Genomic DNA, 57,671 nt, shown 5'->3' on the forward strand with positions numbered 1-57,671 from the left:
ACAGCTTCGAGCACCTCACGCCTCCGCGTAAGCTCACGCTCGAGGAGTGCCTCGAGTTCGCTCGCGAGGACGAATGCGTTGAGGTTACCCCGGAGGCCATTCGTATCCGCAAGGTTGTCCTGGACGCCAACGAGCGTGTGAAGGCTGCTCGTCAGCGGGCTCGCGTCTGATTATGAGCATTCCGCAATACCCCACAGCGGGCACGGTCACCGAAGGCGCAGTGGATTCACTGCTGCCGTCAGACCGTGCCCCGGGGGGGGCGCGGATCCTGTGGGTTCATGCCCACCCGGACGACGAGTCCATTGCCACGGGCGGCTCGATCGCCCACTACGCCCGCAACGGTGCCAGCAACGTGCTGCTCACCATGACGCGCGGTGAACGCGGTGAGGTCATCCCCGCACCACTCCGTCACCTGGAAGTCGGCCAGCCCGGCTGCCCCGACACCGACGGCACGGCCCTGGGCCTGTATCGCGTGGGGGAGCTCGACGACGCCGCCGCGGCACTCGGTTTCTCCGATCGATTTTTCGCGGGGGAGACTCCCGCCCTCGATGAGTCCGTAGGATTCGCCAACGGACTGGGCCGTTACCTGGATTCCGGGATGAGCTGGGGCGACGACGGTAGGGCACAGCCCGCCGAGGACGTCTCCCCGGCAGCCCTCACCTCCGCCACCGAGGATGAGGCGGCGTCTCACGTGGCTGCGGCCATCCGTACAGTGCGGCCGCACGTGGTGGTCACCTACTGTGACGACGGCGGGTACGGCCACCCGGACCATGTGCGCACCCATCACGTCACGATGCTCGGCATATCCCAGGCGGCCACTCCCGCCAACGGAGCGGAAGCTTGGGACGTACAGCTCGTGTGGGGAACCGAGGGCGACGTGGATCTCGCAGATCAGCGTCAACAGGCCGTAATTGCCGGCGACCTCGACGCCAAACGAGCGGCCATGACCGCCCACGCCACCCAAATTGTTTTGCCGGAGGACGCACCCGAGACGTTCGAACTGTCCAACGGTGTTCCGCAGGCATTGACAGCTACCGAGCACTACCGCTTGCTCAGCGGTGACTCGTCCAGCGGTGATCACTCGTGAGCAGCACCGAACGAACATCCGTGAACCCGGCCCCGTGGCAGAACTCCGCCGGGAACGGGAACCGCGTGGACCAGGCCGCCACTGGAGACAACTCCGCCGGCCGACTTTCCGCGGATGACACTAAGCCTGCTGTCGCGGATCCCGCCGTTGCGAATTCGGTGGACGAACCCGCCGCGGCGAACGATGCCACCGAGACCGGAGCGGCGTCGGCGCGCCCGACCAGCCTGTCCTCCGTGCTGACCACCGTGATCACCGGCCTGTTGATCGGCTCCGTGGCCACCGTGATGCACGCGAACATCTGGTACGTCAATGAGTCTGTGTGGCTGCCGTGGGGACTGCTGTTCTCCGGCGCGCTCGTGTGGTTCGCAAGTGTGTGGTGCGGCACCGCGACCCGCCGCGTCTGGGGCGCGGCGGTTCCAGGATTGTTGACGTATGTGCTCTCGTGGGCTTACGCCTATCTCAAGAACGGCTCGGCCCTGGTGGTCACCTCGTGGGACGCGCCCATCGGCATGGTCGGCTACGCGTGGTTCGCCGTGATTTTCGTGGCCGTGATGGCCGCCGTGATTATGACGGGCCGCTACATCGTCCGACTCCGTCGGCAAGCACGCCGCTGACCACCCGGTTAGACTGTTGGCTGATCCCCTCGAACCAGGAAAGGTACGTTTACCGTGACATACGTGATCGCTCAGCCTTGTGTGGACGTCAAGGACAAGGCATGCGTCGAAGAATGTCCCGTGGATTGCATCTACGAGGGAGAACGCTCCCTGTACATCCACCCGGACGAGTGCGTGGACTGCGGCGCGTGCGAACCGGTGTGCCCCGTGGAAGCCATTTACTACGAGGACGACACCCCGGAAGAGTGGGCCGAGTACTACAAGGCCAACGTGGAGTTCTTCGATGACCTGGGATCTCCGGGTGGTGCCGCCAAGCTGGGGAACACCCACAAGGACCACCCGATCATCGCCGAGCTGCCCCCGCAGAATCAGGACTGAACGTGACGCAGCCGCGCGCCTTCGGACTGAACCTGCCGGACTACCCGTGGAATTCGCTCGCGCCCTATCGTGAGCGCGCCGCTGAGCATCCGGACGGCACGGTGGACCTATCCATCGGCACGCCCGTTGATCCCACACCGCTCGTGATCCAGGATGCGCTCGCCACCGCTGCGGACGCGCCCGGGTATCCCACCACGCACGGAACCCCCGCGCTGCGCGAGGCGATCGTGGACTGGTACGCCCGACGCCGCGACGTCGCCAACCTGGACCCGGCCGCCGTGATGCCCACCGTGGGTTCCAAGGAACTGGTCGCCTGGCTGCCGCTGCTGCTGGGACTGGGCCCGGGGGACGTCGTGGCGCGTCCGACCGTTGCTTACCCGACCTACGACATCGGGGCGCAACTCGCCGGAGCTGAGGCCGTGGCCGCCGATGATCTGGACGACCTGGACCCCGAGGTGCGTTCACGCGTGCGGATGGTGTGGGTCAACTCACCGGGTAACCCCACCGGAATCGTGCGCGACGCCGAAAGTCTCAAGAAGATCGTGGACCAGGCGCGAGCGCAGGGAGCCGTGGTCGTCTCCGACGAGTGCTACGCGGAACTGGGCTGGGGTGCTTGGGACGTCGCAGAGGGCGGCGAACCCGTGCCGTCGGTGCTGGACGAGCGCGTGACCGGGGGAGACCTTTCCCTCGTGCTGAGCGCGTACTCGTTGTCCAAGCAGTCGAACCTGGCCGGATACCGCGCCGCCTTCCTGGCAGGCGACCCCGCTCTGATGCCGTCGTTGATCAACTCGCGCAAACACGCGGGCATGATCGTGCCCTACCCCGTGCAGGAAGCCATGCGGGTAGCGCTCGCCGATGACGCCCACGTTGCGTCCCAGAAGGCGCTCTACCGCGAACGCCGCGCCAAATTACTCCCCGCCGTGGAAGCCTTCGGTCTACGCATCGACCATTCCGAGGCCGGTCTGTACCTGTGGGGCACCGCGGGGGAGGACACCTGGGAGACCGTTGGCCGCTTTGCCGAGCTGGGTATCGTGGTGGGCCCCGGAACGTTCTACGGAGACGCCGGAAACGGTTACGTACGGCTGTCCATGACCGCCAGTGACGAGCGGATCGACGCAGCTGTAGCACGGTTGCGCGAGGCTGTGTAACCACACTCGACGCGGCTCGAAAGAGTGGAACCTACGCCACACCACGGGGTAGGTTAGATGATGATCAAACTGTGTCCCAGTATGTGCGTGACAGTCATGGCAACGCAGTTGTTGCTGTGAATGGGACCGCGAACCGCTCGCGGGGCACCCCAAGCAAACCGTGGAGGACAACACCATGGCAGAGGCCAAGAAGAACGCCCAGAAGGTTGAACTGAACTACCAGGACGGCAAGGCTTTGGAGCTGCCCGTTCTGGAAGTCACCGAAGGCAACCAGGGCTACGGTCTGGGTTCGTTGCTCAAGGAAACCGGCAACGTGACCTACGATCCCGGCTTCATGAACACGGCCAACACCAGGTCCCAGGTCACCTACATCGACGGTAACAACGGCATTCTCCGTTACCGCGGTTACCCGATCGAGGAATTGGCGGAGCACTCCAACTTTGTGGAGACCGCCTACCTGCTGATCTACGGTGAGCTGCCCACTCGCGAGCAGTACGAAGACTTCGAGCACCGCATCACCACCCACACCATGGTTCACGAAGACATCAAGATGTTCTTCAACGGCTTCCCGCGTTCCGCGCACCCCATGCCCGTGCTGTCTTCGGCCGTTTCCGCGCTCTCCACGTTCTATTCGGACTCCCTGGACCCGTTCGACAAGGAACAGGTGGAGATCTCCACCATCCGCCTGCTCGCCAAGGTTCCCACTCTGGCCGCCTACGCGTTCAAGAAGTCCATGGGTGAGCCGCAGCTCTACCCCCAGAACAAGCTCAACTACGCAGAGAACTTCCTGCGCATGTGCTTCGGCGTGCCCGCCGAGGACTACGAAGTGGATCCGGTGGTCGCCAAGACCCTGGACATCCTGCTCATGCTGCACGCGGACCACGAGCAGAACTGCTCCACCTCCACCGTGCGCCTGGTGGGTTCCTCGCACGCCAACATGTTCGCGTCCGTCTCCGCCGGTATCAACGCTCTCTACGGCCCGCTGCACGGCGGCGCCAACGAGTCCGTGTTGCACATGCTCGACCAGATCCAGAACCGCGGCCTGTCCGCGGACGAGTTCATGGAAAAGGTCAAGAACAAGGAAGACGGCGTCCGCCTCATGGGCTTCGGACACCGCGTGTACAAGAATTACGACCCCCGCGCCAAGATCATCAAGGGCTACGCCCACGATGTTCTGGCCAAGCTGGGTGGCAACAACGAAATGCTCGATCTCGCGATGAGCATGGAAGAGAAGGCGCTCGCAGACGACTACTTCGTGGAGCGCAAGCTCTACCCGAACGTGGACTTCTACACCGGCCTGATCTACAAGGCCATGGGCTTCCCGGAGAAGATGTTCACCGTGCTCTTCGCGATCGGCCGCCTGCCGGGCTGGATCGCCCAGTGGCGCGAAATGATCGAGGATCCAGAGACCAAGATCGGTCGCCCGCGCCAGCTCTACGTGGGTGAGGGCGAGCGTCACTACCCGACCTCCAAGTAAGCTTCACGCTTCAGCGCAACACCCCGTCACCGACTCAGGTCGGTGGCGGGGTGTTCTGCTGTGCGGTGGTGCCTTGCTGTTCAGGGAACTACAGTGACCGGGTACGGTGGCGCTCGTGGGACGACGGCGCCGCGCGTTACCTTGCGTGGCACACCACTCCCGTCCACGTCTGAGGGGGAGTTCGGACCGTGCGCTGCACCTGAGGTGTCGCTGGAACCCTCGGTGGGGTCAAGAAGGGTTCTAACGGCGCATGAGACGTCAGCGAAGGTACTAGCGGCGCATGAGGTGCGCGCGAATGTTCTAACGGGGCACGTAGCGTTGCGCGACCGCGCCGGAGGCGTACTCGACGCAGTCCACCAGCTTCAGGTCCAGGGGCTTGGACAGCCCGGCGAACAACGTGGGGCCGTGGCCGGCCACGCGGGGATGCACCACGAACTCGTATTCGTCGATCAGCCCGAGGTCAGCCAGGGCTAGCGGTAATGTCACGCCACCCACGTACAATCCTTCGCCGGGCTCAGCTTTGAGAGCGCGTACAGAGTCAGCCAGGTCGCCCCGCAAGAACTCTGAGTTCCAATCGAGACTGTCCAGGGTGCTCGAGACCACGTACTTCGTGGCCGAGTCGATCGTCTCGGCGAAAGGCACCATCCACGATTCCATCCAGTCCGGCCACCCACCGGTGGAAGGATCACGGCGCCAGGCCGCCTCCATCATGTGGTAGGTCACCCGTCCGAAGATGAGGGCGTCGGCACGCGCAATGGTTTCAGCTGCGTGCCGATGCAGCTCTTGGTCCGCGATTCCCTCGCGGTGATCGACGCAGCCGTCCAACGTGACGTTGATGGAGTACCTGAGCGGTCTCATGGCCCCAGGCTACGCCCGGGGCGAGCATCCGGGCAGGGTCAGCCGTCGTAGCCGTTGGGGTTGTTCTTCTGCCAGTTCCAGTGATCGCGGCACATGGTGTCCATGTCGCGGTCAGCGGACCAGCCCAGTTCGGCCAGGGCGGAGGAGGGGTCGGCGTAGGACACGGCGGCGTCGCCGGCTCGGCGGGGCGCGATCTCGTAGGCGATGTCGCGACCGGAAGCCTTCTGGAACGCCTCTCGAACCTCGAGAACTGAATAGCCGCGTCCGGTACCCAGGTTCCACACGTGCACGCCGGGGTCTTGGCTGATGCGGTCCAGGGCCTTGAGGTGCCCGTCGGCCAGATCCACCACATGAATGTAATCGCGCACACCGGTGCCGTCCGGAGTGGGGTAGTCGTCGCCGAAGACCATGAGCTTCTCGCGGCGGCCCACGGCAACCTGCGCCACGAACGGCATCAGGTTGTTGGGGATGCCTGAGGGGTCCTCACCGATCCGGCCGGATTCGTGCGCGCCCACAGGGTTGAAGTACCGCAGCAGCGCCACGGCCCAGCGCTCGTCGGAGGCGGCGAGGTCCGCGAGCATGTCCTCGATGTGTTCCTTGGTGCGCCCGTACGGGTTCTGCGCGTCCATGTTCTGCTTCTCGGTGAGCGGCATGGTCTCGGGTGCGCCGTACACGGTGGCCGATGACGAGAAGACGATGGAGCGGCAGTCGTTCTCGTCCATGGCCCACAGCAGGTTCACGGTGCCGGACACGTTGTTCGTGTAGTACCACAGGGGCTTTTCATTGGACTCGCCCACGGCCTTGAGGCCCGCGAAATGAATGACGGCCTCGGGGCGGTGACGTGCGAACACGTCGTCGAGTCCGGCGCGATCCAGCAAATCGACTTTCTCGAACGCGGCAATCTCGCGGCCGGCCAATTCCTGGACCCGTTCCAGAGAGGTCTTTGAGGAGTTGGAGAGATTGTCCAACACCACCACGTCATGGCCTGCTTGGAGCAGAGCCAGAACAGTGTGCGAGCCGATATAGCCGGTTCCACCGGTCACGAGAATCTTCATGGGCACCAGCTTAATCAGTTCAAGCTGGATCCTGGCTTGTTGCAGTACTGATCACCACTTGTGTGGACGATGGCGCCGTTTGACCGTCTTCGGTCAGTTCTTCGGCGGACTCCCATCCGGGCACGGGAGAGAAGCGGGTGGAGGTCTGATGTTCACGGTCCCAGGTCTGCCCGTCGTAGCTCACGCGCGTAATCCCCAGACGTTCTGCGTTCGCCACGGACCAGTGCGCTGCGGCCCAGCCGGCCTCAGAATTCTCGGGATCGACGACGGCGCTCTCACCGTCCGCGCGCACCTCACCCAGCGTGTCGCCGTAGTCCCGCTGGAGTCCGACCGTGGTCCGATCAGCCCGCTGAGCGGGAGTTGCGGCACCGTCAGCGGTGGAGGGGGATTTCGCCACCGGGTCCAAGATGCAGTTGAGCAAGCCCGGCTGTGTGCCGTGGAAGGCATCCGTGAGAGCGGTGGAACTGCCCTCGTGCTTGGCGTAGCCGTCCGGAACACCGGACTGTTGGACGGCCTGGGCTGCCTGTGTCACGGACATCGAGTGGTAGTCCACGTGTTCCAGGTGGTTGTAGAAGGCCACCGTGGCGTAGTGGGGATCCATGATTTCTTCGATGGTGCCCCAACCTTGCGAAGGTCGTTGCTGGAAGAGTCCCACGGAATCCCGATCACCGTAGTCGATGTTGACCAGTTCGGATTCTTGCTGGGCGGTGGCCAGTGCCACCACCGAGGCCCGGTGATCCATGTCCCGTGCCAGTGCCTCCGCGGAGACGATCGAGGCGTTGAGCGTCTGCTCCGGGGTGAATGTGTGTTTGTCACCGGTCGAGGAGACCACGGTGCACCGTGGGTCGCCCACGGCGGGCTTGCCGGCAATCAGGTTGACACCCACGAATAGGGCAGCCGCAATCAACGCGCAGACCAGGACAATGATCAGAATGAGTTTGACGGCGGCATGGCGGCGACGACCGAATGACGTGGAAGGCATGATTCCCCGGAGTGGACGGTTGAAGAGTCGAGTCTAACGCCGAGCCCGCGGCACCTCGGAGCGAGATACCGCGGGCTCACCGGCTTCAGTGGGTGTTCCTAGTTGGCGTGCAGGGCGGGGTTGAGCTCAATGGCCCCACCCTCGCGGGGCAGCGCCTCGACCGCACCATTAGTCGAGTTGCGGCGGAACAGCAGGTTGGAAATGCCGGACAGCTCGGAGGCCTTGACCACGCGGGAATCGGCGCGAGCTTCGAGCAGGGTCACGCGCGTTCCGGCGGTGACATAGAGGCCGGCCTCGACCACGCAGTCATCGCCCAGGGAGATGCCAACACCCGCGTTGGCGCCCAAGAGGCAACGCTGGCCCAGAGTGATGCGCTGCTTGCCGCCGCCGGACAAGGTACCCATGATGGACGCGCCACCGCCGACGTCGGTGTGGTCGTTGACCACGACACCGGCGGAAATACGTCCCTCGACCATGGCGGAGCCCAGGGTACCGGCATTGAAGTTCACGAAGCCCTCGTGCATGACGGTGGTGCCCTCGCCCAGGTAGGCGCCCAAACGCACGCGGTCCGCGTCGCCGATACGCACACCGGTGGGCACCACGTAGTCCACCATGCGGGGGAACTTGTCCACGCCGAACACGGTCACGTGCCCACCCGCGCGCAGCCGCACGAGGGCGGTGGTCAGCTCCTCGGCCAGAACGGGACCGCGGCTGGTCCACGCTACGTTGGCCAACTGGCCGAACACGCCGTCCATGTTGAGGGTGTTGGGCTTGGCCAAGCGGTGGGACAGAAGGTGCAAGCGAAGGTAGGCGTCCGCGGCGTCGGCGGGGGCGGCGTCGAGATCGATCACGGTGGTGACGATTTCGGAACGCACGTTGCGATCGGGATCGGTAGTCGCGGCCACGCGCAGGTCTGCCTCGAATGAGGTGTCGGCATTGGGGCTCAGCGCGGGAGCCGGGTAGAACACGTCCAGGACGGTGCCGGCCTTGGGGCCGGAATCGACCACGGTGGCCAGGCCTACGCCGGAAGCAGTGCGGGAAGTTTCGGTGCTCTCGCTCGTTGAAGTCATGAGCACCATCCTAGGATGTCCGCCACCGTGTGACGCGAAGGTGACTAGGCTGGCCCGCATGGACTCCAGCACCGCACCCGTTGAACTCGATCTGACCCTGGACCCGGCGGACCTTACCGCAGCGCTCGTTGATGTGGAATCGGTCTCCGATCACGAGGGCCCCCTGGCTGACGCCGTGGAAAACGCGCTGCGTCGCCTTCCGCACCTGGACGTGCACCGAGACGGTGACTCCATCGTGGCCCGCACGAACCTCGGGCGTGACGAGCGGGTGGTGCTGGCCGGGCACCTGGACACCGTGCCCCTGCCCACCGTGGAAGGTTCGCTGGGCACGGTCCCGTCTAAGCGACGTCGAGAATCCGGGCGCGCGGTGATCTACGGACGCGGTACCACCGACATGAAGGGCGGCGTGGCGGTGCAGCTTGCGCTGGCCAATGCGCTGACCGAACCCAATCGGGACATCACCTTTGTGTTCTACGACCACGAGGAAGTCGCCAGCGACGCCAGCGGGCTGGGGCGCCTCATGCGCAACAGCCCCGAGCTGCTCGAAGCAGATTTCGCGGTGCTCCTCGAACCGACCAACGGCACGGTGGAGGGCGGTTGCAACGGCACCATGCGTTTCCGCATCACCACGGCGGGCAAGGCCGCGCACTCGGGCCGCGCGTGGATCGGGGACAACGCGATCCACAAGCAGGCGGACGTGCTCGCCCGGCTGGCGGCGTACGAGCCCCGGACCATCACCGTGGAGGGGTTGGACTACCGCGAAGGCCTCAACGCGATCCGGATCGGCGGGGGAGTGGCCGGCAACGTGATTCCGGACAACGCCTGGGTGGACATCAATTACCGCTTCGCCCCGGACAAGACACTGGCGCAAGCGCAGGATTACGTGCGTGAGGTGTTCGAAGGCTACGAACTGGACTTCCAGGACCTCTCACCAGCGGCACGCCCGGGACTGGACCGCCCCGCAGCAGCCCAGTTCGTGGCCGCCGTGGGCCAGGATCCGATGCCCAAGTACGGCTGGACGGATGTCGCTCGGTTCTCGGAAGCCGGCGTGCCCGCCGTGAACTTCGGACCCGGTGACGCACTGCTGGCCCACACGGATGACGAGCACGTCTTCGACGACGCCGTGCGCGAGTGCCACCGGGCGCTCGCGGAATGGCTGTCCTAACTCATCACGGTCTGACACACGAAAGGGTTCCGGAAGCTCCCGGAGCCCTTTCGTCATGCTGTCGTTTGAGGCGACGACGCCGCTTGGCCGGCTCAGCCGGTTTCGTCACCGGCCGCGGCCTCATGCAGGGGCCTGGTTTTGCCGGCGGTGCGGTAGCTGAGTAGGCGCGACAGCCTGCCGGCGACGAACGTGAGCACCGAGTTGATGATCATGAACACCACGGCCGCCAACAGAAGCGTCTGCAGGATATTGCCGTCACCGGAACCCAGACGCCGCGCGGACGCGAGCAGTTCCGGGTAGGTGATGATGTATCCCAGTGCCGTGTCCTTGAGGATCACCACGAACTGGGAGACCAACGAGGGCAACATGGCCGTCAGCGCCTGGGGCAGGAGAATACTGCGCAGCGCCTGGGACGGGGTAAGACCCACGGCCAGACCGGCTTCACGCTGTCCCTTGGGCAACTGGTAGACACCCGAGCGCACGAGCTCCGCGATGACCGAACCGTTGTACAGGATCAACGCGATGACCACGGCCCAGAACGGGGTGTTCGAAGGCTGGATCAGACCGGTGCGTGCCAGGCCCAGGTAGAAGAAGATCATCATGACCAGCACGGGAACCGCGCGGAAGAACTCGACCACCACGGTGGACACGGCCCGCACGATCCACAATCCCGACAACCGGCCCAGGCCGAAAATTAGACCGAAGACCACGGAACCCACCACGGCCAGTGCAGCGGCCTTGAGCGTGCTCACCAATCCGGGGATCAGGAAGTTGCTCCAGGTGCGGTCGGTGAACAAGGCGGACCACTTGGCGGGTTCCAACTGGCCCTGTTCACCCAGCTTTTGAAGGACCAACCACACCAGTACCGCCACGACCAAAACGGCCACGACGTTGAGGATCATGGTGACCCGCTTGGCCCGTGGACCCTGAACGTCAAAAAGTACCGAGGTGCTCATCGCTTCACCGCCAGTTTCTGCGACAGCCACGTGGTCAGCAGACCCACGGGAATCACGATGATCACGAAGCCCAAGGCTACGGTCAGGAACACGGCGATGATCACGTCCGGCCGGAACTCGATCATGGTTTTCATCAGTGCCGAGATCTCCGTGACGGAGGCCGCCGCGGCCACCGTGGTGTTCTTGGTCAGTGCGATCAGGGTGTTACCCAGGGGCGTGATGGCCCCGCGCAGTGCCTGCGGGAAGATGATCAGCCGGGCCGCCGGAAGGAAGCTCAGTCCAATGGCTCGGGCCGCCTCAGCCTGGCCCGCGGGAACGGTGTTCACACCGGACCGGATGGCTTCGCACACGAAGGCTGCGTGATAGATGCTCAGGCCGATCACCGCGTAGATGAAGAAATTGCGGTTGAAGTCGTCACTGAAGCTGATGGTCAACTGCGACCACACGCCCAGCACCAAGAACACCAGGATGATGGTCAGCGGGGTGTTGCGGATCAGGGTCACGTAAGCGGCACCGACGGCTCGCATGGATGCCGCCGGGCTGATGCGCATGAGCGCCAGGACACTACCCAGCACCATGGAACCGATAGCGGCCCAGAAGGTCAGTTGGATGTTGACCCAGAATGCACCCAGCACGTCGTACTGGGATAACAGTGAAGCAAAGTCACTGAGGTAATCGGACACGTTTTCCTCCCGGTGTACCCGGTGGGGATCGTTGAGAACCCCACCGGGTGCGGGTCAGTCAGTCAATCAAGCGCAGGCGTCGGGAGTGGGCGGGTTCAAGTCCTCGTTGTACTCGTAATCAGCGCCCTCGGTGTTCTTGGTGACGGCCTCTTCCCAAGCCCCGTCGTCAATCATCTTGGTGATGGCATCGTTGATGGCCTGGCACTGGTCGGAATCCTTGGGGATGCCCACGCCGTACTTCTCCTCGGTGAAGGGGTTACCCACCACCTTGAAGTTGCCGGAATTCGCGTCCGTGGCGGCCAAGCCGGCCAGAATGATGTCATCCGTCGTGACGGCGTCAACACCGCCGGAGCCCAACATGGTCACGCAGTCCGCGTAGCCGCCCTGTTCCACGAGGTTCACGGTGCCCGCGTACTCGTCCTTGATCTTCTGGGCCGAGGTGGAACCGGTCACGGAACAGAGGTTCTTGCCCTCGAGGTCCTCGGGGCCGTTGATGTCGTTGTTGTCCTGGCCGACCAGCAAGTCCTGGCCTGCCACGAAGTACGGGCCCGCGAAGCCCACCGACTCCTTGCGCTGATCGGTGATGGAGTAGGTCGCGAAGATCATGTCGACCTGGCCGTTGGAGAGCATGTTCTCGCGGTTGGCGGAGGGGGACTCGACCCATTCGATCTGGTCTTCCTCGTAGCCGAGTTCCTTGGCGACGTACTTGGCTACGTCCACGTCGAAACCTGTGTATTCCTCGCCGTCCTTGAAGCCCAGGCCGGGCTGGTCGTACTTGATGCCGATGCGGACGGAATCGCCGCCGCCGGAGGACTCTCCGCCGCCGTCGTCATTGCCACCGCACGCGGTGAGGGTCAGGGCAGTGGTAGCGGCCAGGGCCGCGAGGGTCATGGGTTTTCCGTACGTCACGGGGTGCTCCTTAGTGATGGGTGAAACTGCGCGGTGATGAGCGGTGCTGAGGCATCAGTGACCCAGAACCTTGCCGAGGAAATCCTTGGCACGGTCACTGCGCGGATTGGTGAAAAATTCTTCCGGGGTGTTCTCTTCGACGATGGCGCCGTCCGCCATGAACACCACGCGATCGGCCGCGCGACGGGCGAAGCCCATTTCGTGGGTGACCACGACCATGGTCATCCCCGCCTTGGCCAGGGACACCATGGTGTCCAGGACCTCGTTGATCATTTCCGGATCCAGGGCAGAGGTCGGCTCGTCGAAGAGCATGACCTTGGGGTCCATGGCGAGTGCGCGGGCGATGGCCACGCGCTGTTGCTGGCCGCCGGAGAGCTGGGCGGGCAGCTTATGCGCTTGATTGCCCACGCCCACCTTGTCGAGCAGTTCCATGGCCCGCTCCTCGGCCTGCTTCTTGCTGGCTCCGCGCACGCGCATGGGGCCGAGCGTGACGTTCTGCAGCACGGACTTGTGCGCGAACAGATTGAAGGACTGGAACACCATGCCCACGTCCGCGCGTAGTTTTGCGAGCGCGCGGCCTTCTTTGGGGAGAGCTTTACCGTCCACGGTGATCTCACCGCTGTCAATGGTTTCCAAGCGGTTGATGGCGCGGCACAGCGTGGATTTTCCCGAGCCGGAGGGCCCGATGACAATGACCACCTCGCCCACGGAGACTTCCAGATTGATGTCCTTGAGCACGTGAAGATCGCCGAAGTGCTTATCCACGTGCGACAGCCGGACCAGGGGTTCTCCGGTGCGTGTTTCGGCCCCGGCGCCTGGCGCGGTGTCGGTGGAGGCGGTTGAGTGTGACATGCAAGTAAAAGTAGTGCACGGATTGACCAAATGTGGTCTACAACACAAAGCCGAATGTTAAAGTTCGGTTTCATTTTCGTCACGCGGTGCGCGCAGCTGCGTGTCCCCGGCAGGCCGTAGCCTGGAACCATGACCTCTCCCTCTGATTCCACTCCAGATCAGGTGCCACCCGAGCGGTTCAAGGGCCCGGTGGTGCTGCGCCGTTCGGAAATGGCGCGGCGCACCTCCGACCAGCGGTTCTTGGACCAACACCCGGAAGCTCCCGGGGATTTCACCCGCACGGATCCGTGGCGGGTGCTGCGCATCCAGGCGGAGTTCGTGGAGGGTTTCGACGCTCTGGCAACCTTGGGGCCCGCGATCTCCGTGTTCGGTTCGGCGCGCACGCCGCAGGATCATCCCGAATATCACATGGCTCGGGAGATCGGCAGGGCTCTCGGCCGGGCCGGTTACGCCGTGGTCACCGGGGGTGGTCCCGGTGTCATGGAGGCCGCCAACCGCGGTGCGGTGGATGTGGGTGCGCAGTCGGTGGGGATCGGAATCGAATTGCCCCACGAGCAGCGGCTCAACGATTGGGTGGATCTGGGGATCAACTTCCGGTACTTCTTTGCGCGGAAAACCATGTTCGTGAAGTACACGCAGGGGTTCGTTGCGCTGCCCGGCGGTTTCGGCACGCTGGACGAACTATTCGAGGCGCTCACCCTGGTGCAGACGGGCAAGGTCACCCGTTTCCCCGTGATCCTCCTGGGCACGGCCTTTTGGTCGCCGCTGATTGCCTGGCTTGAGCAAACGGTGGCCTCGGAGCTGAAGATTGCCCCCGATGATCTTGACCTGTTCCACGTTACGGACAGCGTGGAACAGGCGGTGAGCATTCTGGTTGAGGCGCACGCGGCGTCGAACGGTTCCGACGCATGAGCAGTACGTCCGTCTCGGCAACGCGGCGTTCACGAGTAACAAGCCCCCTGCTCGATGCCTGGAACGAGACCCCGTGGTGGCTGGCCGTGGTGGTGGTGTACGGGCTGTCCCGGGTGTGGGGTTGGATCGTCTTCACGGTGGTGGGGCGCCAGCAAGGCCCCGGGCCCTGGGGCGACGGCGCCATGGGGTACCTGCAATTCGTGGATATCTGGGATTCGGATTGGTACAGGCGGATTTTCTCGGAAGGCTACCCGTCACAGATTCCGCGCGACGTGTTCGGCCACGCGGAGCAGAATCAATGGGCCTTCTATCCCGTGCAGCCCCTCCTGGTCCGCGGCATCGATGCCGTCACTGGGAGTGGTTGGGCTCTGACCGCGGCCACGGTGTCATTGCTCGCCGGGTTCGGTGCGGCGCTGGCGCTCTATAGAATTTTCGACGGCGTTCCAGCCCTGCGCGAGCCGCGCTGGGTCAACGGCGTGGGCAAGGCCCCGCTGTGGGCGGTAGGAGTCTTCGCTTTCAACCCGGTGGCACCGGTGCTGCAGACACCGTACTCGGAGGCGCTGCACCTGCTGTTTCTGAGCCTGGCCATCCTGTCGGTACTGCGGTACAAGGCGGTGCCGGCCGTGATCTTCACCGTACTCATGGCCCTCACTCGGCCCACGGGTGTGGCCTTCGCTGCTGCCCTGGGTGTGTGGTGGCTGTGGCGCAGTGTGGTGAGTGTGCGGCGTCGTGAACGGAAGTGGTATCAGTGCGCGGACCGGTGGCTCGTGGTGGCCTTGATCGCGTGCGCTGCAGCCTTGAGCTGGCCCGCGATCGCGTGGGCGGTCACGGGGGAATTCACCGCCTACACCGATACGGAAACGGCTTGGCGCGGAGACAACCGGGTGATCCCCGTCCTGCCGTGGGTGGACCGGGGCGTGCACCTCTTCGGGCCGATCGTGGGCGTTGTGGCGCCTTTCGTGCTGGTGGCCGCGGTGGTCCTGATGCTGCGGTCCCGCGTGGTGAAAGAGGCTCTGCCGTTCTTCGCCCGGGTGTGGATCGCGGCGTACGGGGTGTATCTCCTCTTGGTCCTGCACCCGCAATCCTCCACGTTTCGGCTCCTGCTCCCGTGGGCGCTGCTGGCCGGGCCGCTCGTGCACCTGTCCGGCTCCAAGGCTTATCGAACCCTGCTCATCATCACCGGAGCCATCCTGCAGTTCGTGTGGGTCGGATGGCTGTGGCACTGGAAACAGCTGCCCGGTGGCGGCGATTTCCCGCCGTGACGGCCCTGGTCTGCAGCTCTGAAGGGTGGGGCTGGTCACGGCAGCCGGTCAGTGTTCGATAAGATGGAATCCGTAGGTACACACGAAGAGGAGTTCATACATGGCGGCCATGAAGCCTAGAACCGGTGACGGACCGATGGAAGTCACCAAGGAGGGGCGCAGCCTCATCATGCGGGTCCCCCTGGAAGGTGGCGGACGCCTGGTGGTGGAGCTGAAGGCCAACGAGGCCACGGAGCTTCGCGAGTGCCTCGCCAAGGTGACTGAGTAACGGCCGGTTGACCACCGCTCGACAAACCTCGAGGGTCCACACACATAACGTGTGTGGACCCTCGAGGTTTGTCGTGTCCGGGCAAGACTTTGTCGTACCTTCGCAATTTCAGGTGGGTCGACGGCGGCGCGCATTCAACGGTGGCCCGCTGGAGAAATCAGCTCCCTGATCGACGGTCAGCGGCGCACGGCCAGCAGCACGCCGGTGCCCGTGGGGAGCAAAGTGCTTGCCAGCCGTTCCTCGCCGCGCAGTGTGCGCACCACGTCGCGCATGATGACCGTGTCCTCGTCCCGGTAGGCCGGTTGGGACACACGGTCCTGGTGCAGCGCATCGTTGACGATCAGCATGCCACCCCGGCGCAGCAATCGGGCACCCTCGATGACGTACTCGGCCGTATTGGCGAGGTCCGCGTCCAGGAACACCATGTCGTAGGAGTTCTCGGTCAGACGCGGCAGCACCAGCGAAGCCGCACCGGAAATGGTGCGAGTCCGTTTCGTTTCGAATCCGGCCTCCCGGAAAGTGTCACGGGCAGCACGCAGTGCGCGGATGTCCGTGTCGATCGTGGTCAGTACGGAATGTGAGGGCATGCCCCGCAGCAAGGACAGTCCTGAGACGCCCGCGCCGGTGCCCACTTCCACCACTGTGGCAGGCCGCGCGGAGGATGCCAGCACCGTGAGCAGAGCGGCGGTGGCGGGGGTGACCGGGTCCAGCCGCAGTGCCAGGGATCGCTCGCGGGCACGGTACGCGGTTTCGTCGTCCGTGGCGTAAGCCTCGCAGTAGGCCCAGCTGGTGGTCTTATCCGTACTCATGGACGTTAGTGTGCCCTTCGCTGCTTCCCTGGTGGTCATGGACCGCGGCACGAGTGCCAGTGCGGTAATGATGGTTCAGCTTATCGCGGTCCCCGCCGCCCCCGCGCACCTTGGTAGTGAGGAGGCCGCTGAGCGGATTGCCGTGTGCTGCTGAGGAGAGCCGTGCGGAGGCCGGAGAATTTCCCGTGACCATCCAGATCGCTGTCAGCTTCACCGCACAGAATGACAATGTCTTGTCACCGATCCACCGCCCGACTTCCGAGAGGGGGAGACCACGCTGAGCACCCTGTATCGAAACAGCTCTCGCAGCCACCGGGCCCCGAATCGCCGCACGGTTGTTGTCGCAACCACGGTGGTGCTGTGCGTCACCGCTGCTCTGCTCGTGGGCGTTGGATGGTCGGTGGGTCACAAACTCAACTCTTCCGGTAGCGCGGATGTGCCTCCCGCCGCCGCTGCCTGGAACGGCAGCCACGGCATGATCAAGACCGCCACCGAAACGGATGCGCAGGCGTTGCGCGCGGAAGGCTGGACCCTCCCGTCCCTCGCATCCGAGGGATATCAGGTGGAATCCATGGTCCAGGGAGAAGTCGCCGGGCAACCCATGGTGGCGATCACCTTGGTGAACGACCAGCACAGTGTTCGAGTCATCGAACAACGCGGTCACGTCAACCCGGACAACCCCGTGGACGGTGCCACCGGCCTGCCGGTCAGTGCGGAGGGATTGCATGAATCCGCAGTGGAGGGCACCCAACTGTGGGTTGTCCGATCCGAGCCGCGGCGGGCCGTGATGTCCCGAGACGATGTCGTCTACACGGTCATGACTGATGCTTCCCCCTCCGCCCTGTCGCGTACCCTTACCCTTGTAGCCGCGGAAGAACGAGGTCGCGTCACGCTGCCGGGTTCTGAACCGAATGGCTTCGGATCCACGGTGCTCGATGGGCTGCGGGAAATTATTGGGTAAACGCGGCGTTCACGTTCGCGTCATACGGCGTTGGTAGGTTCGGTAAGTGTTCGGCATTTCTGGCGGAGAAGCCATCCTCATCCTCGTGGTGGCCATGGTGGTCATCGGTCCCGAACGGCTGCCCGAATACGCGGAGAAGCTCAAGGATCTGATCAAATCCTTGAAGCGTTATGCCACCGGGGCCAAGGACGACCTCAAAGAGACGCTCGGCCCCGAATTCTCAGATGTTGATTGGCGCAGACTCGATCCGCGGCAATACGACCCGCGGGTGATTGTGCGAGAGGCCCTCATGGAAGAGGACGAACCCCAGGCCCCCGCGTATCAGGCCGCCTCGGCCGCGGCACCCACGGTCCGCAGACTGGAACCCGGTGAACGAGCGCCCTTCGACACTGAAGCCACGTGAGCCGGCGAGGATTCACCAGCACCATGAAAAGACCCGTTGTCCGGCCCAGGCCGGACAGCGGGTCTTTTCATGGTGCTCGAGCGGTCGGCTCAACGTGTGTTGTTCAGCCCCGCGGTGTGATGCCCAGACTGCGTCCGACCAGGTTGCGACCCTGCTCGTCCAGGGCCTTGGCCACGGCCCACAGGTGCTCCGCCGCCGGGGAATCGGGATGGGCCCACACGGCGGGTTCGCCACGGTCGGCGGCCTCGCGCACGCTCACGTCCAGCGGGATTTCCCCGAGCAGCGGCACGTCATAGCCCAAGCGTTCGGTCAACGACGCCGCGATGTTCGCACCGCCGCCCGATCCGAAGACTTCCATGCGGGTGCCGTCCGGCATGACCATGGCGGACATGTTCTCGACCACGCCCGTGACCTTCTGATCCGTTTGCTGGGCCAATGCACCGGAACGTTCGGCCACGGTCACCGCAGCGTGCTGCGGGGTGGAAACCACCAGCACCTCCGAGTTGGGCAGTAACTGGCCCACCGAGATAGCAATGTCGCCGGTGCCCGGGGGCAGGTCGAGCAATAAATGATCGAGATCGCCAAAGTGGACGTCCGTGAGGAATTGCTCCACGGCACGGTGCAGCATGGGCCCGCGCCAAGCAACGGGCTGTGACGGGTCCACGAACATGCCGATGGAGATCACTTTGATCACGCCCCGGTTGGCTCGGCGCTGGGAGGCGCCCGGAGCGGCGTCGTCGTAGGGAGTCTTGAGGCCGGCGGGAACCTCGACCACCGGCGGAAGAATCATGTCACCCACCCGCGTGGGTGGCTGGGTGATACCCAGCAGCCCCGGAACCGAGAAACCGTGGATGTCCGCATCCACGATGCCCACGGTGCGACCCATGGCCGCCAGCGCCGCGGCGAGGTTCACGGTCACACTGGACTTGCCCACCCCGCCCTTGCCACTGGTCACGGCGTGAACACGCGTGAGGTTGTGGGGGTCGGCGAACGGATTGGACTTGCGGTGCCCAAGCTTTTCCTGGAGTTCCTCGCGCTGGGCCGGGGTCATCACACCCACGTCTACGGACGTATCGGTGACGCCGTCGACGGCGCTCAGGGCCTCGGTCACGTCCGTCTCGATGGTGCCGCGCATGGGGCACCCGGAGACGGTCAACAGAATGGTCACCCGTGCGGTGGTGCCGTCCAACCGGGCGGACTGAACCATGCCCAGTTCGGTGATGGGCCTACGCAACTCCGGGTCGATGACCTTGTCGAGGGCGGGGCGTAGTCGAGGATCGAGTGTTTGTGGGTCGATGGGGGAGTCGGTCATGAATCCTTACCGTCCGCGGCCCTGGGAACCACGGGGATGGCCGTGGTGGCCGACTGGTTCTTTTTCTTCTTCTTGCCCTGACCGGGTTCCTTCTTGGGCGCTGCGTCAGCGTCGACCGGATCGGCCTGCTTGTTGTCCTGAGCTTCCAGAATTTCTTCGAGCAGGGACCGCAGTTCCGAGCGCACGTAGTCCCGGGTGGCCACCTCACGCAGCGCAATGCGCAGCGAGGCGATTTCCCGGGTCAGGTACTCGGTGTCCGCGAGGTTCTGTTGGCCGCGCTTGCGGTCCTCCTCCGCAACAACGCGGTCACGGTCGTCCTGGCGGTTCTGGGCGAGCAACAGCAGCGGCGCAGCATAAGAGGCCTGCAGGGACAGCATCAACGTCAACAGGGTGTAGTTGAGGGCGCGCGGGTCGAACTGCATGCTCTCGGGCGCCAGGGTATTCCAGCCCAGCCACACGAACACGAAGATGGACATCCACAGCAGAAATTGGGGGGTACCCATCCAGCGAGCAAACGTCTCGGTCAGCTGACCGAAAGAATCCGGATTGGGACGGAACCGTTGGAAGAAACTGGGGCGGTGCTCCCGCGGTTGGTCCAGCGGGACCGGGGCGTACTGGGAGGACAAATTGCGCTTGGGTTCACTCATACCGCTTACCCACCTTCCGGATCGGAGTGCCGTCATCGTAGGTGCGCCAGTCATCGGGCAGCAGCGCATCCAGCACGTCATCAATGGTCACAGCGCCCACCAGCCGATCCGCGTCATTGACGATCGGCAGGATGGTGAGGTCGTAGGAGGCCAGTTCCCGCGCCACTTCTTCGAGGGACGCCATGTCCGACACGGGTTCGATCGAACGATCGATCAGGTTGCCGATGGCCTCGGGCGGGGGATAGCGCAAGAGCCGTTGGGTGTGCACGAACCCCAAGTACTTACCCGTGGGGGTTTCCAACGGCGGCCGGCACACCAGCACCGCGGAGGCCGCGGCGGGGATGATCTCTTCCTGGCGGATGTGGGCCAGCGCTTCAGCGACCGTGGCCTCGGGTGGTAGCACGATGGGCACCGGGGTCATGAGCGAACCGGCCGTGCCCTCCTCGTACGTCCGCAGACGCCGCACGTCCTCGGCGTCCTCGGGTTCCATCATGGTGATGAACTTCTCGGCGTCCTCGGGAGGTAGCTCGTTGAGGAGGTCCGCGGCGTCGTCGGGGTCCATTTCCTCGAGCAGTGCGACGGCGCGTTCGTTGCCAAGGTGCGTCAGGATGAAGACCTGGTGTTCCTCGGGAAGCTCCTCGAGCACGTCCGCGAGGCGTTCGTCCTGTAGTTCCGCGGCAATCTCTAGCATGCGCTTTTCAGGCATGCCGCGCAGCTCGTCCGCGATATCCGCGGCCTGGTCCTCTTCGTGTTGGGAAATCCACTGGGTGGCCGGCTGGTGGCCTGCGTTGGACGGATCGTCCGTGTCCTCCCAATCCACGATCATGGTTTCACCGCGGCGTCGGATTAACCCTCCGCTGGAGACCGAACGACGCACGAACAACTGGCTGATCTGCCAGTCACCGCGGTTGCCCACCTGTTGCATGGCCATGTCCTCGATGGTGGCGGCACCGGAACCGTCCAGGAGGGCCACGGTGCGGTCGAAGAGCTCGCCCACGGCCAGCGTCTCCGCACCGCGCTGCTCGAAGCGGCGCAGGTTCACCAGACCGGTGCAGATGATCTGATCCGCGTCGATACTGGTCACTCGCGTCATGGGAACGAAGACCCGTTTCTTGCCGAGCACTTCGACCACCAGGCCCACCACGATGGGTCGGGCCATGGGTTGACCACGGCCCCCGGTGCGCAAAAGCACCACGAGGTCACGCAATCGACCCAGACGGTCACCGAGCGGGTCGAACACGTCCAGGCCGATCAAACGGGCCACGAAAATTTTTGAGAGGTTTGTGCTCACCGTCCCAGCCTAATGAACGGGAACGAATGAGCGGCATTCGTGCCGGTGAGATTCGGCTGACAAGTCCTCGATGTTCACCGGTCGCGATGATTCAGGGGTTTCCCTGCTGCCTACCGAGAAACTACGCGAGAATAAGTCACATGAGTTATTCGTCCAGGGGCCCCATGACACTGTCCACCACCGCCGAGATCCCGCGCGGTGAAGCCATCGGACGTTACACGAGCTACGCGGACGCGCAGAAGGCCGTGGACTACCTGGCCGACCAGCAGTTCGAGGTGGCCAAGATCTCCATCATCGGCAGCGACCTGAAGTCCGTCGAGCAGGTGACCGGTCGCTTGTCCTACCCCAAAGTGGCGCTCCAAGGTGCCCTCAACGGCGTGGTGTTCGGTGCGTTCTTCGGCTTGTTGATGTCACTGTTGGGCGGCATGGACCTGGCACAGGCGCTCTTGCTGCCCATCATCATGGGTGGCGCCTTCTGGATGTTGCTCGCGACCATCACGTACGCGATGCAGCGCGGCAAGCGTGATTTCACCTCGACCAACCGCATTGTGGCGGGCAGCTACGAAGTGATCGCGGCACCCGAAGTTGCGGGTGAAGCCCGGAACGTCCTGGGCGGTCTCAACCTGCGCCAGGCCCCGGGGCCCCGGCCTCAGCAGGGCGGTTGGAATCAGCCCCCGCAGGGCCCCAACGGGCCGCGTGGGCAGTGGGGTCCGCAGCAGGGGCAGTGGGGCCCCCAAGGGCAGAACGGACCGCAGGGTCAGAACTGGTCGCAGGGCCGCCCGGGCGCACCCGGTCCCAACGGTCCCCAGGGATACTCCGGACCGTACGGCGGCCAACCGGGTCCCCACCAGCAGGCGCCTCAGCAGGGTCAGCAAGGGTGGCGCGGTGGACCCGGCCAGCAGAGTGGGGCACCTCAGCAGGGCTATTCGAACGGCCCCGGACAACAAGGTCAACAGGGGCAGCCCGCCTATGGACAGCGCGTGCAGGATCAGCCGCAACAGCAGCCGGATTCCAACCGCTCCGCCAAGTTCCCCGATCTGCCGGACGGCCGCCCGCAGTACGGCATCCGCCTGGAACCGGAAGCACCGGCTCAATCCCCAACGCCAACGCAGCAAAACCCGCAGGGGGCAGGGCCGGCTCAAGGTACCGCGGAAGAACGGAGCCCGCAGCAACAGGGTTCGTCCCCGGCCAACGCGCCGTGGTCCAAGGATCGTTCCGAAAACCAGGATTCCGGTGACTCGGAACGAACATCGGATCAGTAGTTAGACCGTTCAGCACCCGCGGCTGAGCGCAACGCCTCCGGGCATGAAAACGGCGGTGGTCACTCCCAAGGAGTGACCACCGCCGTTTTCGCGTTCCTGACGCGACTTATGCGTTGGCGGAGCGGTTCCAGATCCCCTGGATCCAGGTCTCCACGTCCTCGGGGGAACGCGGAAGGGCCTCGGAGAGGTTCTCGTTGCCGTTTTCGGTGACCAGCACGTCATCCTCGATGCGCACACCCATGCCCCGGTATTCCTCCGGGATGGACAGGTCCTCGGCCTTGAAGTACAGCCCGGGCTCAATGGTGAACACCATGCCCGGTTCGATTACGGCGTCCAGGTACAGCTCGCGCTTGGCCTGGGCGCAGTCGTGCACGTCCAGCCCCAGGTGGTGACTGGTGCCGTGCGGCATCCAGCGGCGGTGGTGCTGGCCGGCCTCGGACAGGGACACGTCCGCCGACACGGGCAGCAGTCCCCATTCTTCAAGTCGCTGAGCCAGAACCTTCATGGCGGCAGCGTGGACGTCGCGGAACTTGTTGCCGGGCACGGCGATCTCGAAGGCGGCGTCGGCGGCGTCGAGAACCGCCTGATAAACCTTGCGCTGGATGTCCGTGTAGCTGCCGTCCACCGGCAGCGTGCGCGTGAGATCCGCGGTGTAGAGCGACTCGGCCTCCACCCCCGCGTCCACCAAGATCATGTCGCCGGGCTTGACGGTGCCGTTGTTGCGGATCCAGTGCAGCACCGTGGCGTTGTTGCCCGACGCCGCAATGGTGTCGTAGCCCAGGTCGTTGCCTTCCAGCCGGGCGCGGGAGAAGAACGCACCTTCGACCACGCGCTCGCCGCGGTCGCCGCCGATCGCACGGGGGAGTACTCCCACGATGTCCTCGAAACCGCGAATCGTGGCGTCCACCGCGTGACGTAGCTGGCCGATCTCGTAATCATCCTTGATGAGGCGCAGTTCGCTCAGCGCCTCGGTGAGCTTGGCGTCCTTGGCATCGGACTGTTCCAGATCCACTCCGGTGTTCAAACGGGAGGTGTCCACCAGGGCGTCCATGTTGAGGTCCACGTCGCGCACCAGCCGAATGGTCATGCCACCCAGGGCGGCGTTTCCGGCGTTGACCGTGACCGCGTCCTCCAAACCGGAGAGGTCCTCGGTGGGCAGGTCGAACTCGTCGGAGAGCTGCTGCAGCGTGGGGCGCGGACCCACCCAGAACTCACCGTTCTTGGCATCCGCGTAGAACTCGTCCGAATCCCGGCCGGCCATCGGGTGGAAGTACAGGGTGGCGGTGTGACCGCTGCCGTTGTCACCCTGGCCGTCCTCGGTGGGCTCCATGACCAGTACGGCCTCGGGCTCGTGGTCCACACCCATGCCGGTCACGTGCGCGAATGCCGAGTGCGGGCGGAACCGGTAGTCGGTGTCGTTGGAACGCACCTTGGGGGCGCCGGCGGGAATCACCAGGCGCTCATCGGGGAACAAGCGCGACAGCTTGGCGCGGCGAGCCGCGGCGTACTCGGCGACCTCGGAACGGGGAGTGTTCGTGGTTTCCGGAGCGGCCCACCCTGAGGCCATGAAATCACGGAAGGCCTCGGTGTTCGGGCGCTGTGAACGGTTGTCCACACGCTGCTCGAGAGGCTGCTCTTCGGTGTCCTGGGAGCCGGTGGACGGGGTGACGTGCTGGGAGCTTGCGCTCATGTACGTATTCATCTCCTTGGTGCGCTGGATCGCTGCAATCGTTGCTTCCATGGTGCCACGCGGGTCAAATGCGGGCCGGCGGGTATCGTTGCCAGTGATGCGCATCGACCTCCACACCCACTCCATTGCCTCGGACGGGACCGAAACCCCCGCCGACGTCGCTCGCTCGGCTCAGGCCGCCGGTCTGGACGTTTTCGCGTTGACCGATCACGACACCACCGCGGGGTGGCAGGAAGCCGGTGACACCGCCGTGGAGTTGGGTATCGCCTTCGTCCCGGGGATGGAGATCACCTGCACAACCTCCAACGGGGTCTCGGTGCACATGCTCAGCTACCTGCATGACCCCACACATCAGCCGTTGCTCACCGCACTGGAGTCGTCCCGCTCCGGCCGGCTCACCCGCGCACGGCGCATGGTGGAGTTGCTGGCCGTCGACTACGACATCACGTGGGAGGACGTCGAGCGTCACATGGGTGAGGACGCCACCGTGGGGCGACCGCACATCGCTGACGCCCTGGTCGAACTGGGAATCATCTCCAACCGTTCAGCCGCCTTCTCCGACATCCTCTCGGGGCGTTCACCGTATTACGTGCGGCACACGACCATTGATCCGGTGGAGGCCATCAATCTCGTGCGAGCCGCCGGTGGGGTTCCCGTGTGCGCGCACCCCATGGCACCCACGCGCGGTCGGATTCCCACGACCGCAGATTTCGACGCAATGATCGACGCCGGTCTGGCCGGCCTTGAGGTGGCCCACCGGGACAACCCGGACGAGACACGAGCCATCCTCATGCAGATGGCGACCGACCACGACCTGATCGTGACCGGCTCCAGCGATTATCACGGCAAGGGCAAACCCAACGTGTTGGGGGAGAACTCAACCTCCGTGCAGTCACTGACCCGCATCAACGAGCAGGCCACCTCCGGCGTGGAGGTTCGGTGGCCGTGAGTCGAGCTCAAGACGGAGCTCGGCCGTGTGAGGTACCGACTCTGGCCTGATCCCGGTGCGTAGCCACGCCAGAGCGGGAGCGGAGAACGGAAGCGCGGAGAGATTCAGCTCCAGGGCTTCTCTGCAAGGCCATGGTGCCCGCCGTAACGCGGGGACTGCGGTTCACTCCAACTGCTGGTCAGTTCCGCATCCAGTGAGTAGACGGTTACGCCCAGGGGATGGCAGTTCTCGACCGGATCTTCGTTGTCCTCCCCGAACATCGGTGCGGACAAGTCGCCGCCCGGGCACGCCGAAAGTGCCACCAGCAGATCCTGCTCGGCAAAAAATTCGAAGTAATCCCCTGGCTGTGCCGGGCAGGTATTCATGAAGTATTCGTCACGGTCATTGAGGCCGGTGCATTGGAAGACGTTGAGTACGTCATGGACATCGAATTCGGTGAGTCCGTAGGGCAGCACGGCGCGGGTCAGATTCGAGTGACAGTGGTAATCGAAATCCACGTCGTTGAGCATGCGTGACACGTAGGGATCGCATCGGGTACCCAGGGTGTCGTGGACGCGCCCACCCTCGCCGTCCACACCGTAATCGGACAGCGTGTCACCCACGATCGTGGCCATGGGCCGTAAGAAGGGCAACGTGGACCACAGCCGGTCGAACGTGCTGACGTGGGCGGCCTGCAGCTGGCGGGTACGGGATGCCCAGAAGCGCTCGCGGGGATCGTGTCGGTTCCATAGGTTGAGGTCTCCCACTTGCGGGCCCTCCACGCTGTAGATCCGGCACACGTGGCCGGCGGGTACTTCCCACGCCCGACCCGAGCGGATTGGGACGGTCAGTTCATCGACCACCGTCCGCCGGTCGGTGTCCTGGCCGATCCGACCGTAGAAGTCCTGATCGACTTGTAGCGCAGGCCCCTGGTAGGCGGCTTCGGTCAGGCGCTGGTCCGGTGTTTCTGGCACGATGGCTGGCTCGCTTCGCTGCGTTGAGGGTGGATCGTATCGGGACGAAACGGTACGTGCGTGACCGTAGCATCAGACCGTGTGCACTGCGGTCCCGGGCAACCGCTCGGACATGATGTCGATGGCCTCCGGGTTCACATCCACGCACACGAATTTCCGGCCGAGCAGCTGGGCTGCCGCACCCGTGGTGCCGGAGCCGGCGAAGAAATCGAGCACCCAGTCACCGGGACGCGATGACGCGGCAACGATGCGGCGCAAGACCCCCACGGGTTTCTGCGTGGGATAGCCGGTCTTCTCCTTGCCGGTGGGGGAGACGATGGTGTGCCACCAGACGTCCGTGGGCAGTTTGCCGCGGGCGGCCTTCTCCGGCCCCACGAGCCCCGGTGCCATGTAGGGCTCCCGGTCCACTTCCGCAGAATCGAAGTGATACTTCTTGGGGTCTTTGACGTACACCAGGATCGTGTCGTGCTTGGACGGCCACTTGCGGGTGGATTTACCACCGAAGTCGTAGGCCCAGATGATCTCGTTGAGAAAACTGTCCCGGCCGAACAACGCGTCCAACATGATCTTGGCGTAGTGGACTTCGCGATAATCCAGGTGCAGGTACAGAGTGCCGTCCTGGGTCAGGAGACGTTTGGCCTCGACCAGCCGCGGTTCCAGGAACGCGAGATAGTCGGCGAAGGAGTCGTCGTAGCGGCGCAACTGCCCCATGACCGTTTCGTAGGAACGACCGGAGAATCCCACGCGGTCGCCCTCACCATCTGCAACCGGGATGGACTTGGTGGTCCGGCGCACCTGGGCCCGGCCCGTGTTGAACGGCGGGTCCAGGTAAATCACGGTGAAGGACTCGTCCGGCAGCGTGCTCAACACCGCCAGGTTGTCGCCCTGGACAATGCAGCTGTCCCCGAGGGGATCGAACCGGAACGAGTCCTTCTCCGTCAATGCGATTTACTCCGAGCCGGGGCCTGCCTGCTGGGTGTCACCCTGCTGGCTGTTGCCATGGTTCTGTCCTTGGTTCTGGCCAGAAGGACGACGGCGACGACGACGCCGCTTGCGGCCACCGTCCGTGGCCTCCACGGTCTTTTCGCGCTCGGCCTTTTCACGATCGGCACGGGGCCGTTCGTTCTCGGACTTGCCGGGCGCCTCGGACGAGTTCTCATTGCGGCCGTGCCCGCGACCGCCGCGGCCCCGGCCACCCTGGCGGGTGCCCGACGAGCGGGAGTCTCCGCTGCGGCGTCGTGAATCCGAACCTTCGCGCGGGGAACGCGACTTCTTGCCCGGCTCACCCAGGTCCTCGAGCGTCTCGGCATCGAGGCCTTCGTGGGTGCGCTGGCCCTTGGGAAGCCGACCCTTGGTGCCCTTGGGGATGTTGAGGTCGGTGTAGAGGTGCTCGGAGGAAGAGTAGGTCTCTACGGGCTCCGGGATACCCAGCTCGAGTGCCTTGTCGATCAGACGCCACCGGGGCACGTCGTCCCAGTCGACGAAGGTGACGGCCGTACCCTTGTTGCCCGCGCGGCCGGTACGGCCGGTGCGGTGCAGGTAGGTTTTCTCATCCTCGGGGCACTGGAAGTTGATCACGTGAGTGACGTCTTCCACGTCGATACCGCGGGCGGCCACGTCAGTGGCGACCAGCACGTCCACCTTGTTGTTACGGAACGCGCGCAGGGCCTGTTCACGAGCGCCCTGACCCAGGTCACCGTGCAACGGGGCCGCGGCGAAACCGCGGTGAATCAGTTCGTCGGCCAGCTTGGCAGCGGCCCGCTTGGTGCGGGTGAAGATGATGGAGCGACCGCGGCCCTCGGCCTGCAGGATGCGCGCAACCACCTCGTCCTTGTCCAGGTGGTGGGCGCGGTAGATGACCTGACGGATGTCCTTCTTGGTGCTGCCCTCGTCCGGTGCCGCAGCACGGATGTGCATGGGGCGGGTCATGTAGCGGCGAGCCATGGCGACCACGGGGCCGGGCATGGTGGCCGAGAAAAGCATGGTCTGGCGAACCTCGGGTACGGCGCTGAGCAGCTTCTCCACATCGGGGAGGAAGCCCAGATCCAGCATCTCGTCCGCTTCGTCCAGCACGACGAGACCCACGTGGCTCAGGTCCAGGTAGCGCTGGCGATTGAGGTCGATCAGACGACCCGGGGTGCCCACGACGACCTCGACACCGCGCTTGAGCTCCTCGATCTGGGACTCGTAGGCGCGGCCGCCGTAAATGGTGGCCACGCGGGCATTGCGGGTCTTTGCGGCTACGGCCAGGTCGTTACCGACCTGGACGGCGAGCTCACGGGTGGGAACCACGATGAACGCCTGAGGGGAACCGGGAGACTTGAGCTTGTCCCACCCGGGATCATCCCGGCCGACCACGCGCTGCAGCGCGGGAATGCCGAAGCCCAGGGTCTTACCGGTACCGGTCTTGGCCTGGCCAATGATGTCCTGACCGGACAGCGCCACGGGCAGGGTCATGGACTGAATGGGGAAGGGGGAGGTGATGCCGTGATTGGCCAGTGCATCCACGATGTCCTGGCGCACTCCGAAGTCCGCGAAGGTCTCCGTTACTTCGGGTTCTGCGGTTTCGATGGCCTGGGTTCCGGCCTCGTCGGTGTCCGGGCCGTTCGGCTCGGTGGTTACGGTAATTTCGGTCACGATGGTCCTTTGATTCGGGTACATCGCGGGGCCCGTCGCCGACACGCTCGTGTCCGCCCCGGTGAGGGGAGGTGGCGAGAACGCCGGGGGCCGCCGCGCGGCGAAGTGGAAGCCGATCGTGAAACAAATGCAGATCCGGGGCACGCGGAGCATTGCGATGGACAACAGCTCCGGGCCAACTCGGACGAGCGAAAAGTGAACGTTACGGTCTCAACCGACGACCGGTCATCCTGTCAACGTTTTCCAGTGTAACTGCCCGGAGCACAAAGCACCGCCTCACGGTGGTGAGGCGGTGCTTTCGTGAGTCCGGTGGCCCGTGATCCGGCGGGCTGGGAATCAGCTCTGCGGCAGCGGGGTGAAACCGACGTGGCGCTTGGTCTCGGTGCCGGTTTCCACGTAGCCGATCTTCTCGGACGGAACGACCGTGGTGGTTCCCTTGGAGTCCTTGAGGACCAGGGGAGAGCCTGAGCTGAGGGCTTCGGTCACTTTGGCCTCGACCTCGTCCGCGGTCAGGTCTGCGTTGACCGACAATTCACGACCCACGTTCTGGATACCGATCTTGATCTCCACGTCGGTTTACCTCCTGGTTGGTTGAGGGGCGCAGCTCGCGGCGCGAGACAGACACCTGTGATTGAGAGCCAGTCTAGGAGCGGCTTACTGCCAATCCTCATCGAGGATGCTGATTCCGCCCCAGGCTAAACGGAACACCTGCTCTTGTGCTTCCTGGCGGGAGCCGCTCTCCGGATGCTGGGCCCAGTACACGGCGGCAGTTTGCACCATCTGCACCAGGCCCCGACCGAGCATCGCGGCTTGGGTGTGAGGAATGCCCACGTTCGGGCCGAGCACGGACGCGATGATGCCGGCCAGACTGTCGTAGAAGTTGTTGAGCCTGTCAGCGACCTCAGGGAAAGCCAACAGGTCCGCACTGAAGACCAACCGGTGGGCCTGCGGCTGATGCTCCACGAACTCGAAATGGGTATCGATCATGGATTCCACGCGGGTCCGGTTGACATCACTGGCGGCCAAGGAATGGTCCAACTTGGCGGACAGATCTACGAGCGTGTATTCCACGAGGGCCAGGTAGAGCTCCCGCTTACCCGGGAAGTGCTGATACAGAACCGGCTTGGAGACCCCCGCTGCGGCAGCAATGTCGTCCATGGACGTGGTGTGGTAACCACCGTCAGCAAAGGCGTTGAGGGCAGTGGCGAGCAGCTGCTCGCGGCGGTCTTCTTTGGCCATCCGCGGCGCGCGAGAGTAGTTGGAGGTTCCGGCCACAGCTTGTTCCGGTTGGCTCTTCGGTTGCAGGTTCATTGTGATCCTCCTCGCGGCGGGAAGCACCCGCCTTCTGGTTAGCCGACCGCGCGATTCCGAGCGGTAGTCGAGGGGGATTGATCCGCGGGGGGATTCTGGTGAGATTCGTGATGGGCGGGGGCGTCCACCTCGATTCCGTACAGCGCTTCCAATCCGGTGATGTATTCATCGGCCCGGCCCTGTGAGGCCAGTTGTTTTGCTCGAACGGTGGGTGTGTGCAGCAACGAGCGGACCATGCGGCGCAATGCCATCTCGATCTGGTCTTCGGCACCCGTGCAGCCGTGATGGGAGCGAACTTTTTCCATTTCCGCGTCCAGGACGGCCATGGTGTGCTTGCGGAGCGCGACGATCGCGTCATCCATGGCACGAGCGTTCTGGGCGGCCTCGAATTTCTGGGCGGCCTGGTTCACGATGTCGCTGGCAGCGGCCACGGATTCTCCGGTTTCATCGGGGGCGGCCACGCGCACGGACTCCAAGGTAATGAGTTCGACCTGGGGCAGATCCGCGATGGCGGGGTCGAAGTCGCGGGTCAGGGCCAGATCCACCACAGTGCGGGGGCCCTCCGGGAACGAGGACGCAGACATGGGGGACGAGCCCCCCGAGCAACCGATGATCACATCGGCCCGGCGCAGGGCCGCGGGCAGATCCGCGTCCGAGACGGGGCTCCCGCCGCGCTGGTCGGTGAACTGTTCGGCGCGCCCCGATCCGGAGTACACCTCGATGTCCGCGCAGCCACGATCACGCAGGGCGGCCATCGTGGCCCCGGCGTACGCACCGGTTCCGAACACGAGGGCGCGGCGGTTGGGCCAGGAGCGGGCGGTGATGTCATTGGCGAGATCCAGGGCCACGGAAACAATGGAGCGGCCGCGCTCACCGAGTTCGGTGCGCGATCCCACTTCTCTGGCGGTGCGGGCGGCCGATTCGAATAATTGGACCAGATGACCGGAGACGGTTCCCGACTGCTGAGCCTGGTTCAGCGCCCGGCGCACCTGACCGGTGATTTCTCGTTCGCCCACTACCGCGGACTCCAGCCCCGAGACCACGGTGAACAAATGCTGGGGGACCTCCACGCCGGTGAAAGCGTCCATCGTCTCCAGGACGAATCGCTCGTCCAACCCGGCGCGCTGGGCAATGCGCTCCACGAGTTCCTGCTGGGCGCGGGCTACCTGCGCGGACGGGTCACCGTGCTGATCGGCCTTGAGCTCGCCGTAGAGCTCCAGTCGGTTGCACGTGGACAAAGTCACGGCGCCGTTCAAAGCGCCTTCGGAGACCGCTTCTTCAGCCACGCCCAGGGCACCGGTACTGAGCCGCGCGACCGTGTTGAGGTCGACGGAGCGATGCGAGGCGACAAGACAGAAAAGGACCACAATCCAGCCATTCTAGACGAATTCTTCTGGTCCCCTCAGCATAACCATGCCTCAGGCTGCTTGCTTGGACGCGGACAGGTCGTCAATAAAACTCCCATCTTTCCTTGGCACAATGGAAGGCACTATGGCTTCCCAAGATTCTCGCGCCGCCGCGCCCAGCGACCCCGCACACCGAACCGACTCCACCGAGCAGCAGTCTTGGGATCAGCGCATCGCCGCTTTGAGCTCGGACCATCCGCTCAAGCGTGACGAGATCGCTAATTCCGCGTTGATCCGCACGCTGCGCGGGCTGGACGCTCCCCACACGCCCGTTTGGTTCATGCGACAGGCGGGGCGCTCGCTACCGGAGTACCGCGAGGCGCGCGTGGGCACCGGCATGCTGGAGGCCTGTCTGACCCCCGAGCTCGCCGCGGAGATCACCGTGCAGCCGGTGCGCCGCCACAAGGTGGACGCGGGCATCTTCTTCTCGGACATCGTGGTCCCCATGAAACTGGCCGGTGTGGGTGTGGACATCGTGGCCGGCCGCGGTCCCGTTCTGGACCAGCCCGTGCGCACCGCGGCGGACGTCGCCGCGTTGCCCGAGCTTCCGGACGCCGCGCTGGACCCCATCCGCGAGGCCGTCTCCCGAACCGTGGAGCTGCTGGGTGACACTCCTCTGATCGGTTTTGCCGGTGCGCCGTTCACGATCGCCGCCTACGCGGTAGAAGGTGGACCGTCACGGGACCATCTGCGTCCGCGCACCATGATGCACGCGGATCCCGAAGCCTGGGACGCTCTGGCCCAGTGGGCGGCCCGAACCTCCGGGGCATTCCTACGGGCACAGGTCGAGGCCGGTGCCTCCGCCGTGCAGCTCTTCGACTCGTGGGCAGGGTCCCTGTCACTGGCCGATTACCTGGACCACGTTCAGCGCCACTCGGCGGATGCTCTGGCAACGGTGGCGGATCTGGGAGTGCCGCGGATCCACTTCGGCACGGGCACGGGCGAGCTGCTGGCGGCCATGCGTGATGCCGGAGCGGACGCCGTGGGAGTCGACTACCGGATCCCTCTGGACACTGCCGTGGAGCGGGTCGGTCAGCGTACGGTGGTACAAGGCAACATCGACCCCGCGTTACTGGCTGCCCCTCGGTCGGTGTTGCACGAACACGCTCGCGACGTTCTGCGCCGCGGTCAGAGCGCGCTCGCACACGTGGTGAACCTGGGTCACGGAGTTCCGCCGGAAACCGACCCCGAGGTACTGACCGACCTGGTGGCCTTCATTCACAAGGAGACGCAGTGACAACTTCGCCAGGTGCAACGTCCGCAGGGACCCCTCGTAAGGCCCGCACGGCCTTGGTCGTGGGCGGCGGTGTTGCTGGTTTGACGGCGGCACGCGATCTCTCCGCGGCCGGATTGCGCGTCACATTGGTCGAGGCCGATGACCACTTCGGCGGAGCAGTAGGAGCTCATGAGGTTGCGGGACTGGTTCTGGATTCCGGTGCCGAGTCCTTTGCCACTCGTTCGAACGCGGTTCCGCAGCTGCTCGAAGATCTGAACCTCAGTGACCGCGTGGTCAGCCCCAACCCGGCCGGGTCGTGGTTGTACCTGCCCGAGGGCGCCATGCCCGCGCCCAATACCGGTGTTCTAGGGATCCCGGCAGACCCCGCCGCGTCGTCACTGCGACCCGCACTGGGATGTTCCGGAATGGCTCGCGCGCGCATGGACCGGGTGCTGCCTGCATCCGTGGGTGCGGGGGAGAAGTCATTGGGTGGCCTGGTGCGCGCTCGGATGGGCACGCGCGTGCTCGATCGCCTGGTGACCCCGTTCGTGTCCGGCGTGTACTCAACCCACCCCGACGAGCTCGACGTCGACGCCGTGGCGCCCGGCCTGCGTGCCGGTCTGCGGGAGCACGGCAGCCTGTGCAGGGCCGCGGGAGCCTTGCGCGCCAAGAGTCCGGCGGGCGCCAACGTGGCCAGCCTGGACGGCGGCATGAACCAGCTCAGCGAACGACTGGTGCGCGACGTGGAGGCCCGCGGGGTCAAGATTGTCACCGATTACGACGTGATCGCCCTGGACCGTGACCCCCGCCGCCCCGGGTGGATGGTCATCCAGAGGCAACCCGCCAACGGTGACAAGACCGCCGTGGCCCGTGGAGAACTGCTGGTCATGGCCGCTGACGGCCCCACCACGGTGCGATTGCTCGGCGGACATCTGCCCGATTCGCAGCGCTATTCTCCCAAGCCAGGACCGCGGGTGGCGTTGGCCACTCTGGTGCTGGACTGCGCAGACCTCAACAATGCACCCCGCGGAACCGGTTTGTTGGTCAGCTCGGACGTCGAAGAAGTACGCGCGAAGGCGTTGACGCACTCGAGCGCAAAGTGGGCGTGGGTCCAACGCGAGGCCGGAAACGACCGCCACGTGCTGCGCCTGTCCTACGGGCGCGCGGACACTGGTAAGGACACGGTTTCGCCGGAGGTCGCGTTGCCGGACGGGCACCTCATCTCACTGGCCATCGGTGATGCCCGGACCCTCATGGGAGTGCACATCGGGCCAGAACAATTGGTCGGTGCGGACGTGGTGCGTTGGCACACCGCGCTTCCCCGCACGGACGTGGGACACAGCAAACGGGTTGAAGAATTCCGCCGGGCCATCAAGGACGTCCCGAACGTGATTGCCGTGGGAGCGTGGCTCTCGGGCACCGGGCTGGCCGCGGTGGTGACCGACACCAGGCAGCAGGTTGCCAAACTGCTGCGCAACCACGGGTACGAAACACCCGCACAGCGTGACTGAGACTTCAGCCATGACACGAGCATCGAAAGGACATACACGATGAGTGAGCACGTACACGCAGCACAGCAATCCGCCGTCGAGGCGGAGGAAAAGACCGAAGAGAAGCTGTACTGGGCTGTTTACACCGTGCTTGAACGCACCGGGGACCGCACCCCGGATGCCGATTCCGAAGCTAACCAGAGCGAATTTGATCGTTTGGTCCAGGAACTGGCCGGTGACAATGTGACCGTGCGTGGTGTCTACGACGTGTCCGGGATGCGTGACAACGCGGACCTCATGGTGTGGTTGACCGGTGATCAGCCCGACGTGCTGCAGGAGGCCGTGCGCAGGATCCGCCGCCAGCCGCTGCTGGGCGGCACTCGTCAGGTGTGGAACGCGATGGGCGTGCACCGTGACGCGGAATTCACGCGCAACCACGCGCCGTCGTACGCGCGAGGTATTGCACCGGAGAAGTGGGTGTGCGTGTACCCGTTCGTGCGTTCCTACGAGTGGTACTACATGAACCCCGAGCGTCGTGCCGAGATGCTCAAGAACCACGGCATGAAGGCCCGCGACTACCCCCAGGTGCTCGCCAATACCATTGCGTGCTTCGGCCTCAACGACTTCGAGTGGTTGCTCGCTCTGGAGGCCCCCGAGCTGGTTGATCTGGTGGATTTGATGCGCGAATTCCGCAACACCGAAGCCCGGTTGCACGTGCGCGAGGAGATCCCGTTCTACACGGGCCGCCGGATCGAAACCGCCGAGATCGCCGAGGTGCTGCGCTAAGCATGGCACCCCTCGAACAACAGGTCACCAACCGACTCAGCGCTGCCCGGGCCGCGGAGCCGCGTCACTTCGATGCCGTGATTCTCTCCTCCTTCGGTGGGCCCGAGGGACAGGAGGATGTCATCCCGTTCCTGCGCAACGTGACCCGTGGCCGCGGTATCCCTGACGAGCGGCTCGAAGAAGTGGCCACCCATTACCGCGCCAACGGCGGGGTGAGCCCCATCAATGCTCAGAACCGAGCGCTACGCGACGCATTGGAAGCGGAATTGCGCCGCCGTGGCGTGGACGTCCCGCTGCTGTGGGCCAACCGCAACTGGGACCCGTACGTGGCTGATGTACTCACCGAGTGCAACGAACGCGGGTACAAGGACCTGTTGGTCTTGGCCACCAGCGCGTTCTCCGGCTACTCCAGCTGCCGTCAGTACCGCGAGGACTACGGAATGGGGCTCGCGGAACTCGGTCTGACCGATGTGATGCACGTAGAGAAGGTGCGTCCGTACTTCGACGAGGTCGGTTTCCTGACGCCCTCCGTGGAAGGCCTGCGGGACGCTCTCGCCACGCTGCGCGAACGTATCGGCGAGGGAAAAATTGAGGTGCTCTTCACCACCCACTCGGTTCCGGACACTGATGCTCACGCCTCCGGGTCCGAACGCATCGAGTTCGAGGAGAACTCCGCGTACGTGGCCCAACACCTGGCGGCCTCACGATGGATCGTGGAACAGCTCGGCGATGCCATGGACAACGTGAACTGGCAACTGGTCTATCAATCCCGTTCCGGCCCGCCCCAGATCCCGTGGCTCGAACCGGATATCTGCGACGTGATCGAAACGTTGCCCGATTCCGGCGTCCAGGGTGTGGCCGTGGTGCCCGTGGGGTTCGTGTCCGATCACATGGAAGTCGTCTGGGACCTCGACACGGAAGCGAAAGACACAGCAGCCGAGGCCGGTATCGCTTTCGAGCGTGTGGCCACCGCCGGAACGCATCCCGCTTTCGTGGGGGCGCTCGCCGATGCCATTGAACAGCGCCTCGGAACTGAGACGGCCCCGCCGCGCGTTTCAGCATGTGGTGAGGGCACCTGGTTCGACAATTGCCCCGCCGATTGCTGCAAGAAGATCCTGCGAGGCCAATCCGAGCCCCGGCCCACTGTGGCCCAGACCCCGCTGGAACAGCCCATTGCCGTGGGCATGGACGAGCAGGGTGAGGTGATCTACCGATGAGTGAAGGAACCTTCAAGGTAGGGACACGTGGCTCCCAGCTGGCCATGACCCAGACCGGTTACGCGGCGGATGCCGTGGGAGCCGCCGCGGGCATGACCCCAGAACTGATCACCGTACGCACCGAGGGCGATGTGCTGACCGGGCCGTTGTCGCAGATGGGCGGCACCGGTGTTTTCGCCACCGCCCTGCGCGCCCGGCTGCTGGATCGCGACGTGGACCTGGCGGTGCACTCCCTCAAGGATCTGCCGACCGCAGCGGTCCCCGGCCTGGTCATTGCGGCTCTCCCCGAGCGGGAGGACCCGCGGGACGCGCTGTGCGCCCGTGATGGTCTGACGCTGGACGAACTACCCCAGGGCGCAGCCGTGGGCACGGGATCACCGCGCCGCGTGGCCCAGTTGCGGGCGCTGCGTCCCGATCTGAAGATCGTGGACATTCGCGGCAACGTGGGCACCCGTCTCAACCGGGTGGCCCCGGGCGACCTGGATGCGGTGGTGTTGGCGGCGTCGGGCCTGAAGCGATTGGGCCTGGAAGGCCGCGTCACCGAGTACATGGACCCGGAGCGGATGCTGCCGGCACCGGGCCAGGGGGCGCTAGCGCTGGAGGTCTCGAGCGAGCTCGCGGAGGATTCTCCGCTGGCCCGTGGCTTGGCCGCCGTCGATGATTTGCCCACCCGATTGGCCGTCTCCGCCGAGCGCGCCGTACTCGCCCGACTCGAGGCCGGTTGCGCGGCGCCGGTGGGAACCTACGGCCGCATGGTGGACGGCGATCTTCACCTGGACGTGGTGGTCGCCAACCCGGACGGCACCGAGGTGATGCGCCGCTCGGAGGCCACCGATGAGCTGTCGGTGGAGGCAGCAAAGGCCCTGGGCGTTCGCATTGCCGATGAACTGCTGGCCGACGGCGCCGATCGATTGGCGCGGTTGACCCTGTGATATCCCGCGTATTGGTGACCCGCGGGCCCGCCGTGTCCCGTGAACTCACGGGGTTGTTGCGGGACCGCGGGTACGACGTGCGCTTATCACCCCTGCTCGAGGCGCAGCTTCCGGAGGACACCACGAGCCTGCGCGCAATGTACGACAAGGCAGAGCACCCTCGCGTGCCCACGTGGCTGACCTTCACTTCAGCCAATACGGTGTTGGCATTGGGGGAGGTGACCGCGCAGGAAAACTGGGGTGCAGTCCTGGAACGAGCACGCGGGAGCACACCCAAACTGTCCATCGCCGCGGTCGGCCGCGCCACGGCGTCGGCCTTGGCGGAGGCCGGGATCGGCGTGGACTTCACGCCCGCCCACGAGCAGAGCGCGGCCGGGATGCTGGCCGAGTGGCCCGCTGCATTCGCTGCCGAGGGCGAGATCGCGTTGGTGCCGGCGTCCGAGCTCGCGTCACCCACGCTTGCCCACGGACTCGCGGAGCGCGGTTACGCGGTCTCGACGGCGGTTGCCTATCGTATGGTGCCCGCCCCCGCAGCAATCCCGTTGCTCGCTGACGTTCCACGCGCGGACGACCCGCCCGTGATGACCGCCGACGCCGCTCGCGAGCACTGCGCGCGCGGCGAGTTCCGCGCGGTGGTGGCTACGGCGCCGTCGCGCGTCGCGGCACTGTTGGACGGCCAACCGCGACCACCCGAGGACACGAGGTGGGTGGCCATTGGCGAACCCACCGCTGCTGCGCTGCGGCAACGCGGCATTGCCCCCACCGTGGCCGAGGACCCGAGCCCGGCAGCCCTGACGGCGGCTGTGGACCTGGCCCTGAAAGATTTGTTAGAGACGACTAGTTCGACCGAGGAGAAATCATCGTGAGCTCACACGCACCGCTGTACGACTTGGTGTCGCGCCCGCGCCGGCTCCGCACCAATCCGGCCATGCGCCGCTTTGCCGCGGAGAACCGCGTGCACCCGGCGGAATTGATCCTGCCGGCGTTCGTGAAAGAAGGCATCTCCAAGCCCGTGGAGATCCAGTCCATGCCCGGGGTGGTCCAACACACCGTGGATTCGCTCAAGCAGGCCGCAGCAGAAGCCGTGGAACTGGGACTGGGCGGCATCATGCTGTTCGGCATCCCGGAAACCCGCGACGCCGTGGGATCCGCCTCGCTCGACGCGGACGGGATCCTGAACCACGCCATTGCCCAGGTCCGCGCGGAGGTGGGCGATGACATTGTGGTCATGTCCGACCTGTGCCTGGACGAGTTCACCGACCACGGTCACTGTGGCGTGCTGGACGATGACGGCGTGGTCGACAACGACGAGACGCTGCGGATCTACGCCGAAATGGGTGTGGCCCAGGCTCAGGCGGGTGCGCACATGGTGGGCCCGTCCGGAATGATGGACGGCCAGGTGGGCGTGATCCGCGCGGCGCTGGATTCCGCCGGATACCAGGACGTTTCCGTGCTGGCGTACTCGGCCAAGTACAACTCGGCGTTCTACGGTCCGTTCCGCGAGGCCGTGGACTCCGCGCTCACCGGTGATCGGAAGACGTACCAAATGGACCCCTCCAACCGTCGCGAGGCACTGCACGAGCTGCAGCTGGATCTGGACGAGGGCGCGGACATGGTCATGGTCAAACCGGCCATGAGCTACCTGGACATTCTGCGCGACGTGGCCGAGGTGTCACCGGTACCGGTCTCCGCTTACCAGATTTCCGGCGAGTACGCGATGATTGAGGCCGCAGCGGGTAACGGCTGGATCGACCGCGATGCCGCGGTCAAGGAGTCCGTGCTGTCCATCAAGCGCGCGGGAGCCAATTCAATTTTGACGTACTACGCCGCCGAACTGGCGCGCTGGTACCGCCAGGACAACGGGAACTAAATTAGACTGCCGCCGCGCTCACCCCCAACCGGCCGCGGCTCACACGACCGGGGAGATCCCCGGTGGAAGGAACCAAGTGATCTCATGAGTGTCTCCCAAGAACTGTTCGACCGCGCTCAGCGCGTGATGCCCGGTGGTGTGAACTCCCCGGTGCGTGCCTTCAATTCCGTGGGCGGCACTCCGCCGTTCATCTCCGCAGCCAAGGGTCCGTACCTGACCGACGTGGACGGCCGCGAATACGTGGACCTCGTGGGTTCATGGGGTCCGGCGTTGTTGGGCCACGCGCACCCGGTGGTGCTGGAATCCGTGCACGAGGCCGTGGAACGCGGTCTCTCCTTCGGAGCGACGACCCGGGGCGAAACCGAACTGGCTGAGTTGCTGGTCGACCGGGTGGCACCGGTGGACGAGATCCGCATGGTCTCCACCGGTACCGAGGCCACCATGACGGCATTGCGCTTGGCCCGTGGCTTCACCGGCCGCGACCTGGTCATCAAGTTCGCCGGTTGCTACCACGGCCACGTGGACTCGCTGTTGGCCGAGGCCGGCTCCGGCGTGGCCACCCTGGCACTGCCGGGCTCGGCGGGCGTGACCGAAGCGACGTCGTCCCAGACCCTAGTGTTGCCGTACAACGATGTTGCCGCCCTGGAACAGGCCTTCGCGGATCACCCGGGCGAGATCGCAGCCGTGATCACGGAGGCAGCGCCGTGCAACATGGGCGTGGTGACCCCGGAGAACAACTTCAACGCCGAGATTCGCCGCGTGACCCAGGAACAGGGTGCGCTCATGATCCTGGACGAGGTGCTGACCGGATTCCGCGTGCACGAGGCCGGCTACTGGGGCCTGAGCAACGAGGCCGAGGGCGGTTGGACCCCCGACCTGTTCACGTTCGGCAAGGTGATCGGCGGTGGCCTGCCCACCGCAGCGCTCGGTGGTCGCTCGGACGTCATGAATTACTTGGCGCCGACCGGCCCGGTCTACCAGGCGGGCACGTTGTCCGGTAACCCGATCGCGATGGCGGCCGGTCTGGCCACCCTCAAGTGCGCCGATCGCATCGCCTACCAGACGATCGATCGCCGCTCCGAGCAGCTGCGCGACGCCGTGCGTTCGGCACTGGACACCGCGGGCGTGAACTACTCGATCCAGGAGGCGGGCAACCTCTTCTCCATAGCGTTCGGCACCCGGGACACCGGCGTGCACAATTACGCGGATGCCAAGGCGCAGGAGACCTTCCGGTACACCCCGTTCTTCCACGCGATGCTGGACGCGGGTGTGTACCTGCCGCCCTCGGTCTTTGAGGCCTGGTTCCTGTCCGCGGCCCACGACGACTCGGCCATGGACCGGATCATCTCCGCACTGCCCACAGCCGCTCAGGCCGCGGCGGAGGCACAGCCCGAGCAGGGCTGATTCACGCACCAACGCCGACGGCGCCGCGCCCCTTTGCCGGGGCACGGCGCCGTCGTTGTGTGTGACCGGTGTGACGCTGGTCAGCCGCGTGGATGGACCGGCCAGGTGCCGTCCACCACGGCATCCGGGTCGCGGCGTCGGAAGTATTCCTGCAACGAGGCCGCTTGCTCCGCGGCCCACCCGATCTGGGCGTGGTGCAGTTCGCTCGCCGTGGCCTGCAGCTCGGTGAATTTCTCGGCCATGGCGGCGGCCAATCGTTCGGTGGCCAGGGCATCCGCGGCGGAGGTGTGCGCGGCGTCCAGGACCACGCCGTACTCCTCACACAGTGCGCCCAGCGTGCGTTTGCCCTTGCGGAACCGGTGAACCTGCTTATTCAGGATGAACGGATCGAGCACGGGGAACGGCTGGGTTCCGGGAATGTCGTGGCGCTCGCACTCTCTGGCCAGCACGGTCAGATCGTAAGCGGCGTTGAACGCGAGCACGGGCGTGTTGTCCGCCCACAGTTCGCTCAGCACGGTGGTTAATTCGGTGACGACGTCGCTCGCGGCCTGTCCCTCTGCACGTGCCTTCTCGGTGGTGATTCCGTGGACCGCGGCGGCGGCCTCCGGGATTTCCACCCCGGGATCGGCAAGCCATTCCCATCCCTTGAGCACCGTGCCATCCGGGGCAACGAGCACTACGGATGCCGTGACGATGCGGGCTGTCTGGGGATCGCGGCCGGTGGTTTCCAAGTCGAAGCACGCCCTGGGGAGTTCGGTCCAGGGCGTCGCGGGGGCCATCGGCGCGGGCGCAGCGGCGGGTTCGGTGGGCGGCGTCGGCGGCGTGTTGCCCGGGCGCGGGGCGACGTCGAAGAGCGTGTCCTGCGCGGGATCTTCGGTGGATTTTTGGGCCTCTGCGGGCTGGGGAGGCTCGGGAACGTCGAAGAGGGCCGGCTGATCTTGCGGAGAGTGCTGCTGCGGGGAAGGCATGGTGATCACGCTACCGGGTGTGCCCGACAGTGTCGTTATGCGTGTCCGCCGGGCGTGATGTGATGGGACCATGCAGACGCAGCATGAGACCCCCTGGCGGATCCTTCCACCGCGCACCGTGACGGGGAGCGGCCGGACGTTCACGCCGGATGCCCAGCAACGGGCCGTGATCGAACTGGAACCGGGGCACGGTCCGGTGCTGGTGTTGGGCGCACCGGGAACGGGTCGTACGAGCACGGTCGTGGAATTCGTGGTGCGTCGCTTGGCCTCGGGGGCGGATCCCCAATCGATGCTGGTGCTTGCTCCCTCGCGGACGCAGGCCTCCGAACTGCGAGATGCGATCAGTGAGCGTGCCGCTGCCACCATCAGTACGCCGCTCGTGCGGGCCTGGCAGGCCTACGCTTTCGACCTGTTGCGCCGTGCTCACGCGCAGGGTCTGCTCCCGGGGGTTGCTGAGCCCCCGGTGTTGTTGTCCGGGCCTGAACAGGACGCGTTCATCGCGGACATGATGCGCGGACGCACCGCGGGACACGGAACGGGAATTGTGTGGCCGGCTGACTTGGACCGCGCATTGCAGACCCGGGGCTTCAGGGGACAACTACGCGAACTTTTCGACCGTATGAACGAATACCGCATGCCGCCGGAACGGTTGGCTCAGTGGGCGGAACCGTTGAACCACCCGGAATGGCGCACGGCCTCGGCCTTTCGCGCCGAGTACCAGCAGGTACGAGCCCTGCGCATGCCCAATGCTTTCGACCCGTCCGAACTCGTTGACCGTGCCGCACGGGTGCTGGAGGAGAACGCCGCATTCCTCCACGAGGAACGCGATCGCCTTGCCGTGGTACTGGTGGATGATCTCCAGGAGGCCACACCGTCCGTCTACCGGCTGATCAGTGTGCTGACCCGCGGAGCGGATGCGATCTACACCGCCAACCCGGACACCACGGTGCAAGGATTCCGCGGTGCCCGCCCCGATCTGTTGCGCACCCTCCAGGACCGGGTCAGTACGGACCGCCATCCACTGCGCCGGCTGCCCCTGGAGTGCTCTCATCGTCTGCCTGCACACGTCAATCGTGCGTGGCAGCGTGTGGCTCGCGCCATCTCGGTGGTGGCCGGGGCCAGAAGCAACCGGGCGCCCGAGTCCTCCCCGGAGAATCCTGGTTCGGTCCGGGCCGTGGTCTTCGACTCACCCACGGCCCAGGCACGCTGGTGCGCAGACCACTTCTTGCGCCTCCACGTTCTGGAAGGCGTGCCATACCGCGAGATGGCCGTGATTGTGCGCAGTGGTTCGCAATTGTCGTCGCTGACCCGTCAACTGGCGTCCTTGGGGGTACCCACAACCTCGTCCGCGGCCGAAACGCCGCTGCGCGAGGAACCGGCCGTGATCCCGCTACTCAACGCGCTGCGGCTCCTGTTGGATTCTCAGGGGCAGCCCATCGAACCGGATGCGGCTCTACCCGACCAGGATGAGACCGAGCACGAACAACCTCGGTTGCTCACGGCGGAGGCCGCGGTTGCTTTGCTGACCTCCCGCTTGGGCGGTGCGTCTCCCATGGATGTGCGGCGTCTCAGGCAGCGGCTGCGTGTCTATGAGCTCAGCACCGGTGGCGGGCGTACGAGTGATGCTTTGCTGGTCGAGGCGCTGACGGACGGTGTGTTACTCGAGGCGGCCGGAGTCCGTTCCGGACCGGCTCATCGGATCGCCGACATGCTGCAGGCGGGTCAAGAGGCATTGGCGGCTCCCGGCGCCACTGCGGAATCAGTGCTGTGGGCGTTGTGGGACGCGTCGGGTGTCGCGGAGGTATGGCGGCGTCGAGCCATTTCGGGTGGGGCTGACTCGGTGCGAGCCGATCGCGATCTGGATGCGGTAGTCGGTCTTTTCGAGTCCGCCGAACGCTTCGTGGACCAGGTTCCCGGTGCCACGGCGCAGGCCTTCATGGATTACATGGAGCACCAGGAACTGCCCATGGATACGTTGGCGGCGCGTGCTCCGGCAGAGGACAACGTGTCGATCCTGACACCGGCCGGCGCCGCGGGGCGGCAGTGGGCTCATGTGGTGGTGGCCGGGGTGCAACAGGGTGTGTGGCCCAACACCACTCTGCGCGGCCAGCTGCTCGGCACCGATGTGCTGACCGATGCCTTGGACTTCGGCGTGGAGCAAGCGGCGCGCATCGGCCCGCTCGATCGGCTGCGGCAGGTGAGATTCGATGAACTGCGTCAGTTCGCCACGGCGGTCTCGCGCGCGAGTTCTTCACTGGTGGTCTCCGCGGTCTCCAACCAGGATGAGCAACCGTCCGAACTTTTGGACCTGGTCGCCTCAGGTTGGGGTGGGGAGGACTCCGGTGTCGAGGTGGAGCATCTGGATGCACCCGTGCCTCTCACCCTGCGACAGCTGACGGGATCGTTGCGGCGTGCCGTCTTCGATTGCGAGGAAGCCCCCGAACTCGGTGAGGCAGCAGCGCGATTGCTGCGGGAGTTCAGTTCCCTCCCCGAGCCCGTTCGCGGGGCGGAGCCGCACGAATGGTGGGGTTGGGCGCCGCTGAGCAGCGATGAGCCGTTGTTTACCCCGGAGGCACCCATCCCGGTGTCACCGTCGAAGATCGAAACGATTCACCGTTCGCCACTGGACTGGTTCGTCAGCGAGGCCAAGGCGGAGGAAGTCACCGACTTCAGCCGCAGTCTGGGAACCCTCGTGCACGACATCGCCGAAACCATGCCGGACGCGCCCAGTACCGAACTGATCGCAGAGTTACGACGCCGGTGGCCCAGCCTGGGCATGCCGCCGGGATGGATCACGGAAACCGAGCGGGAGCGCGCGGAGACCATGCTGCGCAAATTCGCGGAGTATGTGATCAATGCCCGCAAGGATGACGGACGCGAGCTGGTGGGGGTCGAGGGGAGCTTTCACGTGCTCGTGCGAGGAGAAGCCCGGGACGCCCTACTGCGCGGCCGTGTCGACCGGCTCGAGGTCGACGGGGACGGTCACCACGTGGTGGTCGACCTCAAGACGGGCAAGTCCCAACCGGCAGGCAAGAAAATTGAGAACCACCCACAACTGGGTGCCTATCAAGTGGCCCTGCAGGCCGGCGCGGGTGAGCAGATGCGGCGCGAAGTCGAGCTCAGGGAACAAGCCGTGGCCGCGGGCGAAGATCCGGACATGGCCGTCCGCCAGGCCGGTTCTGAGCCCATCGAGCTGCCACAGGGGACCGTGATCACCCAACCCGGTGGCGCGCTGCTGGTCCAGCTCGGCACCAGCACGAAAAAGGTGGGAACCCAACACCAGCAACCCCTTGACCCGGAACACCTCTGGGCCAGGGAGCTCATTACCCGTGCAGCGGATCTGGTCTCCGGAACGCGATTCGAGGCACGGCACGACTCCGAACACGGGTCCAATTTTGGTTTGCGATGCACCCTGCCCTGGGTGTGTCCGTTATGTGCAGAAGGTCGACAGGTGAGTGAACGATGACCACCCCCCAGTACTCTCCGTTCGACATTGCCGAGGCGCTGGGTGACTACCCTCCCACCCAGCAGCAGGCGGAGGTCATTTCCGCGCCGTTGACACCGCGGCTCGTGGTGGCCGGCGCGGGGTCCGGCAAGACCACCACGATGTCCGATCGGGTGGCGTGGTTGGTGGCGAACCAGCTCGTGGAACCGGAACAGATTTTGGGCGTGACCTTCACACGCAAGGCCGCCGGTGAGTTGGCCGAGCGTATTCAGACCAAACTTCGGGGATTGCGCCGAGCCGGACTGTTGGGCGCTCAGGCCCAGCTGACCAGCGCCCCGGACCTGTCGCCCCTGGCACCCGAACCGGGCGCCACCGAAGATCCCGCGGTGCCCCAGGAACCCACCGTGAGCACCTACCACTCCTACGCGAATTCACTCGTGCGCAGCTACGGGCTCCGATTGGGCGTCGAAGCGGACACGGTGCTCATGGGGCAGGCTCAAGCGTGGCAATTGGCACACCGTCTGGTGGAGAGCTGGGACGGGCCTCTTCCCGAGAGCATGCCCGCCGTCTCAACGCTCACGAGCGGGATGATGAGTCTGGCCTCGGAGTCTTCCGAGCACCTGGTCGCGCCGAAGCGAGTGGGTGAGTGGGCCCATCGCTTCCGGTTGAGCTGTGCGGACGTCCCGCCCGTCGGCAAGAAGAAAAGTGTCGGAAAGCCCATCCAGGACGCTCTCAAACGTCTGGAAACCACGGAGCTCCTGGCTCAATTGGTGGAACGATTCCAACGCGTCAAGACCATTGAATCAGCGTTGGACTACGGCGACCTGCTGGCGCTCGCGGCAGAGATCGTGCGGGTGGATCCTCGCGCGTGTGCCACCGAACGTGATCGGTTCAAGGTGGTGCTGCTGGACGAGTTCCAGGACACGTCCCACGCCCAGCTCAAGTTGTTCTCGGGGCTGTTCGGAGACGGTCACTGCGTCATGGCCGTGGGCGATCCGCAACAATCCATTTACGGGTTTCGGGGGGCTTCTGCGGGACAGCTGTTCAGCTTTGTCGAGAACTTCCCTCGCAGCAATGGAGAGTCCGGGGAGCCCGCGGCTTTTGCCGATACCAGTTTCCTCACGGTCGCCTGGCGGAACTGTCAGTCAGGCCTGGACGCGGCCAACCGGATTGCGGCGCCCCTTCGCACGCCACCACCGTGGAATCGTTCCGCGTCCACCGTGGAGGTGCCTCCGCTCGACCCCTCGCCCAACGCCTCGGTCGGAACCGTTCGGGTCAAGCGGTACGTCACGGATTCGGAGGAAGCGCAGGCCACTGCCCAGGCCATTGCGGAACAGCGGCGCGCCCATGAAGGGCAAGCTCTTGACGACATGCCCACGATGGCCGTGCTGTGCCGAAAACGGGCGCAGTTCGAACCGATCCGTCTGGAACTCGAAGCGCTGGACGTGCCCTACGAAGTGGTCGGACTCGGCGGGTTGCTCAGCACACCGGAGGTTGCAGACATTGTTGCCACCCTCTACGTCTTGACCGACCCCGGTCGTTCGGATGCTTTGGCGCGTCTGCTGGCCGGTTCGCGCTGGCGGATCGGGCCCAAGGATCTCGCGGCGCTGGGGGATTGGGCGGGTCATCTTGAACAACTCCGCTCGCGAGCCGCTGTTGCTCAACGTACCGAACTCTCCGCTGAAGAACTGGCCGAGGAACCCGCGGAGGAGCCGGATGAGAGCGTGGTCGAGGGCGACATCGTGGATCGCTCCAGTCTGATCGAAGCGATTGAGACGTTGCCGTCAGAAACGTGGGTGTCACGTCGCGGTCGCTCCATCAGCCCCCAAGCTTTGGGGCGAATGCAGAAATTGCAGGCAGAGCTCAGGAGCCTGCGATCGGTGCTCGGCGACGAACTCACGTCAGTCATCCACGAGGCGGAGACCACTCTCGGTCTGGACGTGGAGCTCGCTGCGAGCCCCGGTATGACCCCGGCTCAGGCGCGTAAGAACGTGGACAGCTTTTATGACCAGGCGGTTCAGTTCAGCGCGAGCACTCGAACACACGACGTCGCGACGTTCCTTGCGTGGCTCGAAGCCGCCGCCCATGAGGAGAACGGACTGGAACTGCCGCCCGAGGAGACCCGGCACGACGCCGTTCAGCTGCTCACAGTGCACGCGGCCAAGGGACTGGAATGGGACCACGTTTATGTCCCGGGCATGAACCAGGGGGACTTCCCGTCCAAACGGAAGTCGGCCTGGACCGGGGACGCCGCGAAACTACCCTGGCCCCTGCGCGGCGATGCTCAGCAACTACCGCAGTGGAATGCGGATCCCACGGACGTGGAAACGCTCAAGGAATCTTTCGACATCTTCTTGGAAGAAGCCGGCCTTCATGATGAGGCCGAAGAGCGCCGTCTGGCATACGTGGCGTGCACACGCGCCAAAACACTTCTGGAGCTCTCGTGCTCCGTGTTCCGAGGCACCGCGAAAACCGCCCACGACCCGTCGGTCTTCCTGGCGGAAGTGCGCGCAATGACGGAGGAATCCCACCCGGGCATCGAACTGGAGGAGTGGGCGGAGGTCGAACCGGGCACGGACAATCCTCAGGCGGACACCGTCCTGAGTGCTCTGTGGCCCTACGATCCCCTTGAAGGACCGGAGATCATCCGAAAAGAGCGGTCCGTGGACGGCCAGGAGAAGGTCACAGTTTCGACCCCGGTGCACAGCGGTCGGCGGGAACGCGTGGACCGCGCGGCCCGGGCGGTGCAAGACGGTGGCTTCGACAGCACCCGCGAGCTCACCGCCGAACAGCTCGAAGCGGGGGAACACGGTGAGACCGTCAAACGGTGGAGGCGGGAAGCGGAATTGTTGATCGCCAAACGCGATGCCGTGGAACAACGTAATACCGTGCACATGCCCTCGCACGTGTCCGCATCCGCGCTCGTGGCCATGGACACCAACCCGGAGGCCTTCATCATGGGCTTGCGCCGTCCGATGCCCGCACGGCCCGGTTCTGCCGCGCGCGCCGGAACCACATTCCACACGTGGGTCGAGAACTTCTTCGGTGACTCGGCCATCTTCGACATGGATGAGCTGCCGGGTGCAGATGATTACGTGGACGAGGAACTCGACCTGCCCGCGCTCGCCGAAACGTTCCGCCAGAGCCAATGGGCCAATCGCCAGCCCTACGCAATCGAGCTACCGGTTGAGACCCCCGTCGGCTCGGTGACAGTGCGCGGCCGGATCGACGCCGTATTTCGCACGGACTCGGGCGGCTGGGACCTCATCGACTGGAAGACGGGGCGAGTCCCTCACGGCAAGGACCTGCGTCGCAAATCAGGGCAGCTCGCGCTGTACCGGTTGGCGTTCGCACGATTGCACGGACTGGACCTCACGGACGTCTCGGCAGCGTTCTACTACGTGACCGAGGACAGGGAAGTCCGCCCACACGACCTGGCGACCGAGAAAGAACTGGAGGCCATTGTCGAGTCGATGTACCAGGTGCGCGGCTGAGTGCCCGGGCCCAGTCAAGTGACCCCTCGCATGAGCCGGTCCAGGGCATCGAGATACCGGGTGAACGCGATTCGTCCATCACGGGTCAGGCCCATCCGAGTGACCGGTGTCCGGCCGTCGAACTCCTTGGTGATGAAGATGTAACCGGAGTCCTCGAGGATCCCGGCGTGTTTGGACAGGAGTGAATAACTCACCCCGATCACCTCGCGCAGAGTCTGGTAGTCGGCAGAATCCACGGAATTCAGTGCCGCAACGAGAGACAGACGAACCGGAGAGTGGATGACATCACTCAGACACTCTCGTGCTTCGGCAAAGTTCATCTACTTCCCCTCATAACGAGCTGCCCGCCTATCAGAAGAAGTGGAACGACAGCGATCACCGCCACGGCGGTCGTAACGACCCAGGACGTGTCATGGGTCTGCGGGACAGTCCAGAACCAACCGGCGATCATGGCAACCACCGTGGAAAAAACTCCCGCCCCAAGTAAGCGGAGTCGATGCCCGACTGGGTGAACGCCTCTTGCCGCGGCAATTCGGCTGATCACAACGAATAGTAAAATCAGGAACGCGATCTGCGAAAGAAGTCGTATGAGGCCGCCCCATTCCCATGAATGAGCCTGAAACGACACAGCCAGGAGAGCTGCGGCCCCAGCCGCCATGGCTAATAGGAGCCATCCTTCTGTACGAGCCACGCCTACGGGGGTCCTGTCGCGCGCCCGTTGCGCAGATTGCGACAGGTGGCCATGGGTCCGTGTCGGTTGTTGCTCCATGATGCAAGGATGGCGAGGGCTTTACGTTTCGTCAACCACTCTACGAATCGTTGACAGGCGGCATCAGCTAGAGGACTGCTCTCCCCGGCACAATGTCTATTGGTCCCGACGGGCAGCCGTGGACCCCGAGGCCTGCACGGGTGAATCCGGTTCGACACGTGACGGCTCATCCGGTTCAACCGCGGGCGGCTCGGGAATCACCCCGGGGGCCGGTGAGCCAGTGCGTTCCACGTCCAATGTCAGGGTGTTGAGCATCCGTTCGGCGTCCTTGACCATGGACTCGATACCGCGGTCCACGCCGCGCACGAGCCATTCGGCCAAGGCGAACTCCGCGGCCAAGTGGGCTCGCCGTAACAAATGACGATCGGGCGGTTGAACCGCGGCCACTGAGTAGGCCTCCAGGGCGGTGTCCGCGAAATCCGAGTCGGTCATGCCCACGAGCCACGCAAAGTCAACGGCGGGGTCGCCCACGTGTAGGTCGCTCCACCCGGTCAGGGCGCCCAGGGCACCTTCGTGCACGATCACGTTGTCCTCATGCAGGTCACCGTGCACCACGCGAGTCGAGAACCGCCACAGGGTGGTGTCCTCCAGGGCATGTTCCCAGCGGCGCAGTAGTTGGCCGGGAATCCGCCCGGTCGCGGCGGCCCGGTCAAGATCGTGGAGCATTCGGCTGCGACATTGTTCGGCGCTGTAAGCGGGCAGATCGGCGTCCATGACCAGGGCCCTGGGTAACGAATGGATGGCCGCCAGAGCCCGACCGACCTGTACGGCCAGGGGAGCGCGGGGCTCCGAGCTGGGGGCGGGGGCGCGTGATGGGGCCACGGGGTTCTCGTTCTGGCGGGTCATTTCCGCGAGGGTGAGGGTGGTGCCGGGCAGGTGTGAGTACACGAAGGTGCGCAGTCCCGATTGCTCGACCGACCCGACCACGCTGGGCAAATGGAACGGGAGGTGGGCACGCACCGACGGCGTGAACGCGCCGAGCACCAGATGCTCCGTTTCGAGCCGGATACTGGCTTCCGCGTTGAGCGGACTGCGAACCCGCCACCGCTTGTTCTGCGCGTCCTTGACCACGCACGAGCGGAAATCCGAGTTGTCGTCGGGAGAAGGACCGGTCGCTACCGGGGCGATACCGGGTACGGCGGCGGCGGCAATGGCTGCGAGCAATTCGGGGGTCGTTCTCACCTCGTCCACACTACCGGCAGTGTGCTGAGCACGGGCACAACGGTTACCCACAGCCACCTGCAACCTCCCGGGGAGTGCGGACTACAGTGGACGGGTGACTTCTTCCGAGCCCATTACCTGGACGCATGACCGGTCCGTGCCCGGCCTGAACCCCGCAGACCTGCCGTTCGCGGCGTCGTCTTTCGACCGTGATGCCGTAGACCGCGAGCACAGCGACCTGCGCGCAGCCGCAGCCACGGATCCCACCGCGCGCGTGCTCCTCATGGTGGGCGGTGAGGCACCCGTGCGTGACGGGCACCTGGTCCTCGACTCCTACGACAGAGCACCCGCAGCCAGTCAGGATCCGGCCCACCCGGACGTATACCTGGGCAGGCTGCGCGGGGATGGGTCACCCGTGGTGCTGCGAAGCTTCCCGGCCGGTGCAGATCTGCCGGGCCAGGAGCACATCACGCGGGCGGGTCTGCGCGTACTCGGCACCGAGCTCGAGCCCGAGGAGACCTCCCTTCTAGTCACTGCCCAAGCCGTGGCGCTGTGGCACCGCGATCACCCTCGATGCCCGCGCTGCGGCACGGTGACCGAGGTGATTCGCTCCGGTTGGGCGCGCGAATGCCCTAACGACCAGTCCCTGCATTTTCCCCGCACCGACCCCGCCGTGATCGTGGCAATCACGGATGGCAACGAAGACCCGGAACAGGAACGCATTTTGCTGGGACGGTCCTCGCTGTGGGCGAGTCATCGGTTTTCCACGCTGGCCGGTTTCGTGGAACCCGGCGAATCGGCTGAGCAAGCGGTGGTGCGCGAGATCTTCGAAGAAGCGGGCATTGTGGTGGGCTCGGTGCATTATCAAGGTTCTCAACCCTGGCCGTTCCCGCGTTCCCTCATGTTGGGGTTCCGAGCGGTCGCGCAGACCATCGATTTCACCCCGGATGGCCAGGAGATCCTGGATCTGCGCTGGTTCACCCGAGCGGAGTTGAAGGCCGCTGCTGCGGATCAGTCGATCGTGTTGCCGGGCCGGATTTCCATTGCCCACGCCCTGATCGTCAGCTGGCTGGGCGAACCGCTACCGGAAGGCAACTGAGCTATTGGCGAGTGATGTATCGGCCGAAGAACGAATCCTGGGCGGGCTGGATCCAGAGCAGCGCGTGGTGGCCACCACGCTGCAAGGCCCGGTCTGTGTCCGGGCCGGAGCGGGCACGGGTAAGACGCGCGCCATCACCCACCGCATTGCGTGGGGCATTGCCACGGGTGTTTACACCCCGCAGAAAACATTGGCGCTCACGTTCACCGCGCGTGCGGCCAATGAGATGCGGCAGCGACTACGTCAATTGGGTGCGCCCGGTGTTCAGGCGCGGACCTTTCACTCCGCCGCGCTACGGCAACTGCAGTACTTCTGGCCGCAGGCCGTGGGCGGACCGCCGCCGGGCCTGGTCAACCACAAGGCACGCTTACTGACCGAGGCTGCCCAATCGATGCGCCTCACCACGGACCGTGCGACCTTGCGTGACGTGGCCGGTGAGATCGAATGGGCCAAGGTTTCCATGCTCACCCCTGACACTTATGCGGCCGCAGCGGAAAAGCGCAGCATGCCCATGGGCTACGACGTGCGCACCATGCAACGCCTCTACCAGTCCTATGAGGACCTGAAAGCGGATCGCCATCTGATCGACTTCGAGGATGTCCTGCTCATCACCGTGGGCATCCTGGAGGAGGACGAGCGGATCGCAGCCGCCGTCCACTCGCAGTACCGTCAGTTCGTGGTGGACGAGTACCAGGACGTTTCACCGCTGCAGCAGCGGTTGCTCAATGCATGGCTTGGTCAACGCGATGACGTGTGCGTGGTGGGTGACGCCTCACAGACGATTTACTCGTTCACCGGTGCCACTTCGCGGCACTTGCTCGAGTTCCCGTCCCGTCATCCGAACGCGCGCGTGGTCGAGCTGATCCGTGACTATCGCTCCACACCGCAGGTGGTGAACACCGCCAACCGGCTGCTAGCCGCCCGCCGCCCCGCCGCAGGCTCCACCCCCGGAACCTGGGCCACCCCGCTGCAACTAATTTCTCAGCGTTCGGCCGGTCCCGAACCGTCTTGGAACGAGTACCCGGACGACGAGGCGGAGGCCGCCGGGGTCGCCACGCGCATCCAGGACCTCATTGACGACGGCGTTCCCGCCCGGGAAATCGCCGTTCTGTTCCGTACAAACGGGCAATCCCAGGCGTTTGAGGCCGCACTTGCGGACGCGAACATCGGATTCCAACTGCGCGGCACCGAACGGTTCTTCAACCGTCCCGAAATTCGGCAGTCACTCGTGCAGATCCGTTCCGCCGCCAAGACCCTGGGGGATGCTCCCGTCCAGGTTCCGCAACAGGTCAGGGACATGCTCAGCTCCCTGGGTTACTCGGCCCGCGCGCCCCGCTCGGACAGCGCCACCCGCGCTCGCTGGGAGTCGCTGTCAGCGTTGGTGTCCCTGGCGGACTCCATGGCCCACCGCGCGCAGGAAGAAGACGAAGAGTTCACCCTCCAGCAGTTCTCGGACGAGTTGGAACGGCGGGCCAAGGCCCAAGAAGCGCCGGTCATGGACGGCGTGACACTGGCCTCGATGCACTCCGCCAAGGGCCTGGAATGGGATGCCGTGTTCCTCGCAGGACTGTCCGAGGGGCTGATGCCCATTTCCTTCGCAGATACAGCCGATGGTGTGGACGAGGAACGCAGACTCCTCTATGTGGGGATCACCCGCGCCCGCGAGCACCTGGTGCTCTCCTGGTCATTGTCGCGTACCCCGGGCGGCCGGCCCACGCGGTCGCGCTCGCGGTTCCTGGACGCAATCCTGCCCGCGGCCGCAACGAACGTGGCTCAGCGGAACAGTCGCGCGCGCAGGTAAACGGATAACTGAGTTCAACTGTCCAAGGCGCACAGGCACTCGGTTCGGGGTGCCAAGGCGGCTCGATGGAGACCGTGGCGAAGAATGATCGCTCCCCGGGGCTCAGATTCAGACGAGTCGTGTGGATCCAACGCCTGCCCCAGCAGCTCGACCGAAATCTCCGAAGCGGTGATCACGCGCGTGAGCGTGGTCAGCGCGGGGGAATGCGGGGTGGTCACCGCATCAGTTCCTCGAGGCGGTTGATCTCGCAACAACTTGCGAGCATCTCGAACGGCGTTCACCAGGCACTCTCGACACGGTCGGCGGTACCAGGCCGAGATCGGCCAGGTCAGTGACATGGAACCATCCGTGACCACGGTGACCGTGGGCAGCTGTGCATCTGGCGAGGCAGCTAACTCCAACACGGTGAGATCCTGCGGCAGGGGGCCGATCACTGAGGCGCTGCGCAGCATCACCGCCGAGGGAATGACCGAGGAGCAGAACAATTCCGGCGCGCTCAATGGAACGCAGCGCGGCCATCTGTTCCGCAAGAGCTTGCGCAGGGCGTATTCCCGCGGCGAACCCGCGAGGGTGGGAGGGTACGGCCCCGTGGTCGTGTCGGCTGAAGTCACCGGGCTCGGATCCGTGACGTTGATCAGACACACTCCCGCGTCTGCCAGGAGCAGGGCCGTGGTGGCGGCCACGGGGTCCAAACCGGCGAACAACGCGTGTATTTCGTCCGGGTGGGACGGATCGGTCGGGTACCACTGGGCCGCTGAGTTGGTCGATGAGTTGGCGGACGTGGCTGTCATGGGCTGCTCCAAGACTCGAGAACCGGGTGGTCCCCACAGACTGCCAATTCGCGGGTGGCAAAGCAGCAGAAAAGGCGTCATCCACAGTTCGAGTGAAGTCCTGGCCCGCGTCCGAGATGTGCAGCTGGGCGTGGTCCTCGGAGGGCAGCGTTCGACCATGGTGGTCGCGAGGTGGGGCGGGAGTGCGCGATTGGTCACCGACCGCCCCGGAGTGGTGAACTACAGACCATGTCCCCGTTCCGCTCGCACCGAAGCACGCAGTCACGCAACACCGAGCCGCAGCCACCGCTGGAGCTACCCGAGGTGGTCGTGCAGCGCAGCGCGCGCCGAAAGAAAACGGTGAGCGCCCATTTCAGCGGAGAGACCGTGATTCTGGCCGTTCCGCAGTCGGCCACGCGCCGCGAGGTGGAGCAGTGGAAAACTACCCTGGTTCCCAAGATTGTGGCCAAGCGGGACCGGGCCCAGCGGAATGCGCAGCGGCGCAGTACGGATGACGCGCTGTGGCATATGGCCCAGGAACTCTCCGCCACCTACCTGGACGGCCAGGCACGGCCCACCGAGGTGAAATGGTCCTCGCGCCAGAACACCAGGTGGGGATCGGCCACACCCAGCACCGGCGTCATCAGAATCTCCACCCGACTGGCCACGGTGCCGGACTGGGTCCTGGAAACGGTGGTGCTCCACGAGCTGGTGCACCTGCTGGAGGCACACCACAACGAACGATTCTGGTCCTTGGCTCGTAAACACCCCAAAGCAAACGACGCCGCCCAGTTCCTGGACGGCGTCGCTTGGGCGGATGCCAACCCCCGAGAGGGATCGGCAGCCGTGGATTAAGCCTTGGGGGAGTCTCCGGGCTCCTCCGGTGAGTCATCACCGGAGTCGGCGGAGCCCTCGGTACCGGCAGAATCAGCGGTCCCCTCGGACCCTGAGTCCTGAGAATCGGCAGTGTCACCGTTCTCGGAGCCCTCGTAACCGCCGGCCAGCAACTTGGCCAGAGCAGCGTCCATCTCGTCATCGCTGGCGGTCAGCAGACCGCGGCGCTGTTCGAAGCCCTCGGGATCGTCGAGGTCCTCATTGGTGGGCAGCAGCTCGGCCGACTCCCAGAGCCCATCGCGTTCCTCGATGCCACGCTTGTTCTCCATGTGTTCCCAGAACGCTGTGGCCTCGCGCATGCGGCGCGGGCGCAGTTCGAGGCCCACGAGCGAGCCAAAGGTGCGCTCGGCGGGTCCGCCCTCGGCGCGGCGCCGGGACATCATCTCGGTGAGTGCTGCGGCGGACGGGATATTGGCCGTCGAGGCCACCGTGACCCGGGTGACCCAACCCTCGATGAGAGCCAAAATAGTCTCGAGACGGGCCAGAGTCGCTTCCTGGTCGGGCGTCATCTGCGGGCTGAACACGCCGGAGGCCAAGGCATCCTGGATGCCGGAGGGATCCATGGGATCCAGATCCTGCGCAATGGTCTCAATGCGATCCATGTCGATGTGGATGCCCGCGGCAAACTTGGTGATCAGACCCAGCACATGATCGCGCAGCCACGGCGCACCGTGGAACAGGCGCACGTGCGCGGCCTCGCGGATGCCCAGATACAGCATGACGTCAGAGGCGGGCAGGTCCAAGCCTTCACTGAACTCGGCAATGTTGGAGGGGACCAACGCGGAGCGGTCCTTGGACAGGGGCAGACCCACGTCCGTGGAGGACACGACCTCGCAAGACAGCGCGCCCACGGCCTGACCCAGCTGCATACCGAACAGCATGGAACCCGCTCCGGACAGCATTCCGGACAGGTCCGCTCCGCCCATAGCCTGGGACAGCTCCGGCGGCAACTGCTTGGTCATCGCCTCGGTCATGGCCTTGGAGACAGAAGCTGCCACGGGGGTGGTCATTTCCTTCCACGTCTCAGCGGTCGCCTCGATCCACTCCGCGCGGGACCATGCGGTGGGCAAAGTGGTGGGTTCGGCAAAAGCCGTCTGCGGAGTGAGCCACAGTTCGGCGAGCTTCATGGCGTCATCCACGGCGCCCTTTTGCTTGCCGGTCACCGACGGGTCGCCCTTCTGTGAAGCCACCTGCCGAGCGTGGTTGCGCGCCAGCTCCCAGTTGACGGGCTCATCGGTTCCACCGGTGCTCATCATCGACTGGATCTGCTGGAACATCATGGACATCGCCTGCGGGTTCATGGGCATGCCACCGGGCATGTTCTCACCCGACATTCCCTGGGACCCGAGCAGACGTTCGAACATCTCCTGGAACGGATCCTTAGGGTTGTCGCCGTTCTCGTCATGAGGAGGGTTCGAACTCATGGGTACCGCCAATCTGGTGGGAAAAAATGGATTCCGTTAAGCCTATCGGCAGGCCCCCGGGAGTACCACCGGTGCGGCCCCACAGTTCGCTGCCAGCTCAGGGACCGGCCTGTTTCGCAGGGAGGGGGCCTCCACTGGCGCCGACGTCGCTCGGCCGGCCGAGCGACGTCGGCATCAGTACCGAGTGGCCGGGTCGCGAAGGCGCGGTTCCCAGGTGGGGCAAGTACGCTATGACGGTCCTGACAATGGGTGAGAGGAGCGTGCGTGTCCGGTAGTAGCGGCAGCTCGCGATGGACGCGATGGCGCAAGAAGCAGTCCTTGGAATCGGTCGGTCTGATGGGCACCGCGGCCTTGTTGATCGCCGGTGTGGTGCTGCCTGCACCGTTCGTGGTCGAATCCTCGGGCCCCACCTTTAACACGGTGGGGGAGTACGAGGACCATCAACTCGTGAGTATCGAGGGTGCCCAGACCTATCCCAGCGACGGCAAACTGGACCTGACCACGGTGTACGTCAAGGGAGGGCCGGCCGGCCGCGTGAACGCGGTCAACGTGCTCATGGCCTGGTTCGACCCCACGGATACCGTGCTCCCGGAAGATGCCGTGTACGACCCCACTCTCACGGGGCAGGAAGTGGACGAATCCAACGCGGCTGCCATGCAGACCTCGCAGGAGGACTCGGTCGCAGCCGCCCTGGATTACCTGGACAAGCCGTACAAGACCACTCTTCAGGTGCACGCCAGCATTCCGGACACGCCCGCTGACGGTGTGCTGGAACCGGGCGACACCCTCCTGGCGCTGAATTCGGAGCCCATCACCGAGCTGGACCAGTTGCGCGATGGACTGGACGAGGCGGGGGAGAAGGGTGTGGACCTGACCGTGAAACGCGGGGAAGAGACGGTGACCCATCACGTGGACCTCTCCCGCAGCGAGGACACGGGCCGTTGGCAACTGGGCGTGTACCTCACCCCCGAATACGACTTCCCGTTCACGGTCGATTTCGAACTCGAGCAAGTGGGTGGGCCCAGCGCAGGCATGATGTTCGCACTGGGTGTCATTGAGGAGCTCACGCCGGGATCCATGGTGGGCACCGAGCACGTGGCGGGCACCGGAACCATCACGCCACAGAGTGAGGTCGGCCCCATTGGCGGAATCCGACAAAAACTGGAGGGATCGGCTGAGGCGGGCGCCCGCTATTTCCTGGCCCCCAGCGGAAACTGCAACGAGGTGCGGGGGTACGTACCCGAGGGGATGGACGTGATCGAAGTAGAGACCCTCGGAGAGGCCGTCAACGCGGTGGAGCAAGCGGCCGCGGGCAACGTTTCGAGCCTGCCCAGTTGCGGCACTCGATGACACCCCCGGGGAGTGTAATTGCACGTCCAAGGACCACCCCGCAGAATAGTCTTGACCTTTAACAATTGACAGATCACTATCATCAGCGCAGGAAGCTCAGAGGTAATCAGTGACCGCCGGATCTGCTGCCCCACGTCCATCCAGTACCTCCTCGGGAGGCCGCCGAAAACGCGGAGCACTGATCCCCACAGTGATTGCGGTGGTCGTTCTGATCGCCGCTTTTGTGGGCTTCACGCAGGTGTACACCAATATCCTCTGGTACGACCAGCTCGGA

The 57,671-nt window shown here is 65.0% G+C and carries 53 protein-coding genes (2 of these 53 only partly in view); 29 read left to right on the forward strand and 24 right to left on the reverse strand.

Annotation, left to right across the window (positions count from 1 at the left end):
* The 6 genes from typA to ABD283_RS06340 all read left to right on the forward strand — a co-directional run.
* On the forward strand, positions 1-170 hold the end of the coding sequence (gene typA, locus ABD283_RS06315; RefSeq protein WP_344224129.1) for a translational GTPase TypA. 1,738 nt of this gene lie to the left of the window's left edge; 170 of the gene's 1,908 nt are visible here — the last part of the coding sequence; its start codon lies beyond the left edge, outside the window; it ends in the stop codon at positions 168-170.
* Between the two features lie 2 nt (positions 171-172).
* Positions 173-1,087: a PIG-L family deacetylase gene (locus ABD283_RS06320; protein ID WP_344224130.1), complete on the forward strand. Its 915-nt coding sequence runs from the start codon at positions 173-175 to the stop codon at positions 1,085-1,087.
* Positions 1,084-1,701, forward strand: coding sequence for a hypothetical protein (locus ABD283_RS06325; protein WP_344224131.1), 618 nt, complete (start codon positions 1,084-1,086; stop codon positions 1,699-1,701). Before ABD283_RS06320 ends, ABD283_RS06325 begins: the two co-directional genes overlap by 4 nt.
* Before the next feature lie 54 nt (positions 1,702-1,755).
* Positions 1,756-2,079, forward strand: coding sequence for a ferredoxin (fdxA, locus tag ABD283_RS06330; protein WP_190780008.1), 324 nt, complete (start codon positions 1,756-1,758; stop codon positions 2,077-2,079).
* Between the two features lie 2 nt (positions 2,080-2,081).
* Positions 2,082-3,227, forward strand: coding sequence for a succinyldiaminopimelate transaminase (gene dapC, locus ABD283_RS06335; protein WP_344224132.1), 1,146 nt, complete (start codon positions 2,082-2,084; stop codon positions 3,225-3,227).
* Positions 3,228-3,402: 175 nt separating this feature from the next.
* The gene (locus ABD283_RS06340) at positions 3,403-4,704 is read left to right on the forward strand and encodes a citrate synthase (RefSeq protein ID WP_344224133.1); all 1,302 of its coding nucleotides are present in this window, start codon (positions 3,403-3,405) and stop codon (positions 4,702-4,704) included.
* 300 nt (positions 4,705-5,004) lie between these two features.
* Here the strand turns inward: ABD283_RS06340 and ABD283_RS06345 are convergent, their stop codons facing one another.
* The 4 genes from ABD283_RS06345 to dapD form a co-directional block, all read right to left on the reverse strand.
* Positions 5,005-5,562 (reverse strand): dihydrofolate reductase family protein, encoded by a 558-nt coding sequence (locus ABD283_RS06345; RefSeq protein WP_344224134.1) that lies wholly within the window; start codon positions 5,560-5,562, stop codon positions 5,005-5,007.
* Positions 5,563-5,600: 38 nt separating this feature from the next.
* Positions 5,601-6,617 (reverse strand): UDP-glucose 4-epimerase GalE, encoded by a 1,017-nt coding sequence (gene galE / locus ABD283_RS06350; protein WP_344224135.1) that lies wholly within the window; start codon positions 6,615-6,617, stop codon positions 5,601-5,603.
* Positions 6,618-6,636: 19 nt separating this feature from the next.
* Entirely contained in the window at positions 6,637-7,599 is a 963-nt protein-coding gene (locus tag ABD283_RS06355; RefSeq protein ID WP_344224136.1) for a hypothetical protein, read from the reverse strand.
* Positions 7,600-7,697: 98 nt separating this feature from the next.
* Positions 7,698-8,669 (reverse strand): 2,3,4,5-tetrahydropyridine-2,6-dicarboxylate N-succinyltransferase, encoded by a 972-nt coding sequence (gene dapD, locus ABD283_RS06360; protein ID WP_344224137.1) that lies wholly within the window; start codon positions 8,667-8,669, stop codon positions 7,698-7,700.
* A gap of 58 nt (positions 8,670-8,727) precedes the next feature.
* On the opposite strand from dapD, the gene dapE reads away from it, so the two are divergent.
* The gene (gene dapE / locus ABD283_RS06365; RefSeq protein WP_344224138.1) at positions 8,728-9,834 is read left to right on the forward strand and encodes a succinyl-diaminopimelate desuccinylase; all 1,107 of its coding nucleotides are present in this window, start codon (positions 8,728-8,730) and stop codon (positions 9,832-9,834) included.
* Between the two features lie 92 nt (positions 9,835-9,926).
* Here dapE and ABD283_RS06370 read toward each other — a convergent pair whose 3' ends face one another.
* From ABD283_RS06370 to ABD283_RS06385, 4 genes are all read right to left on the reverse strand, one after another.
* Positions 9,927-10,790, reverse strand: a complete 864-nt coding sequence (locus ABD283_RS06370; RefSeq protein ID WP_344224139.1) for an amino acid ABC transporter permease — start codon at positions 10,788-10,790, stop codon at positions 9,927-9,929.
* On the reverse strand, positions 10,787-11,473 hold the full coding sequence (locus ABD283_RS06375; protein WP_344224140.1) for an amino acid ABC transporter permease: 687 nt from the start codon (positions 11,471-11,473) through the stop codon (positions 10,787-10,789). The genes ABD283_RS06370 and ABD283_RS06375 overlap by 4 nt, the downstream gene beginning before the upstream one ends.
* Positions 11,474-11,539: 66 nt before the next feature.
* Positions 11,540-12,364 carry a glutamate ABC transporter substrate-binding protein gene (locus ABD283_RS06380; RefSeq protein ID WP_344224183.1) on the reverse strand — a complete coding sequence of 275 codons (825 nt, stop codon included), beginning with the start codon at positions 12,362-12,364 and terminating at the stop codon, positions 11,540-11,542.
* 72 nt (positions 12,365-12,436) lie between these two features.
* Positions 12,437-13,234, reverse strand: coding sequence for an amino acid ABC transporter ATP-binding protein (locus ABD283_RS06385; protein WP_344224141.1), 798 nt, complete (start codon positions 13,232-13,234; stop codon positions 12,437-12,439).
* 129 nt (positions 13,235-13,363) lie between these two features.
* On the opposite strand from ABD283_RS06385, the gene ABD283_RS06390 reads away from it, so the two are divergent.
* The 3 genes from ABD283_RS06390 (at position 13,364) to ABD283_RS06400 (ending at position 15,676) form a co-directional block, all read left to right on the forward strand.
* Entirely contained in the window at positions 13,364-14,146 is a 783-nt protein-coding gene (locus ABD283_RS06390) for an LOG family protein (RefSeq protein ID WP_344224142.1), read from the forward strand.
* Positions 14,143-15,408: a hypothetical protein gene (locus ABD283_RS06395; RefSeq protein WP_344224143.1), complete on the forward strand. Its 1,266-nt coding sequence runs from the start codon at positions 14,143-14,145 to the stop codon at positions 15,406-15,408. Before ABD283_RS06390 ends, ABD283_RS06395 begins: the two co-directional genes overlap by 4 nt.
* A gap of 100 nt (positions 15,409-15,508) precedes the next feature.
* Positions 15,509-15,676: a DUF3117 domain-containing protein gene (locus tag ABD283_RS06400; protein WP_016997557.1), complete on the forward strand. Its 168-nt coding sequence runs from the start codon at positions 15,509-15,511 to the stop codon at positions 15,674-15,676.
* A 176-nt stretch (positions 15,677-15,852) separates the two neighbouring features.
* On the opposite strand, the gene ABD283_RS06405 is transcribed toward ABD283_RS06400, so the two are convergent.
* Positions 15,853-16,485 (reverse strand): O-methyltransferase, encoded by a 633-nt coding sequence (locus tag ABD283_RS06405; RefSeq protein WP_344224144.1) that lies wholly within the window; start codon positions 16,483-16,485, stop codon positions 15,853-15,855.
* Between the two features lie 400 nt (positions 16,486-16,885).
* On the opposite strand from ABD283_RS06405, the gene ABD283_RS06410 reads away from it, so the two are divergent.
* Together ABD283_RS06410 and ABD283_RS06415 are read left to right on the forward strand one after the other, a co-directional pair.
* A complete protein-coding gene (locus ABD283_RS06410) occupies positions 16,886-17,446 on the forward strand; it encodes a hypothetical protein (protein ID WP_344224145.1) in 561 nt (186 codons plus the stop codon).
* A gap of 46 nt (positions 17,447-17,492) precedes the next feature.
* Positions 17,493-17,849 carry a twin-arginine translocase TatA/TatE family subunit gene (locus ABD283_RS06415; RefSeq protein ID WP_344224146.1) on the forward strand — a complete coding sequence of 119 codons (357 nt, stop codon included), beginning with the start codon at positions 17,493-17,495 and terminating at the stop codon, positions 17,847-17,849.
* Positions 17,850-17,952: 103 nt separating this feature from the next.
* Here the strand turns inward: ABD283_RS06415 and ABD283_RS06420 are convergent, their stop codons facing one another.
* The 3 genes from ABD283_RS06420 to ABD283_RS06430 are packed head-to-tail and all read right to left on the reverse strand — an operon-like array spanning position 17,953 to position 21,099.
* Positions 17,953-19,161, reverse strand: coding sequence for an Mrp/NBP35 family ATP-binding protein (locus ABD283_RS06420; protein ID WP_344224147.1), 1,209 nt, complete (start codon positions 19,159-19,161; stop codon positions 17,953-17,955).
* Positions 19,158-19,808, reverse strand: a complete 651-nt coding sequence (locus tag ABD283_RS06425) for a DUF1003 domain-containing protein (protein ID WP_344224148.1) — start codon at positions 19,806-19,808, stop codon at positions 19,158-19,160. Before ABD283_RS06425 ends, ABD283_RS06420 begins: the two co-directional genes overlap by 4 nt.
* Positions 19,801-21,099 (reverse strand): magnesium transporter MgtE N-terminal domain-containing protein, encoded by a 1,299-nt coding sequence (locus tag ABD283_RS06430; protein ID WP_344224149.1) that lies wholly within the window; start codon positions 21,097-21,099, stop codon positions 19,801-19,803. Before ABD283_RS06430 ends, ABD283_RS06425 begins: the two co-directional genes overlap by 8 nt.
* 140 nt (positions 21,100-21,239) lie before the next feature.
* Here ABD283_RS06430 and ABD283_RS06435 point away from each other — a divergent pair, with 140 nt between their 5' ends.
* Entirely contained in the window at positions 21,240-22,361 is a 1,122-nt protein-coding gene (locus tag ABD283_RS06435; protein WP_344224150.1) for a YflT domain-containing protein, read from the forward strand.
* A 106-nt stretch (positions 22,362-22,467) separates the two neighbouring features.
* Here the strand turns inward: ABD283_RS06435 and ABD283_RS06440 are convergent, their stop codons facing one another.
* Entirely contained in the window at positions 22,468-24,051 is a 1,584-nt protein-coding gene (locus ABD283_RS06440) for an aminopeptidase P family protein (protein WP_344224184.1), read from the reverse strand.
* 97 nt (positions 24,052-24,148) lie between these two features.
* Here ABD283_RS06440 and ABD283_RS06445 point away from each other — a divergent pair, with 97 nt between their 5' ends.
* The gene (locus ABD283_RS06445; RefSeq protein WP_344224151.1) at positions 24,149-25,000 is read left to right on the forward strand and encodes a PHP domain-containing protein; all 852 of its coding nucleotides are present in this window, start codon (positions 24,149-24,151) and stop codon (positions 24,998-25,000) included.
* Positions 25,001-25,104: 104 nt separating this feature from the next.
* On the opposite strand, the gene ABD283_RS06450 is transcribed toward ABD283_RS06445, so the two are convergent.
* The 6 genes from ABD283_RS06450 to ABD283_RS06475 all read right to left on the reverse strand — a co-directional run bounded on the left by ABD283_RS06450 (position 25,105) and on the right by ABD283_RS06475 (position 31,268).
* Complete coding sequence (locus tag ABD283_RS06450; RefSeq protein WP_344224153.1) at positions 25,105-25,953, reverse strand: urea carboxylase-associated family protein; 849 nt, start codon at positions 25,951-25,953, stop codon at positions 25,105-25,107.
* A 72-nt stretch (positions 25,954-26,025) separates the two neighbouring features.
* A complete protein-coding gene (locus ABD283_RS06455; RefSeq protein WP_344224154.1) occupies positions 26,026-26,895 on the reverse strand; it encodes a DNA-methyltransferase in 870 nt (289 codons plus the stop codon).
* A 6-nt stretch (positions 26,896-26,901) separates the two neighbouring features.
* Positions 26,902-28,590: a DEAD/DEAH box helicase gene (locus ABD283_RS06460; protein WP_344224155.1), complete on the reverse strand. Its 1,689-nt coding sequence runs from the start codon at positions 28,588-28,590 to the stop codon at positions 26,902-26,904.
* Positions 28,591-28,926: 336 nt separating this feature from the next.
* Positions 28,927-29,160: a DUF3107 domain-containing protein gene (locus tag ABD283_RS06465; RefSeq protein WP_344224156.1), complete on the reverse strand. Its 234-nt coding sequence runs from the start codon at positions 29,158-29,160 to the stop codon at positions 28,927-28,929.
* An 84-nt stretch (positions 29,161-29,244) separates the two neighbouring features.
* Positions 29,245-29,901, reverse strand: a complete 657-nt coding sequence (locus ABD283_RS06470; protein ID WP_344224157.1) for a TetR/AcrR family transcriptional regulator — start codon at positions 29,899-29,901, stop codon at positions 29,245-29,247.
* A gap of 38 nt (positions 29,902-29,939) precedes the next feature.
* On the reverse strand, positions 29,940-31,268 hold the full coding sequence (locus tag ABD283_RS06475) for a glutamyl-tRNA reductase (protein ID WP_344224158.1): 1,329 nt from the start codon (positions 31,266-31,268) through the stop codon (positions 29,940-29,942).
* A 124-nt stretch (positions 31,269-31,392) separates the two neighbouring features.
* Here ABD283_RS06475 and hemE point away from each other — a divergent pair, with 124 nt between their 5' ends.
* From hemE to hemL, 8 genes are all read left to right on the forward strand, one after another.
* Positions 31,393-32,544, forward strand: a complete 1,152-nt coding sequence (hemE, locus tag ABD283_RS06480) for a uroporphyrinogen decarboxylase (protein WP_344224159.1) — start codon at positions 31,393-31,395, stop codon at positions 32,542-32,544.
* Entirely contained in the window at positions 32,541-34,034 is a 1,494-nt protein-coding gene (hemG, locus tag ABD283_RS06485; protein WP_344224160.1) for a protoporphyrinogen oxidase, read from the forward strand. Before hemE ends, hemG begins: the two co-directional genes overlap by 4 nt.
* A gap of 39 nt (positions 34,035-34,073) precedes the next feature.
* The gene (gene hemQ, locus ABD283_RS06490; RefSeq protein WP_344224161.1) at positions 34,074-34,799 is read left to right on the forward strand and encodes a hydrogen peroxide-dependent heme synthase; all 726 of its coding nucleotides are present in this window, start codon (positions 34,074-34,076) and stop codon (positions 34,797-34,799) included.
* Positions 34,800-34,801: 2 nt separating this feature from the next.
* Positions 34,802-36,016 (forward strand): ferrochelatase, encoded by a 1,215-nt coding sequence (locus tag ABD283_RS06495; protein WP_344224162.1) that lies wholly within the window; start codon positions 34,802-34,804, stop codon positions 36,014-36,016.
* Entirely contained in the window at positions 36,013-36,948 is a 936-nt protein-coding gene (gene hemC, locus ABD283_RS06500; RefSeq protein WP_344224163.1) for a hydroxymethylbilane synthase, read from the forward strand. Before ABD283_RS06495 ends, hemC begins: the two co-directional genes overlap by 4 nt.
* 32 nt (positions 36,949-36,980) lie before the next feature.
* The gene (locus tag ABD283_RS06505) at positions 36,981-37,814 is read left to right on the forward strand and encodes a uroporphyrinogen-III synthase (protein WP_344224164.1); all 834 of its coding nucleotides are present in this window, start codon (positions 36,981-36,983) and stop codon (positions 37,812-37,814) included.
* Positions 37,811-38,818, forward strand: a complete 1,008-nt coding sequence (gene hemB, locus ABD283_RS06510) for a porphobilinogen synthase (RefSeq protein ID WP_344224165.1) — start codon at positions 37,811-37,813, stop codon at positions 38,816-38,818. The genes ABD283_RS06505 and hemB overlap by 4 nt, the downstream gene beginning before the upstream one ends.
* An 84-nt stretch (positions 38,819-38,902) precedes the next feature.
* Positions 38,903-40,222 (forward strand): glutamate-1-semialdehyde 2,1-aminomutase, encoded by a 1,320-nt coding sequence (gene hemL / locus ABD283_RS06515; RefSeq protein ID WP_344224166.1) that lies wholly within the window; start codon positions 38,903-38,905, stop codon positions 40,220-40,222.
* A gap of 80 nt (positions 40,223-40,302) precedes the next feature.
* On the opposite strand, the gene ABD283_RS06520 is transcribed toward hemL, so the two are convergent.
* Positions 40,303-41,001, reverse strand: a complete 699-nt coding sequence (locus tag ABD283_RS06520) for a 3'-5' exonuclease (protein ID WP_344224185.1) — start codon at positions 40,999-41,001, stop codon at positions 40,303-40,305.
* 259 nt (positions 41,002-41,260) lie between these two features.
* On the opposite strand from ABD283_RS06520, the gene ABD283_RS06525 reads away from it, so the two are divergent.
* Together ABD283_RS06525 and ABD283_RS06530 are read left to right on the forward strand one after the other, a co-directional pair.
* A complete protein-coding gene (locus tag ABD283_RS06525) occupies positions 41,261-44,656 on the forward strand; it encodes a PD-(D/E)XK nuclease family protein (protein ID WP_344224167.1) in 3,396 nt (1,131 codons plus the stop codon).
* Entirely contained in the window at positions 44,653-48,129 is a 3,477-nt protein-coding gene (locus ABD283_RS06530; RefSeq protein ID WP_344224168.1) for an ATP-dependent helicase, read from the forward strand. The genes ABD283_RS06525 and ABD283_RS06530 overlap by 4 nt, the downstream gene beginning before the upstream one ends.
* Before the next feature lie 14 nt (positions 48,130-48,143).
* Here the strand turns inward: ABD283_RS06530 and ABD283_RS06535 are convergent, their stop codons facing one another.
* Positions 48,144-48,449, reverse strand: a complete 306-nt coding sequence (locus ABD283_RS06535; protein ID WP_344224170.1) for a winged helix-turn-helix domain-containing protein — start codon at positions 48,447-48,449, stop codon at positions 48,144-48,146.
* Between the two features lie 545 nt (positions 48,450-48,994).
* Positions 48,995-50,080: a macrolide 2'-phosphotransferase gene (locus ABD283_RS06540; RefSeq protein WP_344224171.1), complete on the reverse strand. Its 1,086-nt coding sequence runs from the start codon at positions 50,078-50,080 to the stop codon at positions 48,995-48,997.
* A 94-nt stretch (positions 50,081-50,174) separates the two neighbouring features.
* On the opposite strand from ABD283_RS06540, the gene nudC reads away from it, so the two are divergent.
* Positions 50,175-51,158 (forward strand): NAD(+) diphosphatase, encoded by a 984-nt coding sequence (gene nudC / locus ABD283_RS06545; protein WP_344224172.1) that lies wholly within the window; start codon positions 50,175-50,177, stop codon positions 51,156-51,158.
* Positions 51,159-51,162: 4 nt separating this feature from the next.
* A complete protein-coding gene (locus ABD283_RS06550; RefSeq protein WP_344224173.1) occupies positions 51,163-52,959 on the forward strand; it encodes an ATP-dependent helicase in 1,797 nt (598 codons plus the stop codon).
* Positions 52,960-52,973: 14 nt separating this feature from the next.
* Here the strand turns inward: ABD283_RS06550 and ABD283_RS06555 are convergent, their stop codons facing one another.
* Positions 52,974-53,750: a hypothetical protein gene (locus ABD283_RS06555; protein ID WP_344224174.1), complete on the reverse strand. Its 777-nt coding sequence runs from the start codon at positions 53,748-53,750 to the stop codon at positions 52,974-52,976.
* Between the two features lie 228 nt (positions 53,751-53,978).
* On the opposite strand from ABD283_RS06555, the gene ABD283_RS06560 reads away from it, so the two are divergent.
* Positions 53,979-54,584 (forward strand): M48 metallopeptidase family protein, encoded by a 606-nt coding sequence (locus ABD283_RS06560; protein ID WP_344224175.1) that lies wholly within the window; start codon positions 53,979-53,981, stop codon positions 54,582-54,584.
* On the opposite strand, the gene ABD283_RS06565 is transcribed toward ABD283_RS06560, so the two are convergent.
* The gene (locus ABD283_RS06565) at positions 54,581-56,047 is read right to left on the reverse strand and encodes a zinc-dependent metalloprotease (protein ID WP_344224176.1); all 1,467 of its coding nucleotides are present in this window, start codon (positions 56,045-56,047) and stop codon (positions 54,581-54,583) included. The two genes, ABD283_RS06560 and ABD283_RS06565, sit on opposite strands and share 4 nt — an antisense overlap.
* A 264-nt stretch (positions 56,048-56,311) precedes the next feature.
* Between ABD283_RS06565 and ABD283_RS06570 the strand changes: the two genes are divergently transcribed.
* A complete protein-coding gene (locus ABD283_RS06570) occupies positions 56,312-57,397 on the forward strand; it encodes a YlbL family protein (RefSeq protein WP_344224177.1) in 1,086 nt (361 codons plus the stop codon).
* A gap of 109 nt (positions 57,398-57,506) precedes the next feature.
* Positions 57,507-57,671, forward strand: partial view of a UPF0182 family membrane protein gene (locus ABD283_RS06575; RefSeq protein ID WP_344224178.1) — the 5' portion only. 2,832 nt of this gene lie beyond the right edge of the window; the window shows 165 of its 2,997 coding nt (coding positions 1-165); the start codon lies at positions 57,507-57,509; its stop codon lies beyond the right edge, outside the window.

Origin of the sequence: Kocuria atrinae, from assembly GCF_039531425.1 — a bacterium.
Lineage (GTDB): Bacteria > Actinomycetota > Actinomycetes > Actinomycetales > Micrococcaceae > Kocuria > Kocuria atrinae.

Bases quoted from the DNA above. Each gene is read 5' to 3' on its own strand.
- ABD283_RS06355 (WP_344224136.1), bottom strand. From the start codon at position 7,599: ATGCCTTCCACGTCATTCGGTCGTCGCCGCCATGCCGCCGTCAAACTC.
- galE (WP_344224135.1), bottom strand. From the start codon at position 6,617: ATGAAGATTCTCGTGACCGGTGGAACCGGCTATATCGGCTCGCACACT.
- ABD283_RS06530 (WP_344224168.1), top strand. From the start codon at position 44,653: ATGACCACCCCCCAGTACTCTCCGTTCGACATTGCCGAGGCGCTGGGT.
- ABD283_RS06445 (WP_344224151.1), top strand. From the start codon at position 24,149: ATGCGCATCGACCTCCACACCCACTCCATTGCCTCGGACGGGACCGAA.
- ABD283_RS06555 (WP_344224174.1), bottom strand. From the start codon at position 53,750: ATGACAGCCACGTCCGCCAACTCATCGACCAACTCAGCGGCCCAGTGG.
- ABD283_RS06380 (WP_344224183.1), bottom strand. From the start codon at position 12,364: ATGACCCTCGCGGCCCTGGCCGCTACCACTGCCCTGACCCTCACCGCG.
- ABD283_RS06520 (WP_344224185.1), bottom strand. From the start codon at position 41,001: ATGGCCCCCGCGACGCCCTGGACCGAACTCCCCAGGGCGTGCTTCGAC.
- hemL (WP_344224166.1), top strand. From the start codon at position 38,903: ATGAGTGTCTCCCAAGAACTGTTCGACCGCGCTCAGCGCGTGATGCCC.
- hemE (WP_344224159.1), top strand. From the start codon at position 31,393: ATGGCTTCCCAAGATTCTCGCGCCGCCGCGCCCAGCGACCCCGCACAC.
- ABD283_RS06435 (WP_344224150.1), top strand. From the start codon at position 21,240: ATGAGTTATTCGTCCAGGGGCCCCATGACACTGTCCACCACCGCCGAG.
- ABD283_RS06470 (WP_344224157.1), bottom strand. From the start codon at position 29,901: ATGAACCTGCAACCGAAGAGCCAACCGGAACAAGCTGTGGCCGGAACC.
- ABD283_RS06385 (WP_344224141.1), bottom strand. From the start codon at position 13,234: ATGTCACACTCAACCGCCTCCACCGACACCGCGCCAGGCGCCGGGGCC.
- ABD283_RS06405 (WP_344224144.1), bottom strand. From the start codon at position 16,485: ATGAGTACGGATAAGACCACCAGCTGGGCCTACTGCGAGGCTTACGCC.
- ABD283_RS06425 (WP_344224148.1), bottom strand. From the start codon at position 19,808: ATGAGTGAACCCAAGCGCAATTTGTCCTCCCAGTACGCCCCGGTCCCG.
- ABD283_RS06400 (WP_016997557.1), top strand. From the start codon at position 15,509: ATGGCGGCCATGAAGCCTAGAACCGGTGACGGACCGATGGAAGTCACC.
- hemC (WP_344224163.1), top strand. From the start codon at position 36,013: ATGAGTGAAGGAACCTTCAAGGTAGGGACACGTGGCTCCCAGCTGGCC.
- ABD283_RS06440 (WP_344224184.1), bottom strand. From the start codon at position 24,051: ATGAGCGCAAGCTCCCAGCACGTCACCCCGTCCACCGGCTCCCAGGAC.
- dapD (WP_344224137.1), bottom strand. From the start codon at position 8,669: ATGACTTCAACGAGCGAGAGCACCGAAACTTCCCGCACTGCTTCCGGC.
- dapE (WP_344224138.1), top strand. From the start codon at position 8,728: ATGGACTCCAGCACCGCACCCGTTGAACTCGATCTGACCCTGGACCCG.
- ABD283_RS06525 (WP_344224167.1), top strand. From the start codon at position 41,261: ATGCAGACGCAGCATGAGACCCCCTGGCGGATCCTTCCACCGCGCACC.
- ABD283_RS06565 (WP_344224176.1), bottom strand. From the start codon at position 56,047: ATGAGTTCGAACCCTCCTCATGACGAGAACGGCGACAACCCTAAGGAT.
- ABD283_RS06340 (WP_344224133.1), top strand. From the start codon at position 3,403: ATGGCAGAGGCCAAGAAGAACGCCCAGAAGGTTGAACTGAACTACCAG.
- ABD283_RS06395 (WP_344224143.1), top strand. From the start codon at position 14,143: ATGAGCAGTACGTCCGTCTCGGCAACGCGGCGTTCACGAGTAACAAGC.
- ABD283_RS06320 (WP_344224130.1), top strand. From the start codon at position 173: ATGAGCATTCCGCAATACCCCACAGCGGGCACGGTCACCGAAGGCGCA.
- ABD283_RS06345 (WP_344224134.1), bottom strand. From the start codon at position 5,562: ATGAGACCGCTCAGGTACTCCATCAACGTCACGTTGGACGGCTGCGTC.
- ABD283_RS06390 (WP_344224142.1), top strand. From the start codon at position 13,364: ATGACCTCTCCCTCTGATTCCACTCCAGATCAGGTGCCACCCGAGCGG.
- hemQ (WP_344224161.1), top strand. From the start codon at position 34,074: ATGAGTGAGCACGTACACGCAGCACAGCAATCCGCCGTCGAGGCGGAG.
- ABD283_RS06535 (WP_344224170.1), bottom strand. From the start codon at position 48,449: ATGAACTTTGCCGAAGCACGAGAGTGTCTGAGTGATGTCATCCACTCT.
- ABD283_RS06560 (WP_344224175.1), top strand. From the start codon at position 53,979: ATGTCCCCGTTCCGCTCGCACCGAAGCACGCAGTCACGCAACACCGAG.
- ABD283_RS06495 (WP_344224162.1), top strand. From the start codon at position 34,802: ATGGCACCCCTCGAACAACAGGTCACCAACCGACTCAGCGCTGCCCGG.
- ABD283_RS06420 (WP_344224147.1), bottom strand. From the start codon at position 19,161: ATGACCGACTCCCCCATCGACCCACAAACACTCGATCCTCGACTACGC.
- ABD283_RS06370 (WP_344224139.1), bottom strand. From the start codon at position 10,790: ATGAGCACCTCGGTACTTTTTGACGTTCAGGGTCCACGGGCCAAGCGG.